Origin of the sequence: Streptomyces sp. NPDC085946 (genome assembly GCF_044540485.1) — a bacterium.
Taxonomy (GTDB): domain Bacteria; phylum Actinomycetota; class Actinomycetes; order Streptomycetales; family Streptomycetaceae; genus Streptomyces.
In genome coordinates this window covers 249050-304850 of the sequence record NZ_JBITSF010000009.1, presented here as the reverse complement: position 1 = coordinate 304850, position 55801 = coordinate 249050, and the positions used below count along the sequence as shown (strand labels likewise).

General features: G+C 72.2%; 51 protein-coding genes, 2 tRNA genes and 1 riboswitch (1 of these 54 only partly in view). Of the genes, 24 read left to right on the top strand and 29 right to left on the bottom strand.

What is annotated here, in order from left to right:
- A protein-coding gene (locus tag ACIF8T_RS20470; protein WP_400036930.1) for a family 2B encapsulin nanocompartment shell protein crosses the window boundary here: on the bottom strand, positions 1–1319 show its 5' portion. 88 nt of this gene lie to the left of the window's left edge; the window shows 1319 of its 1407 coding nt (coding positions 1–1319); its start codon is at positions 1317–1319; its stop codon lies off the left edge, out of view.
- A 289-nt stretch (positions 1320–1608) separates the two neighbouring features.
- Here ACIF8T_RS20470 and ACIF8T_RS20465 point away from each other — a divergent pair, with 289 nt between their 5' ends.
- Together ACIF8T_RS20465 and ACIF8T_RS20460 are read left to right on the top strand one after the other, a co-directional pair.
- Positions 1609–2199: an N-acetylmuramoyl-L-alanine amidase gene (locus ACIF8T_RS20465; RefSeq protein WP_400036928.1), complete on the top strand. Its 591-nt coding sequence runs from the start codon at positions 1609–1611 to the stop codon at positions 2197–2199.
- Between the two features lie 137 nt (positions 2200–2336).
- Positions 2337–3245 (top strand): 1-aminocyclopropane-1-carboxylate deaminase/D-cysteine desulfhydrase, encoded by a 909-nt coding sequence (locus tag ACIF8T_RS20460; protein WP_400036926.1) that lies wholly within the window; start codon positions 2337–2339, stop codon positions 3243–3245.
- A gap of 63 nt (positions 3246–3308) precedes the next feature.
- Here the strand turns inward: ACIF8T_RS20460 and ACIF8T_RS20455 are convergent, their stop codons facing one another.
- Entirely contained in the window at positions 3309–4907 is a 1599-nt protein-coding gene (locus ACIF8T_RS20455) for a Na+/H+ antiporter (RefSeq protein WP_400036924.1), read from the bottom strand.
- A gap of 63 nt (positions 4908–4970) precedes the next feature.
- Between ACIF8T_RS20455 and ACIF8T_RS20450 the strand changes: the two genes are divergently transcribed.
- From ACIF8T_RS20450 to ACIF8T_RS20440, 3 genes are all read left to right on the top strand, one after another.
- Positions 4971–5231 (top strand): UBP-type zinc finger domain-containing protein, encoded by a 261-nt coding sequence (locus ACIF8T_RS20450; RefSeq protein ID WP_400036922.1) that lies wholly within the window; start codon positions 4971–4973, stop codon positions 5229–5231.
- A gap of 258 nt (positions 5232–5489) precedes the next feature.
- On the top strand, positions 5490–5903 hold the full coding sequence (locus tag ACIF8T_RS20445) for an anti-sigma factor (protein ID WP_006136266.1): 414 nt from the start codon (positions 5490–5492) through the stop codon (positions 5901–5903).
- A 17-nt stretch (positions 5904–5920) separates the two neighbouring features.
- Entirely contained in the window at positions 5921–7096 is a 1176-nt protein-coding gene (locus ACIF8T_RS20440) for an RNA polymerase sigma factor SigF (RefSeq protein ID WP_400036920.1), read from the top strand.
- Positions 7097–7298: 202 nt separating this feature from the next.
- Here ACIF8T_RS20440 and ACIF8T_RS20435 read toward each other — a convergent pair whose 3' ends face one another.
- Entirely contained in the window at positions 7299–7739 is a 441-nt protein-coding gene (locus ACIF8T_RS20435; RefSeq protein ID WP_400036918.1) for a hypothetical protein, read from the bottom strand.
- A gap of 115 nt (positions 7740–7854) precedes the next feature.
- Between ACIF8T_RS20435 and ACIF8T_RS20430 the strand changes: the two genes are divergently transcribed.
- Together ACIF8T_RS20430 and ACIF8T_RS20425 are read left to right on the top strand one after the other, a co-directional pair.
- Complete coding sequence (locus tag ACIF8T_RS20430) at positions 7855–8823, top strand: diacylglycerol/lipid kinase family protein (RefSeq protein ID WP_400036916.1); 969 nt, start codon at positions 7855–7857, stop codon at positions 8821–8823.
- A gap of 320 nt (positions 8824–9143) precedes the next feature.
- Positions 9144–9401, top strand: a complete 258-nt coding sequence (locus ACIF8T_RS20425) for a WhiB family transcriptional regulator (RefSeq protein ID WP_003992873.1) — start codon at positions 9144–9146, stop codon at positions 9399–9401.
- 183 nt (positions 9402–9584) lie between these two features.
- Here ACIF8T_RS20425 and ACIF8T_RS20420 read toward each other — a convergent pair whose 3' ends face one another.
- Positions 9585–11051: a sensor histidine kinase gene (locus ACIF8T_RS20420; RefSeq protein WP_400036982.1), complete on the bottom strand. Its 1467-nt coding sequence runs from the start codon at positions 11049–11051 to the stop codon at positions 9585–9587.
- Between the two features lie 698 nt (positions 11052–11749).
- On the opposite strand from ACIF8T_RS20420, the gene nagB reads away from it, so the two are divergent.
- A complete protein-coding gene (gene nagB / locus ACIF8T_RS20415) occupies positions 11750–12535 on the top strand; it encodes a glucosamine-6-phosphate deaminase (RefSeq protein ID WP_400036914.1) in 786 nt (261 codons plus the stop codon).
- An 85-nt stretch (positions 12536–12620) separates the two neighbouring features.
- Here the strand turns inward: nagB and ACIF8T_RS20410 are convergent, their stop codons facing one another.
- From ACIF8T_RS20410 to ACIF8T_RS20395, 4 genes are all read right to left on the bottom strand, one after another.
- Positions 12621–14102 (bottom strand): glycoside hydrolase family 3 protein, encoded by a 1482-nt coding sequence (locus tag ACIF8T_RS20410; protein WP_400036912.1) that lies wholly within the window; start codon positions 14100–14102, stop codon positions 12621–12623.
- Positions 14103–14110: 8 nt separating this feature from the next.
- Positions 14111–14941, bottom strand: coding sequence for a carbohydrate ABC transporter permease (locus ACIF8T_RS20405; RefSeq protein WP_400036910.1), 831 nt, complete (start codon positions 14939–14941; stop codon positions 14111–14113).
- A complete protein-coding gene (locus ACIF8T_RS20400; RefSeq protein ID WP_400036908.1) occupies positions 14938–15927 on the bottom strand; it encodes a carbohydrate ABC transporter permease in 990 nt (329 codons plus the stop codon). The genes ACIF8T_RS20405 and ACIF8T_RS20400 overlap by 4 nt, the downstream gene beginning before the upstream one ends.
- Before the next feature lie 123 nt (positions 15928–16050).
- Positions 16051–17325, bottom strand: a complete 1275-nt coding sequence (locus ACIF8T_RS20395) for an extracellular solute-binding protein (protein ID WP_400036906.1) — start codon at positions 17323–17325, stop codon at positions 16051–16053.
- 399 nt (positions 17326–17724) lie between these two features.
- On the opposite strand from ACIF8T_RS20395, the gene ACIF8T_RS20390 reads away from it, so the two are divergent.
- The 5 genes from ACIF8T_RS20390 (at position 17725) to ACIF8T_RS20370 (ending at position 24550) form a co-directional block, all read left to right on the top strand.
- The gene (locus ACIF8T_RS20390; protein ID WP_400036904.1) at positions 17725–18489 is read left to right on the top strand and encodes a GntR family transcriptional regulator; all 765 of its coding nucleotides are present in this window, start codon (positions 17725–17727) and stop codon (positions 18487–18489) included.
- Positions 18490–18591: 102 nt separating this feature from the next.
- Complete coding sequence (locus ACIF8T_RS20385; protein ID WP_400036902.1) at positions 18592–18849, top strand: DUF3311 domain-containing protein; 258 nt, start codon at positions 18592–18594, stop codon at positions 18847–18849.
- Entirely contained in the window at positions 18846–20474 is a 1629-nt protein-coding gene (gene mctP / locus ACIF8T_RS20380) for a monocarboxylate uptake permease MctP (RefSeq protein ID WP_400036900.1), read from the top strand. The genes ACIF8T_RS20385 and mctP overlap by 4 nt, the downstream gene beginning before the upstream one ends.
- Positions 20475–20949: 475 nt before the next feature.
- A riboswitch (cobalamin riboswitch) is annotated at positions 20950–21028 on the top strand.
- A gap of 142 nt (positions 21029–21170) precedes the next feature.
- Complete coding sequence (locus tag ACIF8T_RS20375) at positions 21171–23537, top strand: ribonucleoside-diphosphate reductase subunit alpha (RefSeq protein ID WP_400036898.1); 2367 nt, start codon at positions 21171–21173, stop codon at positions 23535–23537.
- A complete protein-coding gene (locus tag ACIF8T_RS20370) occupies positions 23537–24550 on the top strand; it encodes a ribonucleotide-diphosphate reductase subunit beta (RefSeq protein ID WP_400036896.1) in 1014 nt (337 codons plus the stop codon). The genes ACIF8T_RS20375 and ACIF8T_RS20370 overlap by 1 nt, the downstream gene beginning before the upstream one ends.
- Here the strand turns inward: ACIF8T_RS20370 and ACIF8T_RS20365 are convergent.
- Entirely contained in the window at positions 24463–24702 is a 240-nt protein-coding gene (locus tag ACIF8T_RS20365; RefSeq protein WP_400036894.1) for a hypothetical protein, read from the bottom strand. The genes ACIF8T_RS20370 and ACIF8T_RS20365 overlap by 88 nt on opposite strands.
- Before the next feature lie 94 nt (positions 24703–24796).
- On the opposite strand from ACIF8T_RS20365, the gene ACIF8T_RS20360 reads away from it, so the two are divergent.
- On the top strand, positions 24797–25759 hold the full coding sequence (locus ACIF8T_RS20360; RefSeq protein WP_400036892.1) for a GlxA family transcriptional regulator: 963 nt from the start codon (positions 24797–24799) through the stop codon (positions 25757–25759).
- Positions 25760–25780: 21 nt separating this feature from the next.
- Here ACIF8T_RS20360 and ACIF8T_RS20355 read toward each other — a convergent pair whose 3' ends face one another.
- From ACIF8T_RS20355 to ACIF8T_RS20310, 10 genes are all read right to left on the bottom strand, one after another.
- On the bottom strand, positions 25781–27142 hold the full coding sequence (locus tag ACIF8T_RS20355; protein WP_400036890.1) for a cytochrome P450: 1362 nt from the start codon (positions 27140–27142) through the stop codon (positions 25781–25783).
- Positions 27139–28224: an epi-isozizaene synthase gene (gene cyc1 / locus ACIF8T_RS20350; protein ID WP_400036888.1), complete on the bottom strand. Its 1086-nt coding sequence runs from the start codon at positions 28222–28224 to the stop codon at positions 27139–27141. The genes ACIF8T_RS20355 and cyc1 overlap by 4 nt, the downstream gene beginning before the upstream one ends.
- 279 nt (positions 28225–28503) lie before the next feature.
- A complete protein-coding gene (def, locus tag ACIF8T_RS20345) occupies positions 28504–29154 on the bottom strand; it encodes a peptide deformylase (protein ID WP_400036886.1) in 651 nt (216 codons plus the stop codon).
- 127 nt (positions 29155–29281) lie between these two features.
- Positions 29282–30262, bottom strand: a complete 981-nt coding sequence (locus ACIF8T_RS20340; protein WP_400036884.1) for a tetratricopeptide repeat protein — start codon at positions 30260–30262, stop codon at positions 29282–29284.
- Positions 30263–30376: 114 nt separating this feature from the next.
- Positions 30377–31624: an HD-GYP domain-containing protein gene (locus ACIF8T_RS20335; protein WP_400036882.1), complete on the bottom strand. Its 1248-nt coding sequence runs from the start codon at positions 31622–31624 to the stop codon at positions 30377–30379.
- The gene (locus ACIF8T_RS20330; RefSeq protein WP_400036880.1) at positions 31621–32952 is read right to left on the bottom strand and encodes an HD-GYP domain-containing protein; all 1332 of its coding nucleotides are present in this window, start codon (positions 32950–32952) and stop codon (positions 31621–31623) included. Before ACIF8T_RS20330 ends, ACIF8T_RS20335 begins: the two co-directional genes overlap by 4 nt.
- A gap of 154 nt (positions 32953–33106) precedes the next feature.
- Positions 33107–33427: a mycothiol system anti-sigma-R factor gene (rsrA, locus tag ACIF8T_RS20325; RefSeq protein ID WP_400036878.1), complete on the bottom strand. Its 321-nt coding sequence runs from the start codon at positions 33425–33427 to the stop codon at positions 33107–33109.
- Positions 33424–34110, bottom strand: a complete 687-nt coding sequence (sigR, locus tag ACIF8T_RS20320) for an RNA polymerase sigma factor SigR (RefSeq protein ID WP_400036876.1) — start codon at positions 34108–34110, stop codon at positions 33424–33426. Before sigR ends, rsrA begins: the two co-directional genes overlap by 4 nt.
- Before the next feature lie 277 nt (positions 34111–34387).
- A complete protein-coding gene (locus tag ACIF8T_RS20315; RefSeq protein WP_400036874.1) occupies positions 34388–35044 on the bottom strand; it encodes an alpha/beta family hydrolase in 657 nt (218 codons plus the stop codon).
- A 1-nt stretch (position 35045) separates the two neighbouring features.
- Positions 35046–35861 (bottom strand): SOS response-associated peptidase, encoded by an 816-nt coding sequence (locus ACIF8T_RS20310; protein WP_400036872.1) that lies wholly within the window; start codon positions 35859–35861, stop codon positions 35046–35048.
- 102 nt (positions 35862–35963) lie between these two features.
- Here ACIF8T_RS20310 and ACIF8T_RS20305 point away from each other — a divergent pair, with 102 nt between their 5' ends.
- From ACIF8T_RS20305 to ACIF8T_RS20290, 4 genes are all read left to right on the top strand, one after another.
- Entirely contained in the window at positions 35964–36686 is a 723-nt protein-coding gene (locus ACIF8T_RS20305) for a M50 family metallopeptidase (RefSeq protein ID WP_400036870.1), read from the top strand.
- Positions 36687–36901: 215 nt separating this feature from the next.
- Entirely contained in the window at positions 36902–38218 is a 1317-nt protein-coding gene (gene aroA / locus ACIF8T_RS20300) for a 3-phosphoshikimate 1-carboxyvinyltransferase (RefSeq protein WP_400036868.1), read from the top strand.
- Positions 38219–38235: 17 nt separating this feature from the next.
- A complete protein-coding gene (gene rsgA / locus ACIF8T_RS20295) occupies positions 38236–39246 on the top strand; it encodes a ribosome small subunit-dependent GTPase A (RefSeq protein WP_400036866.1) in 1011 nt (336 codons plus the stop codon).
- A 134-nt stretch (positions 39247–39380) separates the two neighbouring features.
- Positions 39381–39704 (top strand): DMT family transporter, encoded by a 324-nt coding sequence (locus tag ACIF8T_RS20290; protein ID WP_400036864.1) that lies wholly within the window; start codon positions 39381–39383, stop codon positions 39702–39704.
- A 7-nt stretch (positions 39705–39711) separates the two neighbouring features.
- Here ACIF8T_RS20290 and ACIF8T_RS20285 read toward each other — a convergent pair whose 3' ends face one another.
- A complete protein-coding gene (locus ACIF8T_RS20285; protein WP_400036862.1) occupies positions 39712–40320 on the bottom strand; it encodes a TetR/AcrR family transcriptional regulator in 609 nt (202 codons plus the stop codon).
- A gap of 242 nt (positions 40321–40562) precedes the next feature.
- Between ACIF8T_RS20285 and hisN the strand changes: the two genes are divergently transcribed.
- Positions 40563–41363, top strand: coding sequence for a histidinol-phosphatase (gene hisN / locus ACIF8T_RS20280; RefSeq protein ID WP_400036860.1), 801 nt, complete (start codon positions 40563–40565; stop codon positions 41361–41363).
- Positions 41364–41473: 110 nt separating this feature from the next.
- On the top strand, positions 41474–41866 hold the full coding sequence (locus ACIF8T_RS20275; protein WP_400036980.1) for a cyclic nucleotide-binding/CBS domain-containing protein: 393 nt from the start codon (positions 41474–41476) through the stop codon (positions 41864–41866).
- Positions 41867–41936: 70 nt separating this feature from the next.
- On the opposite strand, the gene ACIF8T_RS20270 is transcribed toward ACIF8T_RS20275, so the two are convergent.
- A complete protein-coding gene (locus tag ACIF8T_RS20270; protein WP_400036858.1) occupies positions 41937–43388 on the bottom strand; it encodes a catalase in 1452 nt (483 codons plus the stop codon).
- Positions 43389–43533: 145 nt separating this feature from the next.
- Between ACIF8T_RS20270 and ACIF8T_RS20265 the strand changes: the two genes are divergently transcribed.
- Positions 43534–43950 (top strand): Fur family transcriptional regulator, encoded by a 417-nt coding sequence (locus tag ACIF8T_RS20265; RefSeq protein ID WP_400036856.1) that lies wholly within the window; start codon positions 43534–43536, stop codon positions 43948–43950.
- 175 nt (positions 43951–44125) lie between these two features.
- On the opposite strand, the gene ACIF8T_RS20260 is transcribed toward ACIF8T_RS20265, so the two are convergent.
- The 4 genes from ACIF8T_RS20260 to ACIF8T_RS20245 form a co-directional block, all read right to left on the bottom strand.
- A tRNA-Met gene (locus ACIF8T_RS20260) sits at positions 44126–44199 on the bottom strand.
- 77 nt (positions 44200–44276) lie between these two features.
- Positions 44277–46094 (bottom strand): tetratricopeptide repeat protein, encoded by a 1818-nt coding sequence (locus ACIF8T_RS20255; protein ID WP_400036854.1) that lies wholly within the window; start codon positions 46092–46094, stop codon positions 44277–44279.
- Positions 46095–46301: 207 nt separating this feature from the next.
- Positions 46302–46375: transfer RNA gene (locus tag ACIF8T_RS20250), tRNA-Met, on the bottom strand.
- 56 nt (positions 46376–46431) lie between these two features.
- Positions 46432–49353 carry a UPF0182 family protein gene (locus ACIF8T_RS20245; protein WP_400036978.1) on the bottom strand — a complete coding sequence of 974 codons (2922 nt, stop codon included), beginning with the start codon at positions 49351–49353 and terminating at the stop codon, positions 46432–46434.
- A 163-nt stretch (positions 49354–49516) separates the two neighbouring features.
- Between ACIF8T_RS20245 and ACIF8T_RS20240 the strand changes: the two genes are divergently transcribed.
- Positions 49517–50059 carry a PPA1309 family protein gene (locus ACIF8T_RS20240; RefSeq protein ID WP_400036852.1) on the top strand — a complete coding sequence of 181 codons (543 nt, stop codon included), beginning with the start codon at positions 49517–49519 and terminating at the stop codon, positions 50057–50059.
- 9 nt (positions 50060–50068) lie between these two features.
- On the opposite strand, the gene ACIF8T_RS20235 is transcribed toward ACIF8T_RS20240, so the two are convergent.
- The 4 genes from ACIF8T_RS20235 to ACIF8T_RS20220 all read right to left on the bottom strand — a co-directional run bounded on the left by ACIF8T_RS20235 (position 50069) and on the right by ACIF8T_RS20220 (position 53496).
- Positions 50069–51160, bottom strand: coding sequence for a PDZ domain-containing protein (locus ACIF8T_RS20235; protein WP_400036850.1), 1092 nt, complete (start codon positions 51158–51160; stop codon positions 50069–50071).
- A 101-nt stretch (positions 51161–51261) separates the two neighbouring features.
- Entirely contained in the window at positions 51262–51393 is a 132-nt protein-coding gene (locus ACIF8T_RS20230; RefSeq protein ID WP_400036988.1) for a hypothetical protein, read from the bottom strand.
- 382 nt (positions 51394–51775) lie between these two features.
- Positions 51776–52234: a molybdenum cofactor biosynthesis protein MoaE gene (locus tag ACIF8T_RS20225; RefSeq protein WP_400036848.1), complete on the bottom strand. Its 459-nt coding sequence runs from the start codon at positions 52232–52234 to the stop codon at positions 51776–51778.
- Positions 52235–52374: 140 nt separating this feature from the next.
- On the bottom strand, positions 52375–53496 hold the full coding sequence (locus ACIF8T_RS20220; protein WP_400036847.1) for an SDR family oxidoreductase: 1122 nt from the start codon (positions 53494–53496) through the stop codon (positions 52375–52377).
- A gap of 193 nt (positions 53497–53689) precedes the next feature.
- Between ACIF8T_RS20220 and ACIF8T_RS20215 the strand changes: the two genes are divergently transcribed.
- Both ACIF8T_RS20215 and ACIF8T_RS20210 read left to right on the top strand, forming a co-directional pair.
- Complete coding sequence (locus tag ACIF8T_RS20215) at positions 53690–55141, top strand: zinc-dependent metalloprotease (protein WP_400036845.1); 1452 nt, start codon at positions 53690–53692, stop codon at positions 55139–55141.
- Positions 55138–55665, top strand: coding sequence for an NUDIX hydrolase (locus tag ACIF8T_RS20210; RefSeq protein ID WP_400036843.1), 528 nt, complete (start codon positions 55138–55140; stop codon positions 55663–55665). Before ACIF8T_RS20215 ends, ACIF8T_RS20210 begins: the two co-directional genes overlap by 4 nt.
- The last annotated feature ends 136 nt before the right edge of the window (positions 55666–55801 follow it).

Below are 55801 nucleotides of genomic sequence, written 5' to 3'. Positions count from 1 at the left end.
TACTTGATGATGGCCTGTTCGTTGATGCCCATGAAGCGCACCGACAGGCTCGGCTCGATCTCGTCCGGGATTCCGGAGGCCCGCAGTCCGATGACGCCCTGGTCGGCCTCGCCGGTACGCATCGCGATGATCGAGGTGGTCCGGGCGTCGCTGACCGGGATCTTGTTGCACGGGAAGATCGGCACGCCGCGCCAGGTCGGGATGCGGTTGCCGCCCAGGTCGATGGTCTCCGGGACCAGTCCGCGCCTGTTGAGCTCGCGGCCGAACGCGGCGATCGCGCGCGGATGGGCGAGGAACAGCTTGGTGCCCCGGCGCCTGCTGAGCAGTTCGTCCATGTCGTCGGGGCTCGGCACGCCGTCGTGCGGCTGGATCCGCTGGTCGTACTCGCAGTTGTGCAGCAGGCCGAAGTCGCGGTTGTTGACGAGCTCGTGCTCCTGGCGCTCCTTCAGCGCCTCCACCGTCAGCCGGATCTGCTGCTCGGTCTGGTTCATGGGCTGGTTGTAGAGGTCGGCCACCCGCGTGTGGATGCGCAGCACGGTCTGGGCGACGCTCAGTTCGTACTCACGGGGCCGGGCCTCGTAGTCGACGAAGGTGTGCGGGATGTCCGGCTCGCCGCGGTGGCCGGAGGCGAGCTCGATCTCCTTCTCGCCGTACTTGTTGGTGGGCCGCTCGGGGAGCGCACGGCGCTCCTCGAGCTGCTCGCGCAGGGAGTCGGAGCGCTCCGCGACCTGTTCGACGTGCTCGCGGGAGAGGACCAGCACCGTGCAGGCGGTGAGCGCGCGGGCCGTGTACTCCCAGATGGCGTCCTCGGCGAGCAGGGCGCGGTCGCCGAAGTAGGCGCCGTCGGCGAGGACGCCGAGCGACTCGTCGTCGCCGTAGGGACCGCTGCCGATCTTCTCGACCCTGCCGTGCGCCAGCAGGTACACCTCGTCGTTCTGGCTGCCGAACGAGGCGATCAGCTCGCCCGGGGCGAACCAGCGCTGCTCGCAGCGCCGGGCGAGCTCCGAGAGCACCTCCTCGTCCTCGTAGGACCGCAGTGCCGGCAGCTCGCCCAGCTCGGCCGGGATGATCTCCACACGGTCGCCGGTCTTCACGAAGGTGATCCGGCCGTCGCCCACGGCGTACGTCAGCCGCCGGTTCACCCGGTACGCACCGCCCTGGATGTCCACCCAGGGGAGCATGCGCAGCAGCCAGCGCGAGCTGATCTCCTGCATCTGCGGTACGGACTTGGTCGTGGTGGCCAGGTTCCGCGCGGCCTCCGGACCGAGGCTCTGCTGCGGCCTGGTCTCCTCCGTGCGGACCTCTTCGCCTACCGACATAGAGAATTGCCCTCCCAGTCATGCCCCCGCGCCGTCCGCGTCGGGCATCGATGTACGTGCACCACCCTTCCTCACACAGCGTGCTCGTGCTATTACCCGAAAGAGCGGGAATGGATCTTCGACGGGCTGGGCACACACACGGCCCGCCCTTCGCCGTCGCACACGCGAAGTTGTCCGGATCGGATCGCACACGGCCCGAACGACTAGTTCCGGTCGCTGCGTTTCGGTACAAGCAGCGGTACGAGGCGGTTGCGCAAGGCGGCCGTCGCGCCGCGCGAAGGAGGCGGCCATGGCCTCACCCATGTCCGCGAACAGGTTTCTGCAAGCGCTGAGGGCCGAGGGTCTCACCGTCGCCGAGGTCGGTGACTGGCGCGATCACAACCGCAATCACAAGGGCCCGTGGGGCCCGGTGCACGGCGTGATGATCCACCACACCGTGACCAGCGGCAGCGCCCGGACCGTGGAGATCTGCCGCAACGGCTACACGGACCTGCCCGGGCCGCTGTGCCACGGGGTCATCACCAAGAACGGCACCGTCCACCTCGTCGGCTACGGCCGCGCCAACCACGCCGGGCTCGGCGACGACGAGGTGCTGCGCGCGGTGATCGCGGAGAAGGCGCTGCCGCCGGACAACGAGAAGAACACCGACGGCAACCGGCACTTCTACGGCTTCGAGTGCGAGAACCTGGGCGACGGCCGGGACCCCTGGCCCGCGGCCCAGCTGGAGGCGATCGAGAGAGCGGCGGCCGCGGTGTGCCGCCACCACGGCTGGACGGAGCGGTCGGTGATCGGCCACCTGGAGTGGCAGCCGGGGAAGGTGGACCCGCGCGGGTTCACGATGGCGGCGATGCGGGAGCGGATCCGCGCCCGGCTGAAGTGACCCGCCGGCCCTGAACCGGGCACCGGAGGCTTCCCCGGGGCCCACGCCGCCGGCGGGCCCGCCCGCACCGGCCACCCCGCCCGGGCGTCCCGCGCAGCGACGGGCGCGTCCGCCCCTCCCCAGGTGACAATGGCCGGGTGACCAGCCAAGACGCCCCCGGCCTCGCCGCGCTGCGGCCCCGGCTGCCCTCGCCGGTGCAGGAGGTCGCGGACGACCGGTTCGAGCGGCACGGCGTCCGGCTGCTGCTGAAGCGGGACGACCTGATCCACCCGGACCTGGTCGGCAACAAGTGGCGCAAACTGGCGCCGAACCTCGCGGCGGCGGCCGGGCGCCCGCTCGTCACCTTCGGCGGCGCGTACTCCAACCACCTGCGCGCCACGGCCGCCGCCGGCCGGCTCCTCGCCCTGCCGACGGTGGGCGTGGTGCGCGGCCAGGAGCTGGCCGACCGCCCCCTCAACCCCTCCCTGGCGCGGTGCGCGGCCGACGGCATGCGCCTGCACTTCGCCGACAGGGCGGCCTACCGCCGCAAGTCCGAGCCGGAGGCGCTCCGCGCGATCCTGCGCGCGGCCGGCGCCGAGGACGCGTACGTCGTCCCCGAGGGCGGCAGCAACCACCTCGCCGTGCGCGGCTGCCGGGCGCTCGGCGAGGAGCTGGCCGGGCGGGCCGACGTGGTCGCGGTCGCCTGCGGCACCGGGGGCACGCTCGCCGGCCTGGCCGAGGGGCTCGCCCCCGGGCAGCGGGCGCTGGGCGTCCCCGTCCTCAAGGGCGGCTTCCTGACCGCCGAGGTGCGCGCCCTCCAGGAGGGCGCGTTCGGCGGTCCGCGCGGCACCTGGTCGCTCGACGACCGCTTCCACTGCGGCGGCTACGCGCGCGTGCCCCCCGCGCTCGACGCGTTCGCCGCCGACTTCGAACAGCGGCACGGCCTGCCGGTCGAGCGCGTGTATGTCGCCAAGTTGCTCCGCGCCCTGGTCGTCCTCGCCGAGGAGGGCGCCTTCGCGCGGGGGACGGCGGTGGCGGCGGTCGTCACCGGCCGCCCCTTCGCGTGACGGGCGCCGCCGTGCGGCGCTGTCCCCTCCCCGGCACCGGCGCGTGACCGGTGCCGCGCCCCCTCACGTCGTCTCCCGGTACGCCGCCGCCTCCTCCAGGTCGAGCCGGCGCAGCAGGGTGCGCAGCATCTCGTCGTCGATGTACCGGCCGTCCCGGAGCTTGACGAAGACCGTGCGCTCCGCGCTGATCATCTCGCGCGCCAGGCGCCGGTAGGTGTCGTCGACGGTCTCGCCGGTGACCGGGTTGACCTGGCCGAGACGCTCCCAGACGGCGTTGCGGCGGCGTTCCAGGACGGTGCGCAGGCGCTCGGCGAGCGGGCCGGGCAGGGCGTTGCGCTCGTCGGAGAGGAGTTCCTCCAGGTGCTGTTCGGCGGCCCGGGACGCCTGCGCCTGGGCGTTGGCCTCCGCGAGGGTCTCGGCCTGCGTGTCGCGCTCGGGGAACTTCAGCAGGCGGATCAGCGGGGGCAGCGTCAGGCCCTGCACGACCAGGGTGCCGATGACCGTGGTGAAGGTCAGGAAGAGGATCAGGTTGCGCTGCGGAAACGGTTCGTCGCCGTCGTGCAGGGTGAGCGGGATCGAGAAGGCGATGGCCAGCGAGACCACGCCGCGCATGCCCGCCCAGCCGATGACGAAGGGCCCCTTCCAGGTCAGGTCCGCCTCCCGCGCCCGGATCCGGGCCGACAGCGCGCGCGGCAGGAAGGTCGCCGGGTACACCCACACGAAGCGGGCCGCGACGACCACCAGGAAGACGATCAGCGCGTACCGGACGGCGTCCGCGCCCTCGTACTCCCCGAGCCCCCGCACCACGACCGGCAGCTGCAGGCCGATCAGCGCGAACACGGACGACTCCAGGACGAAGGCCACCATCTTCCACACCGCCTCCTCCTGCAGGCGGGTGGCGAAGTCGACCTCCCACGCGCGGTGTCCCAGGTAGAGCGCGACGACCACGACGGCCAGGACGCCGGAGGCGTGCACCTGCTCGGCGGCGGCGTACGCGACGAACGGGATGAGCAGGGAGAGCGTGTTCTGCAGCAGCGCCTCCTTCAGGTGCGTGCGCAGCCAGTGCAGGGGCGCCATGAGCACCAGCCCGATCCCGACGCCGCCGATCGCCGCGATCAGGAACTCGGCCACTCCCCCGGCCCAGGTGGCGCCCTCGCCGACCGCGGCCGCCAGGGCCACCTTGAAGGCGGTGATGGCGGTGGCGTCGTTGAACAGGGACTCGCCCTGGAGGATGGTCGTGACCCGCGAGGGCAGCCCGACGCGGCGCGCCACCGCCGTCGCCGCGACCGCGTCCGGCGGCGCCACCACCGCGCCGAACACCAGGGCGGCGGCGAGCGGCAGGCCCGGCACCAGCAGGTGCAGCGCCCAGCCGACGGCGAAGGTCGCGAACAGCACGTACCCGACCGACAGCAGCGCGACCGGCCGCAGCTGGGCGCGCAGGTCGAGGTAGGAGCTGTCGGTGGCCGCCGTGTGCAGCAGCGGCGGCAGCAGGAGCGGCAGGACGATGTGGGGGTCGAGGGTGTAGTCGGGGACCCCGGGGACGTAGCTGACCACCAGGCCCGCGGCGACCAGCAGCAGCGGCGCCGGGACCGGGGTGCGCCGGCCGGCCGCGGCGATCACCGCACTGCCCGCCACCAGCAACAGCAGTGGCATCACGTCCATGGTCCTCGCCCGCCCTCATGTCTCCCGTACGGCTGTCCGCACGCGCGTCGTAATCTGGCAATCATGAAACAGTGCACGCACGCCGACGCGCTGCCGCACCCGGAACCCGAGCCGCTGAGCCCGAGCTGCCCGGAGTGCCTGCGGGACGGCACGGATCCGGTGCAGCTGAGACTGTGCCTCACCTGCGGTCACGTCGGTTGCTGCGACTCCTCGCCGGGGCGGCACGCGACCGGGCACCACAAGGAGTCCGGCCACCCGGTGATGCGGACCTTCGAGCCCGGCGAGGCATGGCGCTGGTGCTTCGTCGACCACGTCCTGGTGTAGGACGTGCGACCCTGGGACAGGACGGTTCGACCGTCTGACGTCTGGGTACGTCAACCCGGCGCCCGCTCTTCCCATTTGGGCCCGCAGACCCCTAGACACGGAGCGTGTCCACAGCTTTACTGTGAGTGACGGCAAGGGGTCGGGGTCCCGGGGACAGGAATGTCGAGAGCGCGGTAGCGTCACCGCTGAACCACGTATCGCGTTGACCCGGGGGGCGACCCCCGGCCCTGTAACGCTTGTACCACCATGGAGGTGAGGGTGTCCCAGATCGCAGGCGAGCCCGCGACCCAGGACTTCGTGGAAGTCCGGCTGCCGGCCGCGGGTGCCTACCTGTCGGTGCTGCGTACGGCCACGGCCGGTCTCGCGGCCCGTTTGGACTTCACCCTCGACGAGATCGAGGACCTGCGCATCGCCGTGGACGAAGCCTGCGCGATCCTGCTCCAGCAGGCCGTGCCGGGCTCCGTGCTCAGCTGCGTCTTCCGGCTCGTCGACGACTCGCTGGAGGTCACCGTCTCGGCGCCGACCACGGACGGCCACGCCCCCTCGCGGGACACCTTCGCCTGGACCGTGCTGTCCGCCCTCGCGGGCAAGGTCTCCTCCGCCGTGGACGAGGACAGAACCGTTTCGATCAGCCTCTACAAACAGCGCGGCGCGGGACCCGGGCCGGCGTGAGGAACGGGGACGGGCCGGTGCGGGACGAAGAGCGCGGCACACGGGAGCTGCCGGACGGGGGTCCCTCCCGCCCGGGCGGAGTCGAGAGCCTGGGACAGATCACGGGCACGGGCGGTCCGGACGGGCCCCGCCCCATGGCGGACGCCGTCGACGGCATCCCCGAGCAGGCCCGTCCGCACCCGGAGGACGACCCCGCGCAGACCCTCCCGGGCGGCGGGCGGCGCGGCCGGGCGGGCGCCGGGCGCGGCGCGCCGCCGGACGGGCGGACCGGGGTGTCCCCCGCCCCTTCCGCCGAGGGGGCCCCTCCCACCGCACGGTCGAGCCGGACGGAGGAGGCGAGGGTGCGGGGAAGGGTGACGGGCGGGACGATGAGCGAGCACGAGCGGGACTCCGACGACGAGGCACCGGCGGCGCGGCGCGCGCCGGGCACGCACGACCCGCAGGACCGCAGCGAGGCGCGCGCGATGTTCCTCAAGCTGCGCGAACTGCAGAACGGCAGCCCCGAGTACGCGGAACTGCGCAACCAGCTGGTCCGCATGCACCTGCCGCTCGTCGAGCACCTCGCGCGCCGCTTCCGCAACCGCGGCGAGCCGCTGGACGACCTCACCCAGGTCGCCACCATCGGGCTGATCAAGTCCGTCGACCGCTTCGACCCGGACCGCGGCGTGGAGTTCTCCACGTACGCGACCCCGACGGTCGTCGGCGAGATCAAGCGGCACTTCCGCGACAAGGGCTGGGCGGTGCGCGTCCCGCGCCGGCTCCAGGAGCTGCGCCTCTCCCTGACGACGGCCACCGCGGAGCTCTCGCAGCTGCACGGCCGCTCCCCGACGGTCCACGAGCTCGCCGAGAAGCTGGCGATCTCCGAGGAGGAGGTCCTGGAGGGCCTGGAGTCCGCCAACGCGTACTCCACGCTGTCCCTGGACGTCCCCGACACCGACGACGAGTCCCCGGCGGTCGCGGACACCCTCGGCGCCGAGGACGAGGCGCTGGAGGGCGTGGAGTACCGGGAGTCGCTCAAGCCGCTGCTGGAGGACCTCCCGCCGCGCGAGAAGCGGATCCTGCTGCTGCGGTTCTTCGGCAACATGACCCAGTCGCAGATCGCGCAGGAGGTCGGCATCTCCCAGATGCACGTCTCGCGGCTGCTGGCCCGCACCCTGGCCCAGCTGCGCGAGAAGCTCCTCGTGGAGGAGTGAGAGGTCTGGCAGGTCCTAGGGGCTGTCGTTCGGATCACGCCGCGGACGCGGGGCCCGGCACGCGCGTCCGCGGCGTTGTCGTCGGTTGCCGATGCTCCGCATCGCCGCCCTCCTCCGCCTTGCGGCCGCACGCACCGGGCCCCGCTCACCGGCGCTGACGACACACAGTCGATTCCCCGCGACCTGATCCGAACGACAGCCCCTAGTCCCGCGCGCCGCCCGGTCCCCGGATGCCGAGGGCCCGGGTGGTCTCCGGGTGGACGAGCAGGACGAGCGCGGTGACGGCCACGACGGCGAGCACGATCCCCACCGGGATCGCCACGCTGTCGGACCGCAGCAGGTTGTAGGCCACCGGCAGTGCCATGACCTGGGTGACGACGGCGGGGCCGCGGCTCCAGCTGCGGCGGGCGAGCAGCCCGCGCGCGGCGATCAGCGGCAGCAGCGCGAGCACCATCAGCGTGACGCCCCCGGTCACCGCCTGCTGCCGGTCGTCCGGCTCGCCCGTGAGGCCGAGGACGAGCATCCAGACCCCGCCGGCCACCAGTCCGACGCCCTCCAGGGCGGCCAGCGCGGCGGCGTACGTCACGCGGTGCGGGCGGGGGCCGGTGCTGTCCGGGGTGGTGGGGGTCTGCTCGCTGCTCACCCCTGCAGGGTAGCCCTCACCACGTGCGCCCCCGTGTCCAGGTTCACGCCGGAAGTCCGGGGCGATCCCCACCTCGCCCTGTGCCCGGTACCGGGCAGTAGGTACGCTGCAACCCATGCGTGCACTTCTCGTGGTCAATCCGGCGGCAACCACCACGAGTGCGCGCACGCGCGATGTGCTGATCCACGCGCTGGCCAGCGAGATGAAGCTGGAGGCGGTCACCACCGAGTACCGCGGCCACGCGCGCGACCTGGGCCGGCAGGCCGCGGAGAGCGACGACATCGACCTGGTGGTGGCCCTCGGCGGCGACGGCACGGTCAACGAGGTGGTCAACGGCCTGCTGCACGCCGGCCCCGACCCGGACGGCCTGCCCGGCCTCGCGGTGGTCCCCGGCGGCTCGACCAACGTCTTCGCCCGCGCCCTGGGCCTGCCCAACCAGCCGGTGGAGGCCACCGGCGCCCTGCTGGACGCCCTGCGCGAGGGCAGCGAGCGCACCGTCGGCCTGGGTCTCGCCTCGGGGACCCCGGGCACGGACGACGAGGCGGTGCCCGCCCGCTGGTTCACCTTCAACGCGGGCCTCGGCTTCGACGCCGGCGTGGTGGGCCGGGTGGAACAGCACCGCGAACGCGGCCGGAAGTCCACGCACGCCCTCTACGTCCGCCAGGTCGTGCGCCAGCTGATCGGCGAGCCGAACCGCCGGCACGGGACGATCACCCTGGAACGCGCGGGCGAGGACCCGGTCACGGATCTGGTCCTGTCCATAGTCTCGAACACCTCGCCGTGGACGTTTCTCGGCAATCGCCCGATCTACGCGTCACCTAAGGCCTCGTTCGATACCGGCCTCGATCTCTTCGGTCTGAGCCGCCTCTCCACGGCCGCGGTTGCCCGGTATGGCACCCAGTTGCTCACTTCGTCCCCCGAGCGCGGACCCTATGGCAAACACGCGGTCTCCCTGCACGACCAGACCCGTTTCACCTTGCATTCGAAGGCGCCGCTGCCCCTCCAGATGGACGGTGACCACCTCGGGCTGCGCACCAGCGTGACGTTCACAGGCGTACGCCGTGCACTGCGTGTGATTGTGTGAGCAGAAGGGGCTAAAGTCCTTTCACTCGAACGTTTAGGCCAGGATCCACCCCATGGAAGTACGGCTGTGACCTAGTCGACACCGAAGAATCAAAAAAAACTTTCCTGAAGGGGTTGTATCCGCCGCTGAGGTTTGCGAGTCTCTACGTGGCGATCGGGACGGCCCGCAACACCGGCCTCCACAGATCACCGGAACCCCTCTTCACACACAGGACCACGGTCGGGGAAGACCTGACGGTCGGCCCTTCACTTGTTGAGGGATTCGTGAAAGCGTTCACATTCACAAGCAATCTTCAGTAATACCAAGGAGAGGTAGCAGCCATGGACTGGCGTCACAACGCCGTTTGCCGCGAGGAAGACCCCGAGCTCTTCTTCCCCATCGGCAACACCGGTCCTGCGCTGCTGCAGATCGAGGAAGCCAAGGCCGTCTGCCGTCGCTGCCCGGTGATCGAGCAGTGTCTGCAGTGGGCGCTCGAGTCCGGTCAGGACTCCGGCGTCTGGGGTGGTCTCAGCGAGGACGAGCGCCGCGCCATGAAGCGTCGCGCCGCCCGCAACCGGGCCCGTCAGGCCTCCGCCTGACGCCCCACCCCTGCTGACAGCCTGAGCTTGGCGGCGCGTACAGCGCGTACGCATCTCCCGCCCCCGAGCCGCAGCGCGCAGTTCCCCCGATGCGCTTAGCAAACGAGCAGCAGCGAGCACTAGCCTCGGACCACACGGTCCGGGGCTTTTTGCTGTGCCCGGGACCCGCCGCCCGCGCGGGCGCTACTTCTGTGCCCGCACCGGGACGTCGAGGATCACCCGGGTCCCCCGCTCCGGGGCCGGCACCATGTCGAAGGTACCGCCCAACTCCCCCTCCACCAGGGTGCGTACGATCTGCAGCCCCAGGTTGCCGGCGGTCTGCGGGTCGAAGCCCTCGGGCAGGCCGACGCCGTCGTCCTGGACGGTGACCAGCAGGCGGGCCTCCTTGGTGGTCCCGCCGCGCACCGCCGAGACCTCGACCGTGCCGGTGTCGCCCTCGCGGAAGCCGTGCTCCAGGGCGTTCTGCAGGATCTCGGTCAGCACCATGGACAGCGGGGTGGCGACCTCGGCGTCGAGGATGCCGAAGCGACCGGTGCGCCGGCCGGTCACCTTGCCCGGCGAGATCTCGGCGACCATCGCCAGGACCCGGTCGGCGATCTCGTCGAACTCCACGCGCTCGTCCAGGTTCTGGGAGAGCGTCTCGTGCACGATCGCGATGGAGCCGACGCGCCGCACCGCCTCCTCCAGGGCCTCGCGGCCCCGGTCGGACTCGATGCGCCGGGCCTGGAGGCGCAGCAGCGCGGCCACCGTCTGGAGGTTGTTCTTGACGCGGTGGTGGATCTCCCGGATCGTCGCGTCCTTGGTGATCAACTCACGCTCGCGGCGGCGGAGTTCGGTGACGTCGCGGAGCAGCACCAGCGAACCGATGCGGGTGCCCTTGGGCTTGAGCGGGATGGCCCGGAACTGGATGACCCCGTCGTGGGCCTCGATCTCGAACTCGCGGGGCGCCCAGCCGCTGGCCACCTTGGCGAGCGCCTCGTCCACCGGCCCGCGGGACGGGGCGAGTTCGGCGGTGGTCTGCCCCAGGTGCTGGCCGACCAGGTCGGAGGCGAGGCCCATGCGGTGGTAGGCGGACAGCGCGTTCGGGGAGGCGTACTGGACGAGGCCGTCGGCGTCGAGGCGGATCAGCCCGTCGCCGACGCGCGGCGCCGCCTCCATGTCCTTCTGCTGGTTCGCGAACGGGAAGGCGCCGGCCGCGATCATCTGCGCGAGGTCGGAGGCGCTCTGCAGGTAGGTGAGCTCCAGGCGGCTCGGGGTGCGCACGGTGAGCAGGTTGGTGTTGCGGGCGATCACGCCGAGGACCCGTCCCTCGCGCCGCACGGGGATCGACTCGACGCGGACCGGGACCTCCTCGCGCCACTCCGGGTCGCCCTCGCGCACGATCCGGCCCTCGTCCAGGGCGGCGTCCAGCATGGGGCGGCGGCCGCGCGGGACGAGGTGGCCGACCATGTCGTCCTGGTACGAGGTGGGGCCGGTGTTGGGCCGCATCTGGGCGACCGAGACGTACCGGGTGCCGTCGCGGGTGGGGACCCACAGGACGAGGTCGGCGAAGGAGAGGTCGGAGAGCAGCTGCCACTCCGAGACCAGCAGGTGGAGCCACTCGAGGTCGGTGTCGTCGAGGGCGGTGTGCTGGCGTACGAGTTCGTTCATGGAGGGCACGTCAGCGAGCGTACCCGGGGGTCTGTGCGAGTCCGAAAAGCGCCGGGGCGGGGAGCGCGGTACGGTCCCCGGAAACACCCGCGGGCCGCGGCGCCTGGGAGGGACCCTCAACCCTCCCGGCACCGCAGCCCGGAGCATGTCCGGCCGGGGGGTGTGCGGTCCCGTCGGCCGAAGGGCGAGGAGCCGGGGCAGTCAGGGCAGAGAGCTCCGGTTCCTCGATCCGCCCTCCTGTGCGGGGAAGGCGGAAGACTGCGCGTGCGGCGCACGCCGTCCTCTCGTGCATTGTGGACTAGACCACTCAGGGTGTCCATGCGCGGGACGCCGTGCGTTGGTGCTGTGGAACGGTCGGTTCTCGGAATCGTTCGGACGTCCTGGTATCCACCACGCAGCCTAACCCGTGCGGGTTCACGTACGGGGCCGGATGGTCCTGGCATTTTCCCCGGACGCTTCCCGTTCCTCCCGGATCGCCCCGTCGTGCGCCGGTTGTGACACGCCCCGGAACACCGCCCCGGAACACCGCGCCGGTGCACCGCCGAGCGCGCCGGCGCGGGCCCGGCGGAGGGGGCCGGAACGCCCTCGCCCACCTGGGACGCGGGGCCCTCCTCTGTTAGATTGGATTGGTCTAAACCACATGGCCCTCCCGGGTCCCCGTCCCGGTTGAGTCCCCTCTCAGATCGGCAGGCCCCAGCGTGGAAGTTGTGATCGTTCCGGACGCCAAGGCGGGCGGCGAGCTCGTCGCCGAGGCCATGGCGCAGCTCCTGCGGCGCAAGCCCGACGCCCTGCTGGGCGTGGCCACCGGCTCGACGCCGCTGCCCGTGTACGAGGCGCTGGCGGCCCGGGTGCGGGCCGGCGCCGTGGACGCCTCGCGGGCGCGGATCGCCCAGCTCGACGAGTACGTCGGACTGCCCGCCGACCACCCCGAGTCGTACCGGTCCGTGCTCCGGCGCGAGGTGCTGGAGCCGCTGGGGATCGGCATGGACGCCTTCATGGGGCCCGACGGGACCGCCGAGGACGTCCCCGGCGCCTGCGAGGCCTACGACCGGGCGCTGGCCGAGGCGGGCGGGGTCGACCTCCAGCTCCTCGGGATCGGGACCGACGGGCACATCGGGTTCAACGAGCCGTGCTCCTCGCTCGCCTCGCGCACCCGGATCAAGACGCTGACCGAGCAGACCCGCGTCGACAACGCCCGGTTCTTCGACGGCGACATCGAGCAGGTGCCGCACCACGTCATCACCCAGGGCATCGGCACCATCCTGGAGGCCCGCCACCTGGTGCTGCTCGCGACCGGAGAGGGCAAGGCGGACGCGGTCGCGGCGACGGTGGAGGGACCGGTCGCCGCGGTGTGCCCGGCCTCCGCGCTCCAGCTGCACCCGCACGCCACCGTGGTCGTCGACGAGGCCGCCGCGTCCAAGCTGAAGCTCGCCGGCTACTTCCGGCACACCTACGCCAACAAGCCCGAGTGGCAGGGCATCTAGGCGGAGCCGCCCGTGCGGGAGACGCCGGTGCCGGGCACCTCGGGTGAGGTGCCCGGCACCGGCGTCTCCCGGACGGGTCCGGAGGTCATCCCCCCGTGATGACCTCCGCCGCCGCCCGGCCGCAGACGCGGGCCGCGCCGTGCGTGGCGATGTGCAGGGCACCGCGCGGCGGGGCCTGCGGGACGCCCATCTCGACCACGACGGTGTCGGGCCGGGCCGCCAGCAGGGCGTCGAGGGCGGCGCCCATCCAGGGGTGGCGGTGCTCGTCGCGGACGACGGCCACGATGCGGCGCGGGCCAGCCGCCGCGAGGGCCCCGGGTCCGGCGTCGGGTCCGGTGAAGCTGCCCGTCTCCGTGCCGGGGAGGCGGTGGAAGAGCTCCGCCGCCACGCCCCACGGCGTCTCGTCGCCCACGGCGATGTTCGCGACCGGGGTGAACGCGGCGACGTACGGCGGCTCGGTGAGCGGGGTGTAGCCGTCCGCGCTGGTCACCGTCAGGGCGCGCCGGGCGGCCCGGAGGCCGACCTCGGGGTCGGCGTCCGGCCGGGGCGCGGTCTGCGCGGCGGTCCACCGGGCCAGCTCGCGGACGCGGGCGGCGGCGTCGGCCAGGCGGTCCTCGGGCAGCTCTCCGGAGCGCACCGCCGCGACCAGGGCGTCGCGCAGCCGCCGTACGGTGTCGTCGTCGGCGAGGCCGCCGCCCACGCAGATGGCGTCGGCGCCGGCCGCGACGGCGAGGACGCTGCCGCGTTCGATGCCGTAGGTGCCCGCGATGGCCTGCATCTCCATGCCGTCGGTGACGATCAGGCCGTCGTAGCCGAGGTCGCCGCGCAGCAAGTCGGTCAGGATGCGGCGGGAGAGCGTGGCCGGGTGGTCGGGGTCGAGGGCCGGGACCAGGATGTGGGCGCTCATCACCGCGCGGGTGCCGGCGGCGACGGCGGCCCGGAAGGGGGCCAGTTCCCGCTCGGCCAGCACGGTGGCGTCCGCGTCGATGCGCGGCAGGGCGAGGTGGGAGTCGACGGCGGTGTCGCCGTGGCCGGGGAAGTGCTTGGTGCAGGCGGCCACGCCCGCGGCCTGGAGGCCGGTGACGTAGGCGGCGGTGTGCCGGGCGGCCAGCCGGGTGTCGGCGCCGAAGGAGCGCACGCCGATCACCGGGTTGGCGGGGTTGGAGTTGACGTCGGCGGAGGGCGCCCAGTTGAAGTTCACGCCGCAGGCGGCGAGGCGGCGCCCCAGCTCGAAGGCGACCGCGCGGGTGAGGTCGACGTCGTCGACCGCGCCCAGCGCGTGGTTGCCCGGGAAGGAGGAGCCGGTGCGCACCTCCAGGCGGGTGACGTCGCCGCCCTCCTCGTCGATGGCGACCAGGACGTCGTCCCGTTCGGCGCGCAGCTGCGCGGTGAGCGCGGCGAGCTGCTCCGGCGAGGCGATGTTGCGGCCGAACAGGCCGACGGAGGCGAGGCCCTCGCCGAGCCGGCGCAGCAGCCAGTCGGGGGCGGTGGTGCCGGTGAAGCCGGGCTGGAGGACCGTCAGCGCGTCGCGCGTGAGGGTGTCGGTGCCGCTGGCGAATGTCGTCATCGGGTGCGTTATCCCTTCACGGCGCCCGCGGTCAGGCCGCTGACGGCCTTGCGCTGCAGATAGACGAAGAGGACCAGGATCGGGACGGCGAACAGGGAGGACGCGGCCATCGTGGCACCCCAGTCGTTGCCGAAGACGGTCTGGAAGCTGGACAGCCACAGCGGCAGCGTCTGCGCGTCGGCCTGCTTGTTCAGCACCAGGACCAGCGGGAACTCGTTCCACGCCGTGATGAAGCCGAACAGCGAGGTGGACATCAGGCCCGGCGCGAGCAGCGGCAGGATCACCCGGCGGAACGCCTGGAGGCGGGTGCAGCCGTCCACCATCGCCGCCTCCTCCAGCTCCCTGGGCACGGTGGCGACGAAGCCGCGCAGCGTCAGGATGGTGAACGGCAGGATCATCATCATGTAGAAGAGCGTCAGCGGGACGAGGCTGTTCAGCATCGAGGCGTCCCGGACGATCATGTAGATCGCGATGACCATCACCTCCCAGGGCGCCATCTGGGCGAGCATGAAGCCGATGACGAAGCCGCGCCGCCCCTTGAACCGCATGCGGGCCAGGGCGAAGGCGCCGGCGAGGGCGACGACCAGCGAGAAGACGACCGCGAGGACCGTGACGATCAGCGAGTTGGAGACGAAGGTCCAGAAGTTGTCGACGCCGGTCGCGGTCCTGAAGTGCTCCAGGGTGACGTCGGTCGGGAACCAGACCGGGTCCTCCGCGATGATGTCGCCGGTCGGCTTGAACGCCGTGGCGAACATCCAGTAGACGGGGAAGACGAACCCGGCGAACAGGACGACGGCCGTGACGTTGGGCCACAGGCGGCCGAAGAGCGAGCGCTTCACAGCTCGTCCTCCTCTTGCTTGAGCACGATCCTGAGGTAGTAGGCGGTCAGGCCGAGCAGGATCAGGATGGTCAGGACGGCGATCGCCGCGCCCATGCCGTAGTGCTGGTTGCCGACGCCCTCGATGTAGGCGTAGACCGGCAGGATCTCGGTGAGCCGGTCGGGGCCGCCGCCGTTGATGACGTAGACCTGCACGAACGCCTTGAAGACCCAGATGATCTCCAGGAACGTCGTCGCGTAGAGGAAGGGCCGCAGGAACGGCATCGTGACGGTGGTGAAGCTCCGCCAGGCGTCGGCGCCGTCCAGGGCCGCGGCCTCGTACAGCTCGGCGGGGATGGTCGTGGTCGCCGCGTACAGGTTGATCGCGACGAACGGGATCGACATCCAGACGATCAGCACGGTGACGACGAAGAACGTCGACAGCTGGCTGCTGGTCCAGCTGTAGTCGGCCATGGAGTGCCAGCCGAGCTTGTCCAGGACCCAGTTGACCACGCCGAAGCGCTGGGCGAACAGCCACTGGTAGACGGTGGTGGCGGCGACCACCGGCATCGCCCAGGCCAGCACCAGGCCGACCATCAGGGTGAACCGCATCCGCTTGCCGAGGCGGGCGAGCAGCAGGCCGACCAGGGTGCCCAGCACCATGATCAGGGCGACGTTGACCGCCGTGAACAGGATCGAGCGGAGGGTGACCCGCCAGAAGTCCTCGCCGGTGAGGACCTCGGTGTAGTTGTCGACGCCGTTCCACTCGGTGACGTGCTGGATCAGCTGCGCCATGTTGAGGTTCTGGAAGGACAGCAGGAGGTCCTTCACCAGCGGCCAGCCGAGCAGCAGCACGGTGGCCGCGCAGGCCGGCAGCAGCAACAGATACGGCGCGAGCGCGCCGGCGCGCGACGCGGCTCGCGGGGTGGACCGGCCCGTTCCTCCGTCGTCCGCCCCCTTGCGGACGTCCGCCGGGCCGGAGGGCGGCCGTTCGGTCTGCACGGTCATGCTCGCGCTCTCTCTCCTCGACCTGCGTACGGTCGCCGGTGCGGGGCCGGGCGGGGCCCGCGGCGGACGCTCGCGGCGTCCGTCACGGGCCCGGCCGGGGGCCGCGCACCGGCTCCGGCGTCGTTACTGCTGCTGCGCCAGGCGCTTGTTGAACTCGTCCTCGACCTGCCGGGCGGCCTGGGCCGGGGACTTTCCGTTCAGGACGGCCGTCATGTACGTCTTGATCGGGTTGGGCGCGTTCTCGACCGCGGCCCACTCGGGGATCAGCGGCGTGGTGCCGCCGCCCGCGGCGGCCGGCGCCATGGCCTCGGCGGCGGCGTTGCCCTTGACGTTGGCCTGCAGCGACTCCTTGTTCGGGATGACGCCGTTGAGCTTGGCGAGCTGGCCCTCGTACTGGTCGGAGAGGGCGATCTTCAGGAACTCCTTGGCGAGGTCCTGCTTCTGGCTGCCCGCGGCGACGGCGAGGTTGGAGCCGCCGAGGAAGACGCCCTCGGGCTTGCCGGCCGTGGCACCGGGGATGGTGAAGTAGCCGATCTCCTTCTCGATCTCCGGGTTGGCCTTGATCGCGATGCCGGCCTCCCAGCCCATGCCGATGAAGGCGCCGGTCTTGCCCTTGCCGAAGACCTCGCCCTGCTGCGGGGTCGCCTCGTCCTTGTCCTTGGGGGCCTTGGAGAGGGCCTGGAACTTCTTGTAGGTCTCCATGGCGGCGGCGACCTTGGGGTCGTCGAGGTTGGAGACGTACTTGTCGCCGTCCTTCTTGACGAGCTCGCCGCCCTCGCCGACGACCAGGCCGACGAAGTGGTACCAGTTCTGGCCGGGCAGGTAGATCGGCTCGGCGTCGGTCTTCTCGCCGATCTGCTTCAGGTCGGCGTAGAACTCGTCGCGGGTCTTGGGGAGGTCCTTGATGCCGGCGTCGGCCCAGACCTTCTTGTTGTAGACGACGACGCGGTTGGCGAAGTACCAGGGGGCCGCGTACTGCTTGCCCTCGAAGACCGAGGAGTTGTTGAGGGACTCGGTCCACTCGCCGCCGATCTCGGCCTTCAGATCGGCGAGGTCGGCGAGGCCGCCGGTCTTGGCGTAGGCCGGGGTCTGGGTGTTGCCGATCTCGAAGACGTCCGGCGGGTTCTCCTCCGACAGGGCGGTGGTCAGCTTCTGCTGGATGCCGTTCCACTGCTGGATCTCGAACTTGACCTTGGCCTTGGTCTTCTTCTCGAAGGCCGCGGCGACGTCCTTCTGCCACTGGTCCGGGGAGGAGCCGTCCATCACCCACACCGTGAGGGTCTGGCCGGCGTAGCCGTCCGCCCCGGCCTTGCCCTCGCCGCCGTCGTCGCCCCCGCACGCCGCGACGGACAACATCATGCCCGCGACACCGATCGCGGATACCAGCTTGCGCTTCACGCCACCCTCCTCAGGGATGCCACAAACCCCCCTGCTCCCCGCGGTGTTCTGACGTACCGCCCATGGGGCCGGGACCTGGACCAATGGTGTAGACCAGTACCGGGAGCTTGGCCCAGACCATATGGCCTGTCAAGGGTCGGGAGTAGGCTCCTACCAGCCGTTATGGGACCTACATATGAAGGAACCTTTAAGTAAGAAACCCTCGAAAACAGCGGCTGTACGCCGTGTACTCGGGTAGACCACTTGGGCGGCATGGACTAGACCAAAAGAAGCGCCGACGGTATACAGAGGGGATCACGGAGCGTGCGGGGAACCGTCCCCGCCCGGGGCCGTGCCACGATGTGAGCCATGGCCGACGGACGTCGGCGGGGTCGGCATACGGAGCCGGGAAGGCGGAGCATGAGCACCGACGTCAGCAGTGCGGAGAACGAGAACGGGGCGACTGTCCGTACCGCACGCGTGCCCAAGTACTACCGCCTGAAGAAGCACCTGCTCGACATGACCGAGACGCAGGCGCCGGGCACCCCGGTCCCGCCCGAGCGGACGCTGGCCGCCGAGTTCGACACCTCCCGCACGACCGTGCGCCAGGCCCTGCAGGAACTGGTCGTCGAGGGCCGTCTGGAGCGCATCCAGGGCAAGGGCACCTTCGTCGCCAAGCCGAAGGTCTCCCAGGCCCTGCAACTCACCTCGTACACCGAGGACATGCGGGCCCAGGGCCTCGAACCCACCTCCCAGCTGCTGGACATCGGCTACATCACCGCCGACGACCGCCTCGCCCAGCTCCTCGACATCACGGCCGGCGGACGCGTGCTGCGCATCGAGCGGCTGCGCATGGCCAACGGCGAGCCGATGGCCATCGAGACGACCCACCTGAGCGCCAAGCGCTTCCCCGCCCTGCGCCGGTCCCTCGCCAAGTACACCTCCCTGTACACCGCCCTCGCCGAGGTGTACGACGTGCACCTGGCGGAGGCCGAGGAGACCATCGAGACGTCCCTGGCCACGCCGCGCGAGGCCGGGCTGCTCGGCACCGACGTGGGCCTGCCGATGCTGATGCTCTCCCGCCACTCGATCGACCGGGAGGGCAAGCCGGTGGAGTGGGTGCGCTCGGTGTACCGCGGGGACCGCTACAAGTTCGTGGCGCGGCTGAAGCGGCCCCAGGACTGACGCCCCGACCGGAATGCGGACGAGGGGTTCCGTATACGCCACACCCTGACCTAGATTTCCTGCGCATTGCACAGGTGTTCAGCGAGGGGACGGAGCCGCCTGATGTCGCAACCCCCGGAAGTCAGCAGAGGGCCGGTGGTGACGCCCGTGCGCGTCGTCATCGCCCTGTGCCTCGTAGCGCCGTTCGTGGCCATGTTGTGGGTCGGTTCCTACGCCAAGACCGACCCGGCCTTCATCGGCCTGCCGTTCTTCTACTGGTACCAGATGGCCTGGGTGCTGATCTCCACGGCGCTGACCGGCCTCGCCTACAAGCTGTGGCAGCGTGACCAGCGCGCCCGCAAGGGAGGTGCCGGCCGGTGAAGGACGGCGTGAACGGCGTCGCGCTCGCCGTCTTCATCTTCTTCTTCCTGCTCGTCACCGCCATGGGCTTCCTGGCCGCGCGCTGGCGCAAGGCCGAGAACGAGCACAGCCTCGACGAATGGGGCCTGGGCGGGCGGTCGTTCGGCACCTGGGTCACCTGGTTCCTGCTCGGCGGCGACCTGTACACGGCGTACACCTTCGTGGCCGTACCGGCGGCGATCTACGCCGCGGGCGCGGCCGGCTTCTTCGCGGTGCCGTACACGATCCTGGTGTACCCGCTCATCTTCACGTTCCTGCCGCGCCTGTGGTCGGTCTCGCACAAGCACGGCTACGTGACGACCTCGGACTTCGTGCGCGGCCGGTTCGGCTCCAAGGGGCTGTCGCTGGCGGTGGCGCTCACCGGCATCCTCGCGACGATGCCGTACATCGCCCTCCAGCTCGTCGGCATCCAGGCCGTGCTGGACGTGATGGGCGTCGGCGGCGGCGAGGACACCCACTGGTTCGTCAAGGACCTGCCGCTGCTGATCGCGTTCGGCGTGCTGGCGGCGTACACGTACTCGTCGGGGCTGCGGGCGCCCGCGCTGATCGCGTTCGTCAAGGACACCCTGATCTATCTCGTCATCGCGGTGGCGATCATCTACATCCCCATCAAGCTGGGCGGGTTCGACGAGATCTTCGCCAAGGCGGGCGACGCGTTCGCCGAGACGAACCCGGCGACGGGCGCGCCGCGCGGCGCGCTGGTGCCGGGCGAGGCGGGCCAGTGGACGTACGCCACGCTCGCGCTGGGCTCCGCGCTGGCCCTGTTCATGTACCCGCACTCGATCACGGCGACGCTGTCCTCGCGCAGCCGTGAGGTGATCCGCCGCAACACCACGATCCTGCCGCTGTACTCGCTGATGCTGGGCCTGCTGGCGCTGCTCGGCTTCATGGCGATCGCGGCCGGGGTGAAGGTGCAGAACGGGCAGCTGGCCATCCCGCAGCTGTTCGAGACGATGTTCCCGGACTGGTTCGCGGGCGTGGCCTTCGCCGCCATCGGCATCGGCGCGCTGGTCCCGGCGGCCATCATGTCGATCGCCGCCGCCAACCTCTTCACCCGCAACATCTACAAGGACTTCATCAAGCCCGACGCCACGCCCGCGCAGGAGACCAAGGTCTCCAAGCTGGTGTCGCTGCTGGTGAAGGTGGGCGCGCTGGCCTTCGTGCTGACGATGGACAAGACGGTCGCCATCAACTTCCAGCTGCTCGGCGGCATCTGGATCCTGCAGACCTTCCCGGCCCTGGTCGGCGGCCTGTTCACCCGCTGGTTCCACCGCTGGGCGCTGCTGGCGGGCTGGGCGGTCGGCATGGTCTACGGCACGGTCGCCGCGTACGGGGTGGCCTCGCCGACCCAGAAGCACTTCGGCGGCTCCTCCAAGGAGATCCCGGGCATCGGGGAGATCGGCTACATCGGCCTGACGGCCTTCGTGCTCAACGTCCTGGTGACGGTGGTCCTGACCTTCGTCCTGAAGGCGGTCAAGGCTCCCGAGGGCGTCGACGAGACCCGGCCGGAGGACTACACGGCCGACGCGGGCGACCCGGGCGTCCAGGTGGAGCTGCCGCCGGCCACGGCCGGAGCCGCCCACTAGGCAGCGCGCGTCACCGCCGCGGCCGCCCACCGGGCGGCGTGCGCCGACGGGCCGCCGGAGACGTCCGGCGGCCCGTCGGCGTATCCGGGCACATCCGCCCGCGGGGGCACCGCGGCCCGCCCGGCCGAACCGGGCGGGCGGGGCCGCCCGCGAGGCCCGCGGCCGGGGCGCCGGGGAGGCCCTCGTGCGCGCCCGCGCCGACCGCGCGCGGGCCGGCGCGGGGCTGCCGGCGGGCCGCCCCGCCGGCCCGGCGCTCCCCGCACGCCGCCCTCCGCGTCCCCGCACGCCGCCCCGCATCCGCGCGCGTCCGGGTCCCGTCCGCGCGCCCGGACGGGACCGGAACCCGGTCGCGCACCTCGGCGACCTCACCCCGCCCACCTGCCGACCGGCGCTCCGAGACCGGCGGCGACACAACATCTGGGGGTGTGATCGTCACCCGGCACAAGATGTATGCTCGTGCTCGCTGTCGCCGCAGGGGAATCCGGTGCGAATCCGGAACTGTCCCGCAACGGTGTACGGGCGTGCCCCGCGCACGCCCGTCCAGTCCGAGGACCTGCCGACGGTGCACCCGGCCGACCGGTCCGGGTGCCTGACGTCCGGGCCTCGTGGAATGGGCCGGCGGGCGCGGCGCCACGTGCGCTCGTGTGCTGCCCCTGCCCTCGGCGAGGCCCCGTGCCGAGCGAGGGAGAGCCCCACGTGACCATCGCGCCAGCCGATCCGGCCTCAGCCGCCCAGCCCCCGGAACACGACGGCCCCGGTGCCGCGCTGCTGCGCACCCTGACCGGGCTGACCGCCGACCTGCCCGACGCCGACCCGGGCCGGGTCGCCGCCGCCGCGCTGCGCGGCCGGTCCGCGCGGGCGGACGAGACGGAGCTGCGGGAGCTGGCGACGGAGGCGGCGGCCGGCCTGATCTCCGAGGACCCCGCCTACTCCACGCTGGCCGCCCGGCTGCTGACCCTCGCCATCCGCGCCGAGGCCGCCTCGCAGGGCGTGACGTCCTTCACCGAGTCCGTCGCGGCCGGGCACCGGGAGGGGCTGATCGCCGACCGGACCGCGGAGTTCGTGCGGGTGCACGCCGGGCGCCTGGACGCGCTGGTCGACCCCCGCGCCGACGACCGCTTCGGCTACTTCGGCCTGCGCACCCTGCACAGCCGCTACCTGCTCCGCCACCCGGTCACCCGCAAGGTCGTCGAGACGCCGCAGCACTTCCTGCTGCGCGTCGCCGCCGGGCTCGCCGAGGACGACACGGCGCGGTCCGCCGACGAGGTCGCCGAGCTGTACGGGCTCATGAGCCGCCTGGACTACCTGCCGTCCTCCCCCACCCTGTTCAACTCCGGCACCCGGCACCCCCAGATGTCGTCCTGCTACCTCCTGGACTCCCCCCGGGACGAGCTGGACTCCCTCTACGAGCGCTACCACCAGGTGGCGCGGCTGTCCAAGCACGCGGGCGGCATCGGGCTGTCGTACTCCCGGATCCGCTCCCGGGGGTCGCTCATCCGCGGCACCAACGGGCACTCCAACGGCATCGTGCCGTTCCTGAAGACGCTGGACGCCTCGGTCGCCGCCGTGAACCAGGGCGGGCGGCGCAAGGGCGCGGCCGCGGTGTACCTGGAGACCTGGCACTCCGACATCGAGGAGTTCCTGGAGCTGCGCGACAACACCGGCGAGGACGCCCGCCGCACGCACAACCTCAACCTCGCGCACTGGGTCCCGGACGAGTTCATGCGCCGGGTGAACGCCGACGCGCCGTGGTCGCTGTTCTCGCCGTCGGACGTGCCGGAACTGGTCGACCTGTGGGGCGAGGAGTTCGACGCCGCGTACCGGGCGGCCGAGGCCCGGGGCCTGGCGCGCCGGACGCTGCCCGCGCGCGAGCTGTACGGCCGCATGATGCGCACCCTCGCGCAGACCGGCAACGGCTGGATGACCTTCAAGGACGCCGCCAACCGCACCGCCAACCAGACCGCCGAGCCGGGCCACGTCATCCACTCCTCCAACCTCTGCACGGAGATCCTGGAGGTGACCGACGACGGGGAGACGGCGGTCTGCAACCTGGGGTCGGTCAACCTCGGCGCCTTCACCGACCCGGCGGCCGGCGCGATGGACTGGGAGCGGCTGGACGCGACGGTCCGCACGGCGGTGACCTTCCTCGACCGGGTCGTCGACATCAACTTCTACCCGACCGAGCAGGCGGCCCGCTCCAACGCCCGGTGGCGTCCGGTCGGCCTCGGCGTGATGGGCCTGCAGGACGTCTTCTTCCGGCTGCGCCTGCCCTTCGACTCCCCGGAGGCCCGGCAGCTCTCCACCCGGATCGCCGAACGGATCATGCTCGCCGCGTACGAGGCCTCCGCCGACCTCGCCGAGCGCAACGGTCCCGTGCCGGCCTGGGAGAAGACCCGCACCGCCCGGGGCGTCCTGCACCCCGACCACTACGACACCGAGCTCACCTGGCCGGAGCGCTGGACGGCCCTGCGCGAGCGGATCGCCGCGGTCGGCCTGCGCAACTCCCTGCTCCTCGCGATCGCCCCGACCGCCACCATCGCCTCCGTCGCGGGCGTGTACGAGTGCATCGAGCCGCAGGTGTCGAACCTGTTCAAGCGCGAGACGCTGTCCGGCGAGTTCCTCCAGGTCAACCCCTACCTGGTGCGGGACCTCAAGGAGCTCGGCGTGTGGGACGCCCGCACCCGGGAGGCGCTGCGCGACGCGAACGGCTCCGTGCAGGACCTCGACCGGATCCCCGAGGACGTCCGGCGGCTGTACCGCACGGCGTGGGAGATCCCGCAGCGCGGCCTGATCGACATGGCCGCCGCCCGCACCCCGTTCCTGGACCAGGCCCAGTCCCTGAACCTGTTCCTGGAGACGCCGACCATCGGCAAGCTCTCCTCGATGTACGCGTACGCCTGGAAGCGGGGCCTGAAGACCACGTACTACCTGCGTTCGCGCCCGGCGACCCGGATCGCCCGCGCCGCGCGGGCGCAGAGCACCGTCCCCGTCCCGCAGGCCGCCGCCGACGAGGCCGTCGCCTGCTCCCTTGAGAACCCCGAGTCCTGCGAGGCATGCCAGTGATGACCACCCGTCACCAGAACCTGCTCGACCCGGGCTTCGAGCTGACCCTGCGCCCGATGCGCTACCCGGACTTCTACGAGCGCTACCGGGACGCCATCAAGAACACCTGGACCGTGGAGGAGGTCGACCTCCACTCGGACGTCGCCGACCTCGCCAGGCTGTCCCCGGGCGAGCAGCACCTGATCGGCCGCCTGGTCGCGTTCTTCGCCACCGGCGACTCGATCGTGGCGAACAACCTCGTGCTGACCCTGTACAAGCACATCAACTCCCCCGAGGCCCGGCTCTACCTGAGCCGCCAGCTCTTCGAGGAGGCCGTCCACGTCCAGTTCTACCTGACCCTGCTGGACACCTACCTGCCCGATCCGGACGACCGGGCGGCGGCCTTCGCGGCCGTCGAGAACATCCCGTCCATCCGCGAGAAGGCCGAGTTCTGCTTCCGGTGGATGGACTCGGTGGAGAAGCTCGACCGGCTGGAGACGAAGGCCGACCGGCGCCGCTTCCTACTCAACCTGATCTGCTTCGCCGCGTGCATCGAGGGCCTGTTCTTCTACGGGGCCTTCGCGTACGTCTACTGGTTCCGCAGCCGGGGCCTGCTGCACGGCCTGGCCACCGGCACCAACTGGGTGTTCCGCGACGAGACGATGCACATGAGCTTCGCCTTCGACGTGGTCGACACCGTCCGCAAGGAGGAGCCGGACCTCTTCGACGACCGGCTCCGGGAGCAGGTCACCGACATGCTCCGGGAGGCCGTCGAGGCCGAGCTGCAGTTCGCGCGGGACCTGTGCGGCGAGGGCCTGCCGGGCATGAACACCGAGTCGATGCGGCAGTACCTGGAGTGCGTCGCCGACCAGCGCCTCACGCGGCTCGGCTTCGCCCCGGTGTACGGCTCGGAGAACCCCTTCTCCTTCATGGAGCTCCAGGGCGTTCAGGAACTGACCAACTTCTTCGAGCGGCGCCCGTCCGCGTACCAGGTGGCGGTGGAGGGCACCGTCGACCTGGACGAGGACTTCTGACGCCTGCCGTCGCGGGCCTCCTGGGCCTGCCTGATCTCGCGGTCGATGCGCCTCTCGCGCACGAGGCCGACCACCGAGGGCAGGACCAGGAGGACCAGCATCCCCAGCACGGTGACCATGGCCATGACCGCCTCCTTCTGCGTCGTTTCCATGGACACCACTGTCGCGCCGTTCACTCCTTACCGGCAGTGGCAGGACTGCCGTACACCCTCGAATTACTGCCATCCGTGCGGCACACTGGGCGGCATGCTGGAGAACGTGGCCGCCGTCCTGCTCGACGGTGTGAACCCCTTCGAACTGGGCGTGGTCTGCGAGGTGTTCGGCGTCGACCGCAGTGACGACGGCCTGCCCGTCTACGACTTCGCGGTCGCCTCCGCCGAGGGCCCGGCGCTGCGCAGCGACACCGGCTTCACCCTCCAGGTCGAGCACGGACTGGAGCGGCTGGCGGCGGCCGACCTGATCGCCGTGCCGGCCGGGCAGTGCTACGAGACCCGGGACTTCCCGCCGGAGCTCCTGGCCGCCCTGCGGAGCGCGGTCGACCGGGGCGCCCGGGTGCTCAGCGTCTGCTCCGGCGTCTTCGTGCTGGCCGCGGCCGGCCTGCTCGACGGCCGGCGCTGCGCCGTGCACTGGCGGCACGCGGACGCCCTGGCCCGGCAGTACCCGCACGTGGCGGTCGAACCGGACGTGCTGTACGTCGACGAGGGGCCGGTGATCACCTCGGCGGGCACGGCCGCCGGGATCGACGCCTGCCTGCACCTGGTCCGCAAGGAGCAGGGGCCGGAGGTCGCCAACCGGATCGCCCGGCGGATGGTGGTGCCGCCGCACCGCGACGGCGGCCAGGCCCAGTACATCGAGCGGCCGCTGCCGGTCTCCGACGGCGACACGATCGGCGAGGTGCTGACATGGATGGAGCGGCACCTCGACGAGGAGGTCACCGTCGAGCAGCTCGCCGCCCGCGCCCACATGTCCCCGCGCACCTTCGCCCGCCGCTTCCAGCAGGAGACCGGCACCACGCCCTACCGCTGGATCCTGCGCCAGCGCGTGCTGCTGGCCCAGCGCCTGCTGGAGGCGACGGACGAGACGGTCGACGCGGTCGCGGGCCGCACCGGCTTCGGCAACGCGGCCGCGCTGCGCCACCACTTCGTGCGGGCGCTGGGCACCACACCGCAGGCCTACCGGCGGACGTTCCGGGGCCCCGAGGCCGCCTGACCGCCCGCCGGACGCCTCACCTCACCGCGGCACCGGCGTGAGCAGCAGCCGGTTCGGACGCAGGGTGATGCCCACGCGGGTGGCCGGGTCGGAGCCGGGCACCTGCGCGAAGCGGTACTTGGTGGCCAGCGCCGCCGTGATCAGCGTGAGCTGCGCCATCGAGAAGTGGTCGCTCGGGCACTTGCGGTTCCCGACGCTGAACGGGCTCATGGCGTGCTTCGGCACCGCCTTGGCGCGCTCCGGGAGCCACCGGTCGGGGTCGAACTCCAGCGCGCGCTCGTACGACTTCGGGTCGCGCTGGATCCCGTACGGGCTGTAGATGATGTCCGCCCCGGCCGGAATGCGGTATCCGCCCAGTTCGGTGTCGGTCACCGCCCGGCGGGTCAGAATCCACACGGCGGGGCGCAGCCGCATGGCTTCGACGACCACATTGTTGGTGTGCGTGAGCTTGCGCACGTCCTCGAATGCCACGGGGCGCCCGCCGGTTACCGCGAGGACTTCGTCGCGCACCCGGTCCGCGTGTTCCGGATGTTCCGCGAGCACCCGCAGCAGCCACATGATCGTGGAGGCGACGGTTTCACTGCCGGGGGTGAGAATCGCGACGACCTGGTCGTGGATCTCCTGTTCCCCGATGGGGTCGCCATTCTCGTCCTTCGCCTCCAGCAATGCCGTCAGCAAATCGTCCGGCTTTTGACCAGATGCGCGGCGCTCGGCGACGATCTCGTCGACCAGGAGATGCAAATCGGCCAGCGCCCGGTTGAATTCCCGGTTGGCCGGCAGCGGCAGCCGGTAGAGCGGCCCGAGCGGGACGACCATCCGCCGGTACATACCGCGGAAGACGGTGGCGAGCGCGGTGCACAGCCGCTCCGCCCGCTCGTCCATGTAGTCGCCGCGCAACAGGCAGCGGGCCGCGATGCGCACCGCGACCCGGAACGACTCCGAGGTGCAGTCGATGGTCTGCCCGGGCTGCCAGCGCTCGGTCAGCGCGTGCGCCTCCTCCTCCATGATCGGCGCGTAGGCGGGGATGGCGGCCAGCCGGAAGGCGGGCTGGATGGTGCGCCGCTGGCGGCGGTGGAGCGGCCCGTTGGCGGTCGCGACCCCCTTCTTGCCGAGCAGGTCCTCCAGGGACTCCCACAGCGGCCCGGCGATGATGTAGTCGGGGCTGAGGGCCAGCGCGCCGGTGAGCTCCGGCGTGGTGGGCGCGTAGACGGTCTTGGGGCCCAGCTTCAGGCGGACCACGTCGCCGTGGTCGCGCAGCCGGGACATGAAGGCCAGGGGGTCGCGGGCCAGCTTCCAGCCGTGGCCGAGGAGCGGCACGGCGCCGCCCGCCAGCGGCGGCTCGCTCGTCCGGACGTCCGCGGGCCCGACTGACTCGACGGTCATTTCTCACCTGCCGCTTCGTTGGTGACGTACGGGGGTGTGGAGCGGTCGTCCCAGCTGTCGACCATGTACCGGCCGGACTCGTGGTGGAACCAGTAGACGGAGCTGAACCAGTTCCGCATATTTCCCACGCAGGCCCGCACGGCGCCGCTCAGTTCCTTTCCGCGGACCGTGCCGTCGGCGAGCTCGTCGGCGAACCGCAGGGCGTCCTTTTCGGCGTCCTGGAATTCCGTGACGCATTCCTCCACACGGCGCCGGACTTCCGCGATCGCCTCTTCCAGGGTCAGTCCCTCGTGGGTGATGAGACTGATGCCGAGATTGTGCACCTCGTCGCCCGCTATCTCCTTCGGGAGCGAGCAGAGGTCGTTGTACCAGGCGGCGAATTCCTGGCTCAGCAGCGCCGCCCGCCGGAACGCCGGGTCTTTCCGCACGGCGTCCGGGAGTTCGCAGCCCGCGCTCGGTTCGAGGAGGTCCGTCCAGATCCGGTGCGCGAAGGTGAGCCGGCGCAGTTCGAGGTACTCCTCGACGGTCGGGACGATGCCCTCGGTGCGGTTGCGGAACTCCCGGTCGTACGCCTCGATCACCGCGTGGAAGTGCCGGGCGAACCGGGCGTTCCACGTCCGCGGCAGGAACGAGTACAGCCGCAGCACGCTGTCCGCGAGCCCCGCGACCACCGGATCCTCGTGGTGCAGGTGGTCCTGCGGGGAGTCGAGGGCGGCGTGCAGCCGGTCCCGCAACCGCCCCCAGGCGGCCGGGCGGTGGTGGACGATGTCGCGGTCGTGCCGGTCGTCCCAGACGAAGAACCACGCGCTGTAGTCCGCGATCGCCTGGAGGACGTCGTCGGGGGCGCCTAGGTAGTACCCCGCCATGAGGTCCGTGTAGCACAGGCCGTCGGCATGTTCCTCCACCTTGTCGGCCGGCATGAGCCGCTTTTCGAGCAGCCACACACGGGTCTTCTCCTGAAGCCTCGGCCAATACGGGTGGAGGTGCCGGGGAAACGCCGCCTCGATCACCGGAAGGGAGAGCGACGGTGGAACCGCGATCGTGGTCGGTGTCGATGTGGTGCCGTGTGACAAGGCATGCACGAACAAACCCCTCTCAGCCGCCAGTCGGCGCTGCGCCCCTCCCGCTGTGCCGGGCGTGCGCCGTTGCGTAGCCCCGCTCATCCCATTCAGCACTACAACTGACCGGTATGGGAACGGATTTGCTTCATTCACCACCTCGGGGTGCCGGGAACGTCCGCTTGTGTGACTGGTTCCGGATCACCTGGGGCCGCCGGGGTTCGAACGTGTGACGGACGGACGAACGGCGCCCGGTCGGGAAGGGATTCCTGACCGGGCGCCGTTCGGACGGGGCGGTGGGTGTCAGTCGTTGGGGACCACGGGGTAGCGGGGCTCGTTCTCGGCCATCTGCCGCAGCGCGTCCTTGCGCTCCCGCTTGGAGAGGCGGTCGATGTACAGGTACCCGTACAGGTGGTCGGTCTCGTGCTGCAAACACCGTGCGAAGTAGCCGGTGCCGCGGACCTTGATCGGGTTGCCCTTCTCGTCCTGCCCGGTGACCTCGGCGTAGTCCGGCCGGGCGAGCGGCGCGTAGGCGGTGGGCACCGACAGGCAGCCCTCGTTGCTGTCGTCCAGCCGGCGGCGCTCGGCGGGCAGCTCGACGAGCTTGGGGTTGCAGACCACGCCGACGTGCCGGACGCCCTCGTCGTCGGGGCAGTCGTAGACGAAGACCTTCAGGTCGACGCCGATCTGGTTGGCGGCCAGGCCCACGCCCTCGGCGGTGCGCTGGCTGGCGAACATGTCGGCGACGAGCTGCTGGAACTCCTCGCCGAAGTCGGTGACGTCCTTGCACTCCCGGTGCAGCACCGGATTGCCGACCACCGTGATCGGCCGCGAGGTGCCCCGCTCCCGCCAGGCCGTCTCGCGCTCCTCGCAGTCCTCCGTGTCGATGACGTACCCCTCGTCGTCGACGGGGAGCACGCCCGCGTGCTGCTGATCGGTGTCCTGCTGAGCCATGACCGACGTATGCCTTCCTCGGATGAACGGGGGTGAAGTTGCTGATACAGAGTACGGCGACGGCGCCCCCTCGGGGCGCGGGGAACCGGACGGCCGGCCCCGGCGGCACCGCACCCGGCGACGGCCCCTAGCAGACCTCTTCGAGGTCCCGCCAGTCCCGCGAATCCGGGCTGTCGGCGACCCACCCGTCCAGCAGCCCCTGGACCAAGGAGGCCGGGGCGGCTATGCCGCACTCCCGCTCCGGCACCCACAGCTGCCCGTCGGTGCGGTGCCCCAGCGGCCCGGGATGCCCCGGCTCGCTGTGGTCGTGCGGGTCGAGGTGCTCCCCGTCGCCCTCGTCCGACGGCATCCGCGACTCCGAGCACATCCGGCACAGCAACCGCACCGACGACGACCAGTCCTCCGCGGCGAACCCGGCGTCCGCGGCGAGCTGCTCCAGCGCGTCCCGGTCGGTCTCGGTCGCGGCCTCCAGCAGCACCACCCAGGTCGGCACGGGCGAGGGCGCCCACAGCTCGATCTCGTCGAAGACGGGGTAGGTGTGCCCGGCGGCCGTGGTGCGCTCGCCGTGCGGGACGCCGTCGTGCAGGACGACCTCGCCCCAGCGCCGCCCGGAGGACGGCAGCGGGATCGACAGCACCTCGATGCGGGCCGGGTCGAGCCGCCGCCCCCACACCACCTCGGCCTCCCCCTCCGGGGACAGCCGGACGGCCGCGCTGCCGAGGTCCATGCCGGCCGGCTCGTCGGCCCCGGTCGCGCTGCCGGGCACCCGCAGCCCGTAGGCCTGCCAGGCGCGCCGGGCCAGCGGCCAGTCCTGCAGGGCGGTCGCGGCGATGCCGACGTTCCACCAGTCGGGGGCCCCGGTGTCCCGGTCGAGCAGGGCGACGGCCCGCAGGCCCGCGGCGCGCGCCTGCTCCCAGTCGTGCCGGAACTTGTGCAGCAGGGCCAGGTTGAACCAGGACTCCGACAGCCAGGGCTCCAGGTCGGCGGCCCGTGTGAGCAGTGCCCCCGCGTCCTCGTACCGCCCGTCGCCGATGAGCGTGAACGCGCGGTCGGTGGCCTGCCGCCAGGAGGCGGAGGGCCGGTGCCGTCCCTTGCCGAAGATCCTCACGATTCCCGCCTGCCAGTTCCGTACGGTGGGCTGGCCGTGTCTCCCTGCGCCCCCGGACACCCTCTCCTGCGCATCAAACCACGTACGGCCGGAGGGGCGCTCATTACCCATGGGTTACCCCACATGGGGCAGGGTCAGACACCCCCGCGCCAGCACCCGGGCCAGCGATTCGACCACCTCGGGCGCGTACCGGCCGCCGGTGGCCAGCCGCAGTTCCTCCAGTGCCTCCAAGGGCCCGCCGGGACCGCCTTCCCGGGCCTTCTCCTCGTATGCGTTCACCGCGCGCACGATCCGCGCGGCCAGCGGCTGCTCCCGGTAGGGGTCCGCCTGGCGCTCCACGACCGTCGCCACCCGCGGGTCCACCCCGGTCCGGCGGACGACGGCCCCGCCGAGCAGGGCGATCCGCCGCTGCTCCGCCTCGGGCAGGCCGGCGGTGGCGCCCGCGGGCACCGGGTCGACGAGGCTCAGCTGCCCGATGTCGTGCATGAGGGCGGCGTACTCCAGGACGGCCAGCGCGGGCTCGGTCATGCCGAGGTCCCGTCCGACGGCCTGGCTGAGCGCGGCGACGCGCCGGGCGTGCCCGCAGGGGGTGTACCCGGCGACCTCGGTGGCCCGCGCGAGGGAGGCGATGGTCTGCCGGTAGGTGGCGCGGACGGCGGCGTAGCGGCGGAAGGAGAGCTGGGCGAGGAGGAGGGGCACGGAGAAGACGGGCAGGGCCCACAGCCCGACGACGGCGACCGCGAGCGCCATCACCGCGCCGGTGGCGATGACGGCCGTCCCGATGCCGAGCACCGCCCGCAGTTCGTCGCGCAGCACCGGCCCGAACGGCCAGCCGGTGCGGGCGTGGGCCAGTGCGGCGGCGAGCACGGCGTCGCACAGCGCGGTCAGGGACAGCAGCGCGAGCAGCAGCAGCGCGTAGGCGGGGCCGATCCAGTCGTCGAACGTGCCCCGGTTGTACAGCGGCTGGAAGCACGCGGCGACGAACCCGACGGTGAGCACCCGGCGCGCCAGGTGGTCGAGGGTGGGCCCCTGCCCGCGCGCGAGGTGGGGCACGCTGCCGAGCAGCGAGGCGGCCAGCACCACCGTGACGACCTGGGCGGCGCCGTGCTGGGTGGGCTGCCCGCCGTCCTCCCCGAGCAGCGCGTACGACAGCGCCCCCGCGGCGCCGAGCGGCGCCGCCTCGCGGACCCCCGCCCCGTCGCGCCGGGTGCCCTCGCCGACGGCGACCAGCACGCCGAAGGCCAGCGCGACCGGCCGTTCCCGCAGCCCGCCCCACAGGGTCACGCCGAGGGACACGGCGGCGAGGAGGGCGGCCGAGGCGTGGACGAGCGCGAGGAGGGCGGGGGGCCGGGCCGGGCTCATCGGCGGGCTTCCGGCCGGCTGGGAAAGGGCGGCGCGGGCGGCGGGACGCCGGGGGTGCGGGCGTCGTCGGAGGTCACGGCGGGCCGCCAGCCGTACCGGCCGAGGGCCCGTACGAGCGCCGTGACCATCCGCGGGTCGAACTGCCGCCCGGCGCACTTCTGGAGTTCGGCGAGCGCGGCCGCGACGGGCCGGGCCCGCCGGTAGGAGCGCGTGGACGTCATCGCGTCGAAGGCGTCCGCGACCGCGACGACCCGCGCCGACTCGGGGATCTGGCCGCCCGCGAGGCCGTAGGGGTACCCGGTGCCGTCCAGCCGCTCGTGGTGGTGCAGCACCGCCGCCCGGGCCTCCCCGAGGAAGGAGATCCCCCGCACCATCTCGTGCCCGTACTCGGGGTGCAGTTCGATCACCCGCCGTTCGTCCGGGGTGAGCGGCCCGTCCTTGGTGAGGATCCGGGTGGGCACGCCCAGCTTCCCGACGTCGTGCAGGATCCCGGCGAACCGGATCACCTCGATCCGCTCGTCGTCCATGCCGAGCTCGCGCGCGATCATCATCGAGGCGTGCCCGACCCGCTCGCTGTGGCCGCGCGTGTACCCGTCCTTGATGTCGACGGCCTGCACCAGCGCCCGGATGGTCGCCTGGTGGGCGGCCCGCTCCCGGTGGTACTGCGCGAACGCCCACCACGACACGCACATCGGCAGCAGCACGAGCAGCGCGGCGACGGGCCCGTACGGGCTGCGCCACAGCACGGCGATCATCAGCCCGGCGAGCCCGTGCACGGCGACGGGGGCCAGCGAGCGCGGGAGCAGACCCCGCCAGGCCCGCCGCACCGGCACGCGCTCGGCCGTCGCGCGGATGCCGCCGTCCAGGAGCGCGAGCACCAGGCAGAACGCCAGCACCGCGACGGCGGCCGGCCCGAGCGCGTACGGCATGTCGCCGGCCCCGACCGCGCCGGGCCCGCCGAGCGCCCGGTGCACGCGGGCCGCGACCCAGACGCCGAGCACCAGCTGCGCGGCGCGCCAGACGCGGCGCAGCAGGAAGGGCCGCTGCTCGACGCGGGACAGCAGCGCGCCCGGCACCGCGACGAGGGCGGCGGCGGGCGCGGGCAGCAGGAAGGCCGCGGCGAGCAGCACCGGGTAGAAGGTGCCCGCCGGGTAGGAGATCCCGGCCAGGCGGGACCGGGCGAGCCGGTCGCAGCCGGCGTACACCGCGGCCAGCAGGGCGACCGCGCCCCAGCCGGTGCGGAGCTGCGGCAGCGGCAGCAGGCAGAGCAGGGCGGCGACCGCGACACCGGCGACGTACGTGCGGGCCCGTGCCGGTACCGCCTCCATCAGCCCTCCCCGAGCGTGTCCGCCAGGCGGAAATGCCTGTCAGCCCTGGGAGCCTAGGACGGTCGAGGGGGCCTTCGCGGGCCGATAACCCGCGGATTAGCACGTTCGGGTGACGCCACCCGGTCGGTGCCGGGTGGCGGCGCGACCGCCGCGGTCAGGACTCCTGCGGGGCGGCGGGGCTCGCGGGGGCGGTCGTGACGTCCTGGTCGGGCACGGTCTGGCCGGAGCGGATCAGCTCGATCCGCCCCATGACCTTGGACCGCAGGTCGCCCGGCACGTCGTCGTGGCCGCAGCACCGCTTGACCAGCTTCTTCACGGCCTGCTCCAGCCCGTACTTCTCCAGGCAGGGCGAGCATTCCTCGAAGTGGTGCTCGAACTTGGTGCACTCGGTATCCGGCATCTCACGGTCGAGGAACTCGTAGAGATGATCGAGGATCTCGCTGCAATCCGTCTCGTGCGGCTCACCGCAGCTCATGACCCCGAGCCTTTCGCTTCGTTCGACTCTCCGGCGCCGGCCGGGACCAGTCCGCGCTCGCGGGCGTAGTCCTCCAGCATGCCGCGCAGCTGACGGCGGCCCCGGTGCAGCCGGGACATCACCGTACCGATGGGTGTCCCCATGATGTCGGCGATCTCCTTGTAGGCAAAGCCCTCGACGTCCGCCAGGTAGACGGCGATGCGGAACTCCTCGGGGATCGCCTGGAGCGCTTCCTTCACGTCCGAGTCGGGCAGGTGGTCGAGCGCCTGCGACTCGGCGGAGCGCAGACCCGTCGACATGTGCGACTCGGCCCGGGCGAGCTGCCAGTCCTCGATCTCCTCGGCCGCGCTGCGCTGCGGTTCGCGCTGCTTCTTGCGGTACGAGTTGATGAACGTGTTCGTGAGGATCCGGTACAGCCACGCCTTGAGGTTGGTGCCCTCGCGGAACTGGTGGAAGGACGCGTACGCCTTGGCGTACGTCTCCTGCACCAGGTCCTCGGCGTCGGCCGGGTTGCGCGTCATGCGCAGCGCGGCCGAGTACATCTGGTCGAGGAACTCGAGCGCGTCCCGCTCGAAGCGCGCGCTGCGCTCGGCGGTCGTCTCGGCGCCCGTGCCGCCCTGGCCCTCGGGCTGCTCCGCCTGGCCGTTGTCGGTCCCTGCGTCGGTCCCAGTGACCGGACCCACCTCCTCCAGTGATGGCGCGGGACCGTAGCCGATCCCACTCGAATCGGAGGATAGACGACCTGCGGCCGGGGGCGCTCCCCGGTTCCGCCCGCCCGACGCCCCCGCGGGGACGGTCGTCGCCGCGTGCAGCACGGTCCAGTCGAGGCCGGAACGGCTGCTGCGGCTCGGGCAATAGGTCGAACCCATGCGGCGGACTTCCTCTCCTACGACGTCGGCGCTGGCCTCCAGCGCTTACGTCCGCCACAACAGCCGGTGGCGCCCCGGCATTCCCGGCGCCTCACCCGAGCCCCCCGGTCCACCGCACGACCGCGTCCGTGAGCACGGCGACGGCCTCGTCCTGCGTGAGCGCGGCGCGCCCGGGCACGGCGAAGCCGTGGTCGCCGTGGGGGACCTCGACCAGCTCGTGGGGTCCGTCGGGGAACTCCGCGGGCCGCCCGAACGGGTCGTTGCCGCCCTGCACGACGAGCGTGGGCACCCCGGCCCCGAGCAGCTCCGCGGCCCGCGACTTCTCCGGCTTGCCCGGCGGGTGCAGCGGGAAGCTCAGCGCGAGCACGGCGTGCGCGCCCAGCCCGGCGGCGGTGCGGCAGGCCACCCGGGCCCCGGCGCTGCGGCCGCCCGCGACCACCGGCAGGCCGGGCGCGCACACCGCGGGCCATACGCCCCGCCACCCCGCGTCCAGCGTCTTCGGCGCGGGGGCGAGCTTCTTCCCCGCCACCCGCCAGGGCTGTTCCACGAGGGCGACGGTCACCCCGTGGGCGGGCAGCGCGGCGGCCAGGGCCCGCAGGTCGCGGGCCTCGATGCCGCCGCCGGCGCCGTGGCCCAGCGCCAGGACGAGCCGCGGCTCCCGCGCCCGGTGCCAGGTCACGCGGGCGGTCCCCGCCTCCGTCTCGACGGTCTCGGTGTCGGCGCCGGTCACATCGGTCACGTCGGTCACGTCAGAAGAGTGTGCCCTCTTCGGGCGCGGCCAGCTCGTGGAGCAGCTCGGGCCCGTTGTTGCGCACGTTGCTCACGGCCGTGGAGACCGGGTAGGCGCGCATCAGGCCGGCGGGCGGCGGGGCGAGCAGCCCGCGCAGGTCGTCGGGGTCCGTGCGGGACGGGTCGAGCCAGGCGTCCCAGCGGTCGGGGGTGAGCATGAGCGGCATCCGGGGGTGGATGTCGGCCAGCGCGCGCGGCCCCTCCGCCGGGGCGACGGCCAGCGGCGACGTCTCCGCCTCGGTGGTGATCACCGAACAGGTCGCCCACCAGGCCTGCGGGTGGTCGTCGGGCAGGGTCCTGTCCCGCCAGAACTCGTAGATCCCGGCCATGGCGAACACCGACCCGTCGGCGGGCAGCACGAAGTACGGCTGCTTGCGCGGCCGCTTCTTCTTCCCCTCGACCTCCAGGTCCCGCTCCTGCTTGCCGGTGACCCACTCGTAGTAGCCGTCGGCGGGCAGGATGCAGCGGCGGGCGGCGAAGGCGCGGCGGTAGGACGGCTTCTCGTGGACGGTCTCCGCGCGCGCGTTGATCATCCGGGCGCCGCCCTCGGGGGTCTTCGACCAGGACGGGACCAGGCCCCACCTGAGCTTCCGCAGCTGGCGAACCGGGCGCGGGTCCCCGGCGTCCTTCAGGGGGCGGTCCAGGACGGCGTAGACCTCCTTGGTGGGCGCCACGTTGTAGTCGGGCTCCAGGGTCTCCTCCGGCTCCCACTTCTCGATCTCAAAGACTCCTGCGAGATCCTCTGGACCACGACTCGATGCATACCGTCCGCACATACGTGCCACACTGCCAGGCCCGCCGTCGCCCGGCCACCACTCCTCGGCCCACGGCGCTCCGCGCCGGCCGACCCGTCCGACCCTTGGGAGCCATCGCCGCACATGGACAGCACCGCATCCGCCTCCCTCGCCTCCCTCTGGGACGAGGTCTCCGGCACCCAGCCCGACCCCGACCTGTGGGTGGTGATCGCGACCCTGGTGGCCGCGCTCGCCGTGGTCGTCCCGCACGCCCTGTGGCGCCTGTCGCGCAACGCGATCACCATCGCCCACGAGGGCGGCCACGGCCTGGTCGCCCTGCTCACCGGCCGCACCCTGACCGGCATACGGCTGCACTCCGACACCAGCGGCCTGACGGTCAGCCGGGGCAAGCCCTACGGCCTGGGCATGATCCTCACCGCCGCCGCCGGCTACACCGCTCCCCCGCTGCTCGGCCTGGGCGGCGCGGCGCTGCTCGCCACCGGCCGCATCACGCTGCTGCTGTGGCTGGCGGCGTTCCTGCTGGTGGCGATGCTGGTGATGATCCGCAACGCGTACGGGGCGCTGACCGTGTTCCTCACCGGCGGCACGTTCGTGGCGGTGTCGTGGCTGGCCGGGCCGCAGGTGCAGGCCGCGTTCGCGTACGCGGTGGTGTGGTTCCTGCTGCTGGGGGGCGTGCGCCCGGCGTTCGAGCTCCAGGCCAAGCGGTCCCGGGGCGGGGCGGGCGACTCGGACGCGGACCAGCTGTCCCGGCTGACGCACGTCCCGGCGGGGATGTGGTTCTTCCTGTTCCACTCGGTGTCGCTGTGCTCGCTGGCCGGCGGCGGCAGGTGGCTGCTGGGGCTGTGACGGGCGGCGCCGGGGCGCGGGGCCGGGGCCTGCGCGCGGGGCGCCCGGTGGCGCGGCGGGCGCTCGCGCCGCGGGGCGCCCGGCGGTGGTGCGGGCGCCCCGCGCCCGAGGCGCTGCGCGGTGCCGGCCGGCGCCCGCGCCGCGGGCGCGACCAGCCCCGACGGCGCCGCACCCGGACCACGGCCTCCCCCCTCGCCTCCTTATAAAGTGGGGCCATGGCCTCGAACCCCGCACACACCGCCCTCTGGCCCGCCCCGCACGCGAGCGGAGCCGTCGACGCGACGGTCCACGTGCCCGGGTCCAAGTCGGTCACCAACCGCGCCCTCGTGCTGGCCGCCCTCGCCTCCGAGCCCGGCTGGCTGCGCCGCCCGCTGCGCTCGCGCGACACGCTGCTGATGGCCGGTGCGCTGCGGGCGATGGGCGTGGAGATCGAGGAGGGGGTCGGGCCGGACGGCACCGGGGAGGCCTGGCGCGTGCTGCCCACGGGCCTGCGCGGCCCGGCCACGGTCGACGTCGGCAACGCCGGCACGGTGATGCGCTTCCTGCCGCCGGTCGCCGCGCTCGCCGACGGCCCCGTCCGCTTCGACGGCGACCCCCGCTCCTACGAGCGCCCCCTGAACGGCGTCATCGACGCGCTGCGCCGGCTCGGCGCCCGGATCGACGACGACGGCCGCGGCGCGCTGCCCCTGACCGTGCACGGCGGCGGGGCCCTGGACGGCGGCCCCGTCTCGGTCGACGCGTCCTCGTCCTCCCAGTTCGTCAGCGCCCTGCTGCTGTCGGGTCCGCGGTTCAACCAGGGCGTGGAGGTCCGCCACACCGGCTCGGCGCTGCCGTCGATGCCGCACATCCGCATGACCGTGGACATGCTGCGCGCGGTCGGCGCCCAGGTGGACACCCCCGAGTCGGGCGGCGAGCCGAACGTCTGGCGGGTCACCCCGGGCGCCCTGCTCGGCCGGGACCTGACCGTCGAGCCGGACCTGTCCAACGCCCAGCCGTTCCTCGCGGCGGCCCTGGTGACCGGCGGCAGGGTCGTCGTCCCGGACTGGCCGGCCCGCACCACCCAGCCCGGTGACCGGCTGCGGGAGATCTTCACCGAGATGGGTGGTTCCTGCACCCTGACCGAGAGCGGTCTGGAGTTCACCGGCTCCGGCGCCGTCCACGGCATCGACGTGGACCTGAGCGAGGTCGGCGAGCTGACGCCGGGCATCGCGGCGGTGGCGGCGCTGGCCGACTCGCCGTCCACCCTGCGCGGCGTGGCCCACCTGCGCCTGCACGAGACGGACCGCCTGGCCGCGCTCACCAAGGAGATCAACGAGCTCGGCGGTGACGTCACCGAGACCGCCGACGGCCTGCACATCCGCCCGCGCCGCCTGCACGGCGGGATCTTCCACACCTACGAGGACCACCGCATGGCGACCGCCGGCGCGATCATCGGCCTGGCGGTCGAGGGCGTGCAGATCGAGAACGTGGCCACGACGGCGAAGACCCTGCCGGACTTCCCCGAACTGTGGACCGGGATGCTCGGGCAGTAGGGCGCGAGGACGACGACATGCGCCGCTACGGCAAGCACACCGACGAGGACGACATCCGCAGCCGTCCCGGCCGCCGGAACACCCGGCCGCGTACGAACATCCGGCCCAAGCACGAGGACGCGGCCGAGGGCATGGTCCTCACCGTCGACCGGGGCCGCCTGACCTGCCTCGTCGAGGACCGGGTCGTGATGGCGATGAAGGCCCGCGAGCTGGGCCGCAAGGCGGCGGTGGTCGGTGACCGGGTCGCGCTCGTCGGCGACCTGTCCGGCGCGAAGGACACCCTCGCGCGGATCGTCCGCATCGAGGAGCGCACGTCGGTGCTGCGCCGCACGGCGGACGACGACGACCCGTTCGAACGCGTCGTCGTCGCCAACGCCGACCAGCTGGCCGTCGTCACCGCCCTCGCCGACCCCGAGCCGCGCCCCCGCCTGATCGACCGCTGCCTGGTCGCCGCCTACGACGGCGGCCTGGACCCGCTGCTGGTGCTGACCAAGTCCGACCTCGCCCCGCCGGACAAGCTGCTGGAGCTGTACGGCGACCTGGACATCCCCTACGTCGTCACCAGCCGCGCGGAGCTGGAGAACGGCGACGCGGCGGACCGGGTGCGCGCGCACCTGGACGGCAGGATCACGGCGTTCGTCGGGCACTCGGGCGTCGGCAAGACGACCCTGGTCAACGCGCTGGTGCCGGAGGAGAGGCGGCGGACGACGGGCCACGTCAACGCGGTGACGGGGCGCGGCCGGCACACCACGACGTCGGCGCTGGCCCTGCCGCTGACGGACGTGGACGGCTGGGTCGTCGACACCCCGGGCGTGCGGTCGTTCGGCCTCGCCCACGTGGACCCGTCCCGGGTCATCCACGCCTTCCCCGACCTGGAGGAGGGCACGGCGGGCTGTCCGCGCGCGTGCAGCCACGACGAGCCGGACTGCGCGCTGGACGCGTGGGTGTCCGAGGGCCACGCGGACCCGGCACGGCTGTACTCGCTGCGCCGGCTGCTGGCCACGCGGGAGCGCACGGAGGGCGACTGACGCGGCGGTCCGTCGACCTTCACGTGGTTTGTCGGGCCGTGCGGACGGTAAGTGCATAAGCGCACCGAGCCGGAGCCGAGCACGAGCAGAGCCTGACGAAGCGGTCACAGTGCGGCACGACGGGAGGACGACACATGGCGTGGCTGCTGGTCATCGTGGCCGGGTTGCTCGAGACCGGCTTCGCCGTCTGCCTGAAGCTGTCGCACGGCTTCACCCGGCTGTGGCCCACGATCGCGTTCTGCGTCTTCGCCCTCGGCAGCTTCGGTCTGCTGACCCTGGCCCTGAAGAAGCTGGACGTGGGTCCCGCCTACGCGGTGTGGACGGGGATCGGTGCGGCGGGCACGGCGATCTACGGCATGGTCTTCCTCGGCGACCTGGTCTCCACCCTCAAGATCGTGTCGATCACGCTGGTGATCGTGGGGGTCATCGGGTTGCAGCTGTCCGGCTCGGCCCAGTGAGGTCGCGTCAGACGGGCCCGCGGTGCAGGGCGCCGCGCACCAGGTCGGCGACCCCGCCCTCGCCCGGCGGCGCGGACACGCAGGACAGGGCGAGGCGGACGGCCAGTTCGCAGGACCGGGCCAGGTCGGCGGTGTCCGACCGGGGCAGGCCCGGACCGGCCAGCGCCGCCACGGCCCGGTCGCGCACGAGCGCCACGAAGTCGCCCGGCGAGGGTGGCGGGCCGTCGGCGCGGCGCTGAGCCGGGACGGCGGAGGAGGACGGCGGGTCCGGCCGGGCCGGGGCGGGCAGCCGCTCGCTCCAGCAGCCGGTGAGCAGGGCCCGGACGAGGGCGTTGTCGCGGGCCGCCGCGGTCAGCCACTCGGCGGTCGCGGTCAGCCGCTCGCGGGCGTCGCCGTGCGCTGCCAGGGCGCGCTCGACACCGGCGAGGTACCCGTCCGCCTCCCTGCGCACCAGCGCCCGGGCGAGTCCGTCCTTGCTGCCGAACTCGTTGTACAGCGTCTGCCGGGACACCCCGGCCGCCGCGGCCACGTCCACCATGCGCACGGCCGACCACGGCCGGCGCGCCAGCGCCGTGTACGCGGCGTCCAGCAGGGATTCCCGCGCTGCAGGCATCATCGCCTCCCCTGGTCCCCTCGGGACGAGCGGCACTGCCGCCCAGGTTTGACGCGGCCGGAGGGGCTGTCAAGGGGTGCGGACGCGGGGCGGGCGGCGAGGGACACGGGCCGCTTCGCCGCCGGCGGGCGCCCGCCCGTCACGTCGGCCACCCCGGCACTCCCCTTCCCCCGCACTCCCCCGCACATCCCCTCGCCCCCGCCCCCCGTAGCCCCGCCCCGGGCGCGGAAGATACCGTTCGTCACATGCCCGACTACCTCGACGACCTGCGTCTCGCCCACGTTCTCGCGGACGCCGCCGACGCCGCGACGACGGACCGGTTCAAGGCCCTCGACCTCAAGGTCGAGACCAAACCGGACATGACGCCGGTGAGCGAAGCGGACCGGGCGGCGGAGGAGCTCATCCGCGGCCACCTCCAGCGCGCCCGCCCGAGGGACGCGATCCTCGGCGAGGAGTACGGCGTCGAGGGCACCGGCCCCCGCCGCTGGGTGATCGACCCGATCGACGGCACCAAGAACTACGTGCGGGGCGTGCCCGTGTGGGCCACCCTCATCGCGCTGATGGAGGCCGGCGAGGGCGGCTACGAGCCCGTCGTGGGCGTGGTCTCCGCCCCGGCCCTCGGCCGCCGCTGGTGGGCCGCGAAGGGCCACGGCGCCTACACCGGCCGCAGCCTCGCCAAGGCGTCCCCGCTGCGCGTCTCCCGCGTCTCGCGGCTCGCCGACGCCTCGTTCGCGTACTCCTCGCTCAGCGGCTGGGAGGAGCAGGGCCGGCTGAACGGCTTCCTGGACCTGACCCGCGCGGTGTGGCGCACGCGCGCGTACGGCGACTTCTGGCCGTACATGATGGTCGCCGAGGGTGCGGTCGACCTGTGCGCCGAACCGGAGCTGTCCCTGTGGGACATGGCCGCCAACGCGATCATCGTGACGGAGGCCGGCGGCACCTTCACCGGTCTGGACGGCCGCCCGGGCCCGCACGGCGGCAACGCGGCCGCGTCGAACGGCCTGCTCCACGACGAGTTGCTCGGGTACCTCAACGGACGTTACTGACCGCCCTCTTGTTGACCCTCCCTTTGCCTGCCACTCTGGGAGTCCCCGCTCTTGTGAACTTGTGAAAACATGAACGAACGGCGGGGACACTCCAGGAGGTGGCTCCCTTCATGCTGGTCCGCGACGCCATGAGCACCGTCGTCCTCACCATCGGCCCCACCCACACCCTCCGCCAGGCCGCCGCGCTGATGTCCGCCCGCAGAGTCGGCGCGGCCGTGGTGCACGACCCCGACGCCGGCGGCATCGGCATCCTCACCGAACGCGACATCCTCAACTCCGTCGGCCTCGGCCAGGACCCCGACGCCGAGCGCGCCCACGACCACACCACCACGGACGTGGTGTTCGCCGCCCCCGTCTGGACGCTGGACGAGGCGGCCCGCGCCATGACGCACGGCGGCTTCCGCCACCTCATCGTCCTGGACCGCGGCGAGCCCGCCGGCATCGTCTCGGTCCGCGACATCATCCGCTGCTGGGCCCCCGTGCGGCAGGAGGTGCCGGCCTAGGGACGCCGAACGGGCCGGGCTCCCGAGGGAACCCGGCCCGCCGCGTCGACAAGCGGTCCAGTGCTGGTGATCAGCCGCGCAGGGCCTGGACCGCGGCCTCCAGCCGCTTGCCGAAGTCCTCGTCCGCCTGACGGAAGTTGTTGATCGCGCGGTCGGCGATGTCCTGCCGCGAGACCTGCGAGATGGCGCCCGCCAGGTTGTTCACCAGGCGCTCCTTCTCGTCCTCCGTCATGAGCCGGTAGAGGTTGCCCGCCTGGACGAAGTCGTTGTCCTCGGCGTGCACGGGCGCCTCGTGGTTGCCCGTGCCGCCGGTGACCGGCACCGGCTGCCACAGCGGACGGTTCGTCTGGAACGGACCGCCGAAGCTGTTCGGCTCGTAGTTCTTCGCCGCGCCGTGGCGGCCGTCGTACAGGTAGCCGTCACGGGAGTTGGTGCGCGCCACGGTGGCGTGCGGACGGTTCACCGGCAGGTGGTCGGCGTTGATGCCGACGCGGTAGCGGTGGGCGTCGCCGTACGCGAAGAGGCGGCCCTGCAGCATCTTGTCCGGGGACGGGCCGATGCCGGGCACGAAGTGCGCCGGGGAGAAGATCGACTGCTCGACCTCGGCGAAGATGTTCTGCGGGTTGCGGTTGAGCTCCAGCTTGCCGATCTCGATGACCGGGTAGTCCGCGTGCGGCCACACCTTGGTCAGGTCGAACGGGTTGAAGCGGTAGGTCGCCGCCTCGGCCGCCGGCATGATCTGCACGCCCACGGTCCAGCTCGGGAACTCCCCGCGCTCGATCGCCTCGCGCAGGTCGCGCTGGTGGGAGTCGGGGTCCTTGCCCGCGAGGATGTCGGCCTCCTCGGCGGTGAGGTTCTTGATCCCCTGGTCGGTCTTGAAGTGGTACTTGACCCAGAAGACCTCGCCGGCCTCGTTGTTCCACTGGAAGGTGTGCGAGCCGAAGCCGTCCATGTGGCGGTACGAGGCGGGGATGCCGCGGTCGCCGAACAGCCAGGTCACCTGGTGCGTGGACTCGGGGGAAAGGCTCCAGAAGTCCCAGACGTTGTCCGCCTCCGTCGAGCCCGTGTAGGGGTCGCGCTTCTGGGTGTGGATGAAGTCCGGGAACTTGATGGCGTCCTTGATGAAGAACACCGGGGTGTTGTTGCCGACGAGGTCGTAGTTGCCCTCTTCGGTGTAGAACTTCACCGCGAAACCGCGCGGGTCACGGACCGCGTCCGCCGCGCCCAGGTTGCCCGCCACCGTCGAGAACCGCAGGAAGACCTCGGTCTCCTTGCCGACCTCGGAGAGGAATGCGGCCCTCGTGTACGGGGTCACGTCGGCGGTGACCGTGAAGGTGCCGTAGGCGCCCGCGCCGCGGGCGTGCACGACGCGCTCCGGGATGCGCTCACGGTTGAAGTGGGCCAGCTTCTCCAGAAGGAGCTGGTCCTGGACGAGCACCGGGCCGCCGACCCCCGCGGTCTCGCTGTTCTGATTGTCGGCTACCGGAGCACCGGCCTCCGTGGTGAGCGCCTCCTGCGTCACGTGCGCCTCCTGCGTCACTTTTATTCAATCCTGTTACTTGGCCAAAGCCGAGTTCGATCCTACAATGGACATTGTCTAAGTCAAGTGAAGCTCCAAAGTCACACCGATTCGGGACCTGGTTCCCTCTGCTGTTAGGCTGGTCTCCATGAGCGACCTACTGGAACGGCTGCGCGGACGCGGATGGCGGATGACCGCGCAGCGACGCGTGGTGGCCGAGGTCCTCGACGGCGAGCACGTCCATCTGACGGCCGACGAGGTCCACGCCCGGGCCGTCGCCAAGCTGCCGGAGATCTCCCGTGCGACCGTCTACAACACCCTCGGCGAGCTGGTCACGCTCGGCGAGGTGATCGAGGTCTCGACGGACAAGCGCGCCAAGCGGTACGACCCGAACGCGCACCGGCCGCACCACCACCTGGTCTGCGCCCAGTGCGGCGCGATCCGCGACGTGCACCCGCAGGGCAACCCGCTGGCCGACCTTCCCGACTCGGAGCGCTTCGGCTTCACGGTGTCGGACGTCGAGGTGACGTACCGCGGCCTGTGCCCGAACTGCATGACGGCGTAGCCTCCCGGCTTCCCTCCGCCTCCGAAAGCCCCGGCCCCGATGGGCGCCGGGGCTTTCGCCGTCACCGGACCCCCGCGCGCACGGCCGAACAGCACGACGGCCGAACAGCACGACGGCCGGACGGCACAACGACCGAGGGCCGGAGCCCTTTCGGATTCCGGCCCTCGGCCTTCAGTAGCGGGGACAGGATTTGAACCTGCGACCTCTGGGTTATGAGCCCAGCGAGCTACCGAGCTGCTCCACCCCGCGTCGATGAATGCAACGTTACGTCAAGGACGCGCACAGAAGCAAATCGCTTCCCCACGGAGCTCCCGGACGTCCGGGCATCACGCCGACAGCTCCTGCCGCAGCGCGTCCCGCAGCCGCGCCGCGCGCTCGGTGACGGCCTCCGGCCCGAGCTCCACCGCCCGGTCGGCCCACTGCTGCCCCTCCGCGAGTTCCCCCCGACGCGCGTAGACGAGGGCCAGCCGCAGCGCCGCCCGACCGTGGCCCGCGTGGGCCGCCCGCGTCCACCACACCACCGCTTCCGGCTCGCTGCCCTCCCGCGCCAGCAGCAAGCCCAGGTTGAACGCGCCGTTGCGGGAGCCGGCCTCGGCCGCCTCCCGGTACCACCGCGCCGCCTCGACCACGTCGCCCCGCGCCGCGGCGAGCATCCCGACCCGCACCTGCGCCCGCCGGTGCCCCTGGGAGGCCGCCCGCTCGTACCACTCCTCGCACTCGCTGCGCTGGTGGACGGGCTCGCCCAGTTCGTGCGCGGGCTCCGGGGGGCGCCGCGCGTCGAGCACGGTCGCCAGCCGGTACGCGGCCTCGGCGCTGCCGCCGCCCGCGGCGCAGCGCAGGTGCCGCTCCGCCTCCTGCTCGTCGCCGTCCCGCAGCCGGGCGATGCCGACCTGCAGCGCCGCCTCGGTGTGCCCGGCCGCGGCGGCACGCTCGTACCAGCGCAGCGCGGCGGCGTCCTCGCCCCGCCCGGCGTACAGGATGCCGAGGTTGAAGGCGGCGTCCACGCTGCCGGCCTCGGCCGCCTTGGAGAACCACGGCTCCGCGCCCGTCTCGTCCCCGCCCTGCAGCAGCAGGATCGCCAGCGCGTTCGCCGCCTCCCGGTGCCCGGCGTACGCGGCGCGCCGGTACCACTGCTCGGCCTGCGCGGTGCGGCCCTGCTCGGCGCAGAGCAGCCCGAGGTTGTACGCGCCGTTGACGTCGCCGGCGTCCATCGCCGCCCGGTACCAGCGCTCCGCGGTCTGCGTCTCGCCGCGCTCGGCGTGCAGCGCGCCCAGCGCGTTGGCCGCGTTGCCGTCGCCGTCCTGGGCGGCCCGCAGCCACCACACGGCGGCGTTCTCGTTGTCGCCCGCGTCCCGCAGCAGGAAGCCGAGCGCGCAGGCGGCCCGGGCCTCCCCGTCCTTGGCGGACGTCAGGTACCAGCGCCCGGCCTCCTTGAGGTCGCCGCGCTTCTCCAGGATCGCCCCGAGGTGCAGCGCGGCGCGCCGGTGCCCGCGCGCGGCGGCCTGCCGGTACCACTGCTCGGCCTCCTCCAGCAGCGCGACACCGTCGCCCCCCTCGGCCTCCCGCGCGGTCCGCCGGTCCAGTGCCCGCGCCAGGCGGTACGCCGCCTCCCGGTGCCCGCGCTCGGCCGCGGCCCGCATCCACCGCTCGGCCCCGGCGTCGCCGCGGTGTTCCAGCAGGTCGGCGAGCGCGTAGGCGCCCAGGACGTGGCCCTGCTCGGCGGCCTGGCGCAGCCAGTACTCGGCGGCGGGTTCGTCGCCGCGCTCCCGGTGGTGCCGGCCGAGCGCGTGCGCGGCCGCGGCGGACCCGGCGACGGCGGCGATCCGCCACCATCCGGCGGCCTCGTCGGCATACCCGCGCTGGTGCAGCAGGACGCCCAGGTTGTTGGCGGCGGCGCGGTCGCCCGCGGCGGTGGCGGCCCGCAGATGGGGTTCGGCTCCGTCGAGATCGCCGCGGCGCAGCAGCATGGCGCCGAGGACGCTCATCGCCTCGACGTCACCGGTCTCGGCGGCGAGCCGCCGGCGCAGCTCCTCGGCCGCCTCGTCCGCGATCTCCCCGGCCTCGTCCGGGGTGGCCTCCCGATCGGAAGGCTGCACAAAACGCCCTGTCTCGAACAGAGTTGCCTTGTCCCCCATAACGTCCATCGTCGCACCACCTGCAACCTGGGTACACCTGGTATACCGCAGCCAGTGAGGTCACTTCAGCGTTTTGTCGACATGCCCACAGAGAGACAAGTCAAACACAGATCGGTCCAACTCCCCCCGGTGGCACGGCCGCAGACCCCGCCAGCACATGCGTTCACACATCACGAAGGCCCGGATTCCTTGTGGAATCCGGGCCTTCGCCTTCAGTAGCGGGGACAGGATTTGAACCTGCGACCTCTGGGTTATGAGCCCAGCGAGCTACCGAGCTGCTCCACCCCGCGTCGTTGTGTCACCACCGTATCACGACGCGGGGGGGGCAGATGATCAGCCCAGGGGGTCAGCCGCTCGGACTGGGGTCGGGACTCGGGCTCCCGCCCTCCGTCCCCCCGGTCCGGCCGGCCTCGCTCTGCGCCTCCTCGGCCCGCCGCAGCGCCTCCTCCAGGTCCTCCTGCGCCCGGCCGTAGGCCTCCCAGTCGTTGTCCTTCAGGGCTTCCTGGCCGGCGTCGAAGGCCTTCTGCGCGTCCTGCAGCGCCTCCTCGACCGTCGGATTGTCGGACGTGGGCGGCGGCGGGGTGTCCTCGCCCTCGTCCGGCGGCTCGGGCGTCGGGGTCGCACCCTCCGCTCCGAAGACCTTGTTGAGGGCCTCCTCCAGTGTGTTCTCGAAGGCGGTCTCGCCTCCGTAGGTCACCAGCACCTTGCGCAGCAGCGGGTACTTGAGTCCGCCGCCGCGGACGTAGACCGGCTCCACGTACAGCAGTCCGCCGTCGAGGGGCACCGTCAGCAGGTTGCCGTACTCGACCTCCGAGTCGCCGCCGCGCAGCAGCCTGATCGACTCGGCGATGTCCTCTTGGGAGTTGAACTGGCTCTGGACCTGCTTGGGTCCGTTGACCGTGGTGTTCGTCGGCAACTTCAGGATTCTGATCGTGCCGTAGCCGGGCGTGCCCGCCTCCGCGTCGACGGCCATGAACGCGCTGAGGTTGTCCCGGCCGTTGGGCGTGAAGGTCGTCGTCAGCGAGAACGCCTGCTCCTTCTGGTCCGGCATCCGCATGCTCAGGTAGTACGGCGGCACCGCGTTGCCCGCCCGGTTGGTCGGGTCGTCCGGCACCTGCCACACCTCGCTGCCGCTGAGGAACGTCGTGGCGTCCTTCACGTGGTAGCGGGTGAGCAGCTCGCGCTGGACCTTGAACAGGTCCTGCGGGTAGCGCAGATGGTCCATCAGCGAGCCGGAGATCTCGCTCCTGGGCTCCACCGTGCCCGGGAAGGCCTTCATCCAGGTCTTCAGGACGGGGTCCTCGGTGTCCCACTGGAAGAGCTTGACCTCGCCGGTGTACGCGTCGACGGTCGCCTTCACCGAGTTGCGGATGTAGTTGACCTGGTTCTGCTGGGCCACCACCGCGCGGTTGGTGTTGTTGGCGGTCAGCGAGTCGGCCGTCGTGTCGCCGAGGGTGGTCCGCGACGAGTACGGGTAGCCGTTGGTCGTCGTGTACGCGTCGACGATCCACTGGATCCGGCCGTCCACGACCGCCGGGTAGGCGTCGCCGTCGATGGTCAGCCACGGGGCGACCGCCTCGACGCGCTCCTTGGGCGTGCGGTTGTACAGGATCCGCGAGCCGTCGCCGATCGCGCCGGAGTACAGGATCTGTGGCTCGCCGAACGCCACCGCGTACGCGGCCCGGTTGACCGAGTTGGAGAGGTTGACCCCGCTGTCGCCCTGGTAGCTGGTGGTCTTCTCGCCGTTGTCGTCGGAGTAGTCGATCTCCTTCTGGGGACCGCCGACGATCGAGTACGTGGTGGTCTTCTCGCCGTAGTAGATCCGCTGCTCGTACCGCGGCAGGTCGCCCTCGGAGGGCAGGTCGGACTCGGTGAAGACCGGGCGGCCCTGCGAGTCGGCGCTGGTCCCCTCGGCGGCGACGACGCCGTAGCCGTGGGTGTAACGGAAGTGGTTGTTGATCCAGTTCTTCTTCGGGATGCCCGCGAGGTTCAGCTCGCGCAGGCCGATGACGGTGTCCTGCTCCTTGCCGTCCTTGGTGTAGCGGTCGACATCCAGGTTGGTCGGGAACGCGTAGTAGTTCCTGATCTGCTGGAGCTGCTGGAACGTCGGCGAGACGATGTTCGGGTCCATGATCCGGATGCTCGCCGTGGCGTCGGCCTCGTCCCGCAGGGTCGCCTTGTCCTCGGTCTTGCTCGTGCCCGAGTAGTCGGTGACCTTGGTGCCGTCGATGCCGTAGGCCTCACGCGTCGCCTTGAGGTTCTTCTCGACGTACGGCGCTTCCTTGGCCTGCTCGTTCGGCTGGACCTGGAACTTCTGCACGATCGCCGGGTACAGGCCGCCGATGAGGATCGCGGAGAGGACCATCAGGCCGAAGCCGATCACCGGCAGCTGCCAGGTGCGCCGCCACAGGGTGGCGAAGAACAGCAGCGCGCAGATGACGGCGATGCAGAACAGGATGGTCTTGGCCGGCAGGTAGGCGTTGGCGTCGACGTAGCGCAGGCCCGTCCAGTTGTCCGTGGCCTTGAAGTCGCTGGACTTGACCGCCAGTCCGTACCGGTCGAGCCAGTACGCGACCGCCTTGAGGGCGACGAAGATCCCCAGGAGCACCGACAGGTGCCCGGTGGCCGCGGCCGTGGCGCGCGCGCCCGGGCTGGTGACGCGCAGCCCGCCGTACAGGTAGTGGGTGAGCGCGGCGGCGATCACGGAGAGGATCGTGGCGGCGAAGCCGAAGCCGAGCAGGAACCGGTACCAGGGCAGGTCGAAGGCGAAGAAGGAGACGTCCAGCTTGAACTGGGGGTCCTTCTCCCCGAAGGAGACGCCGTTGACCCACATCAGCCAGGTCCGCCACTGGCTGGAGGCGGAGGCGCCGGCGATCAGGCCGACCAGGGCGGTGATCCCGAGCAGCAGCCACTTCTTGTAGGGCGCGATGCCCATCCGGTACCGGTCGAGGTTCTGCTGCTCCATCGACATGGCACTCAGCGGCGGCCGCAGCCGGTGGGCCAGCCAGATGTTGAAGCCGACGGCGAGCGCCATCAGCAGGCCGAAGACGAAGAAGAGTCCGATCTTCGTCCACAGGGTGGTGGTGAACACGGACGAGTAGTTCACCGAGCGGTACCAGAGCCAGTCCGTCCAGAAGCCCGCGAACATGGTGAACGCCATGCCGAGGACGGCCAGGACGCCCAGCGTCAGGAGCAGGGTCCGGACACGCCGGGACGGGCGGCCCACTCTCATCCGTGGCCCCGTCGGGCCTCCGCCGCGGTCCGGCATCTGGAAAGCCAAGGTGCGCACCTCGAAGTCGCTGTCGATTCGTCAGACCCGCGTGTTCGCGGCCCCTCCGTGGTCCCCCGTGATCGCGGGCCCACACCTATGCAACTTACTCACCGTTTACTCGGTTCCCGATTCCGGCCGGGAACGAGGCAGGATTGTGACCATGTCCAACACTCCCATGGCGGCGAGCCCGCTCACCCGGGCCGTGCTCGAGATCGACGAGTACGTCTCCGGCCTCGGCTGGGACCAGCCCGCCCGCCTCTTCGCCCTCGTCGACACCGCACGGCTGCGGGCCGAACAGCCCTCGCTCGCGGCCCGGCTCGGTCTGGGCGACGAACCGGAGACCACCGGTCTCACCCCGATCGAGCAGGACGAAGTGGAAACGGGCAAGCCGCTCGACGAGTTCCTGGCCACCATCGCCTGGCCCGGGACGGTGGCCGGCTGCGCCCTCTCGGTGGAGCGCCTGATGCTGCCGCCGTCCGCGGAGGCTCAGGTTCCGCAGCATCTGGACGAGGCGGCGCTGGCGAAGTGGGTGGCCGGTCACCCCGAGCGCCAGGAGGTGCGCATGACGGTGGCGGTGCTGCGCGACGGCGCCCGCGAGTCGGCCCTGCGCCTGCGCGCGAAGGACTCCCCCACCGAGGTCCTCACCGGCTCCGACCTGGTGCCCGGCCTCGCGGAGGCGCTGGCGGCGACGTTCGAGGAGTAGCCCGCCCGGCTATCCGGTGCACTTCGGCAGGTCGGCGGTGTCGCCGCTGCGCAGGTCCGCCAGGGCACCGAGGGCGTCGTCGATGGTCTTCACCTTGACGAGGGTGAGGCCCTCGGGGGTGTCCTTGGCGGCGGCCGCGCAGTTGTCGGCGGGCGTCAGGAAGTACTCGGCGCCCTTGTCGCGGGCACCGACGGTCTTCATCTCGATGCCGCCGATCGGACCGACCCTGCCCTCGTCGTCGATCGTGCCGGTGCCGGCGACGAACTTCCCGCCGGTCAGGCTGCCCGGCGTGAGCTTGTCGTAGATGCCGAGCGCGAACATCAGGCCGGCGCTCGGCCCGCCGACGTCGGCGAGCTTGATGTCGATGGTGAACGGGAAGGTGTGGTCGGTCCCGGCCGAGATGCCGACCACGGCCCGCTTCTCGCCGCCGTCGTCGGACGTCTTCGTCGTGATGGTCACGTCCTGCGTCCTGGTCGCCGTCCGCTTGGCCTTCTCGGCGGCGGCCTGCTCCTTGGCGGGCACGATCGTGAAGACCACGTCCTGGCCGGGCTCGTGCTTCGTGACCAGCTCGGCGACGTCGGCGGGCTCCTTCACCGCCGTGCCGTCGACGGCCTTGATCACGTCGCCCGCGTGCAGCCGCCCCTCGGCCGGGGAGCCCTTGACCACGGTCGAGACGATGACCCACGACGTCACCGGGATGTCCAGTTCCTTCAGCGCCGCGACCTTGGCGCTCTCCTGGGACTGGCTGAACTCCTCGGCGTTCTCCTGGGTCGACTCCTCCTCGGTCTTGCCGTCCGGGTAGAGCGTGTCGTGCGGCACCACCTTGTTGTCGTGCGCGAGCCACCCGTAGACGGCCTCGACGAGGTTCATCCGGTAGTCGGCGCTGGTGACGCGGACGGTGGTCATGTTGAGGTGGCCGGACGTCCCGTAGGTCCTGCGTCCGGAGATCTGCAGCACCGGCTCACCGTCGTGCTCGCCCAGCGTGTTCACCGTCGGCCCCGGGGACATCTCCGCGTACGGCACGGGGATGAACACTCCCGCGCACAGGAGCGCGATCAGCATCAGGGTGGAGGCGAGCATCGTCGCGGTGCGGCGTGGCATGTCTCGACAGTACGGGACGCCTCTGTCAGCGCACCGTCAGGGCCGCCCGTCCGGGGCGGCCCTGACCTGTTCTACGCCTGTGACCTGCGCTTCCGTGGCCGTCAGCCGCCCGGCTGGGACCTCTCCATGGCCTCCCGGAAGCGGGCGTATCCGATGAGCTCGGGGCCGTCGCCCCGGGCCCTGCGGGTCCGGTTGGCCCAACTGCCCCACAGACCGGCGCCGATCGCAGCCACCAGCGGAATCAGCAACCAGGCGAGCGCCGCCATGCCGACCTCCCAACCCCATGAGCGTCCGCAACTGACTGATCAGCAGATTAACCATCCGCCGTGACAACGCTCACGCCAGGGGTGCGGTTACGCAACCGGAAGGGTGTGCGGCACGAAGCCGCGAGGGGCAGGTGGGACGGGCGGGGTTCCGCCGGACGGGCCCTAGGGGCTGTCGTTCGGATCAGGTCGCGGGGAATCGACTGTGTGTCGTCGGCGCCGGTGAGCGGGGCCCGGTGCGTGCGTCCGCAAGGCGGAGGAGGGCGGCGATGCGGAGCATCGGCAACCGACGACAACGCCGCGGACGCGCGTGCCGGGCCCCGCGTCCGCGGCGTGATCCGAACGACAGCCCCTAGCAGGCGCCGACCCACTCCTCGGTGCCGTCGGAGAACTTCTGGTGCTTCCAGATCGGCACCTCGTGCTTGAGGTCGTCGATCAGCTTCCGGCAGGCCTCGAAGGCCTCTCCCCGGTGCGGGCACGACACGCCGACGACGACGGCGAGGTCCCCGACCCGGAGGTCCCCCACCCGGTGGACGGCGGCGAGCGCCCGCACCGGGTACTCGGCGACGACCTTCTCGGCGATCCGGCGCATCTCGGCCTCGGCGCTGGGGTGGCAGGAGTACCCCAGCTCGTCGACGCCGGCGCCCCCGTCGTGATTGCGCACGGTCCCGACGAAGAGCGCGGTCCCTCCGGCGGCGTCGTCCCCCACGGCCCGGAACACCTCGTCCACGGACAGGGGGGTCTCCCTGATGCCGATCAGCTTGATGGGGTCCTGCGCGGCCTGCTCGCCCGGGTGATCGTTGGGTGCCATGCCCCCATCGTGCCCCACCGCGCGGAGAACGCGGAACAGCGTTATCGCCCGGCACGCGCGCGTGCCCGCTTGGAGTCTCCTACAGGAGGCCCCCGGCAGGCCGTCACCCGTTCGGCCGCACCGCCCGCGCCTTCCTCCGCTCAGACCCGCCGCCGGGCCTTGCGGGCCCGCCGCACGACCGCCGCGGCGCCCAGCAGCGCCACGGTCGCGCCCGCGGCTCCCGCGGCCGTCGCGTCCTTGCGCCCGAGCCGCCGGCCGGCCACCGTGTGCCGCCCGGAGACCTCGCCGAGCAGCTCCTCCAGCACCTCCTCGTTGGTGTACTTCGGGCGCCACCCGGCGTCGTGCAGCCGGCTCCCGCTCACCACCCAGGGGTACATCGTGTAGGCCAGGTCCCCGGCGGGGGACGGCGTCAGCCCGATGCGGTGCAGCCGCGCCGCCGCGCCCAGCGCGACCGCCGACGGCAGCTCCATGCGCCGGATCCCGCTGAGCTCCTCGACCTCCTCCTGCTCCAGCCACCCGTCGCACCCGACGGCCAGCTCCCCGTCGACCTTCTCCAGCACGGCGTACTCCAGCGCGCTGCACAGGTCCTCGACGTGGCAGAACTGCCACGCCGGCCGCGACCCGGCGACAACCAGCAGCCGCGGCGACTCGAAGTACCTGGTCAGAGCCGTGTCCGTACCGCCGACGAGCACGGCGGGGCGGACGACGGTGACGTTGAGCCCGGGGTGCGCGCGCGGCGCCCGGCGCGCGAGCCGCTCGATCTCCAGCAGGTCGCCGACCCCGGTCGCCTCCGCCGTGGCCCGCAGCTCGGCGTCCTCGGACAGCGGCAGCTCGTTGTCCGGCAGCGCGCCGTAGACCATCGCCGAGGTGCACAGCACGACCCGGTGCACGCCGGCCGCGGCGGCCGCCGTCAGCACGGTCTGCGTCCCCCGGACGTTGTAGGCCGTCCGGGCGGCGGCGTCCGTCTCCAGGTCGAGGTCCAGCGCCAGGTGGACCACCACGTCGGCCCCGCGCAGCTTGTCGGCGATCGCCGGGTCCCGGACGTCCAGGATGTGCCACTGCGCCGCCGCGCACTCGCCGCGCCGCTCGTCGATGGCGACGACCTGCTTGATCTCCTCGGAGGCGGCGAGCCGCTCGGTTAGCAGCGCGCCGACCCCGGACGCGGCGCCGGTGACCGCGACGACGGGTCCGCGCGCGGCGGGACTCGCGGGACTGGTTGTCTGGTTTCGCGCTGCGCGAACCTGCGGATCTGGGGAACTCACCGGGCGTCTCCAGCGGTTGTCTTTAGTACACACGCGGGTGACGCGTGCGTACCAGGTGGCATCCATCCTGCCGCAGGCCTTCGGTCGGCGAAGCACCGAGGCCCGATCCGTCCCAGGTGTCTACGCTGGGTGGTGTTGTCGGGCAGCCGTGCCGCCGGATCAGAACCGGCGGCCCTACCAGCCGAGGAATCCCGTGAGTGACACCCCATTCGGATTCGGCCTTCCGCCGGAGGAGCCGGACGACGGCGACGAGGGCAAGAAGAAGGACCAGCAGGGCGGTGGTGGTCAGGGACCGGCCAATCCGTTCGGTTTCGGCGGACTGCCCGGAGCCGGGGGCTTTGGCGGCGGCCCCGGAGGCCCCGGTGCGGACAATCCGTTCGCCGCCATGTTCGGTTCCCTGAACCCCACCGACCTGGGCGCCGCGTTCCAGCAGCTGGGCCAGATGCTCTCCTACGAGGGCGGCCCGGTGAACTGGGACATGGCCAAGCAGATCGCCCGCCAGACGGTCGCCCAGGGCACCCCGGACGGCTCGAAGGACGCCAGCGTCGGCCCCGCCGAGCGCAAGTCCGTCGAGGACGCCGTCCGCCTGGCCGACCTGTGGCTCGACGACGCCACGTCGCTGCCGTCCGGCGCCGCCTCCGCGGTGGCCTGGAGCCGCGCGGAGTGGGTCGAGGCGACCCTGCCCGCGTGGCGGGAGCTCGTCGACCCGGTCGCCGAGCGCGTCGGCACCGCCATGGGCGACGTCCTGCCGGAGGAGATGCAGGCCATGGCCGGCCCGCTGATCGGCATGATGCGCTCGATGGGCGGCGCCATGTTCGGCACGCAGATCGGGCAGGCCGTCGGCGTGCTCGCCGGCGAGGTCGTCGGCTCGTCGGACATCGGGCTGCCGCTCGGTCCGGCCGGCAAGGCCGCGCTGCTGCCGGTGAACATCGAGACCTTCGGCAAGGACCTGGGCGTGCCCAAGGAGGAGGTGCGGCTGTACCTCGCCCTGCGCGAGGCCGCCCACCAGCGCCTCTTCGCGCACGTGCCGTGGCTGCGCTCGCACCTGTTCGGCGCGGTCGACGGCTACGCGCGCGGGATCAAGGTCGACACGGCGAAGCTGGAGGACGTGGTCGGCCAGTTCGACCCGCAGAATCCCGAGCAGCTGCAGGAGGCGCTCCAGCAGGGCATGTTCCAGCCGGAGGACACCCCGGAGCAGAAGGCCGCCCTGGCCCGTCTGGAGACGGCTCTGGCGCTCGTCGAGGGCTGGGTGGACGCGGTGGTGCACGCCGCTGCCAAGCCCCGTCTGTCGTCCGCCGACGCGCTGCGCGAGACGCTGCGCCGCCGGCGTGCCTCGGGGGGTCCGGCCGAGCAGACCTTCGCCACCCTGATCGGCCTGGAGCTGCGCCCGCGCCGGCTGCGGGACGCCTCCCGGCTGTGGGCCTCGCTGACGGACGCGCGCGGTGTGGACGGCCGGGACGGCCTGTGGGCCCATCCGGACATGCTGCCGACGGCCACCGACCTGGACGACCCGGACGGCTTCGTGCACCGCGAGCAGATCGACTTCTCCGAGTGGGACAAGATGCTCGGCGAGGCGGCGGACAAGCCCGACCTCGGCAAGAAGAAGAAGGACGAGGGCGACACCCAGGGCGACGGCACCGAGTGAGCCTGTACGACGACGCGGTCCTCGTCCTGAAGGGGTACGAGGACCAGGCGGAGCTGCGCCAGGCCTACCTGGACCACCTGGCGGAGCACCCGGACGGCATGTGGAAGTCGTGCCACGCGGGCCACGTCACCGCGAGCGCGCTGGTCGTCGACCCCGGCGGCGGCCGGGTGCTGCTCACCCTCCACCGGAAGCTGCGCATGTGGCTGCAGATGGGCGGCCACTGCGAGCCGGGCGACGCCTCCCTGGCCGCCGCGGCCCTGCGGGAGGCCGCGGAGGAGTCGGGCGTCGGCGGGCTGTCGCTGCTGCCGGGCGGCCCGGTGCGGCTGGACCGGCACCCGATCCCTCCGCCGTGCCACTGCCACTTCGACGTCCAGTACGCGGTCCTGGCGCCCCCGGACGCCGTGCACGCGGTCAGCGAGGAGTCCCTCGACGTGCGCTGGTTCGCGTACGACGAGGTGGCGGGTGTCGCGGACGCGTCGGTCGTGCGGCTGGTGGAGGCGACGCGCGCGAGGCTCGGGGTCTGAGACGGGGACGGGCGAGGGGGGGCCCCCCCCGGGGGGGCCCCCCCCCCCCGGGCGGGGGGCGGGGGGGGCCCGGCGGTGCCCAGGGTCGGGGTGCGGCCCCCCCGCGGTCCCAAGCCCGACTGGGCGGCGGGGGCCC

Excerpts from the sequence above, each read along its gene's own strand:
- ACIF8T_RS20465 (WP_400036928.1), top strand. The coding sequence starts at position 1,609 with ATGGCCTCACCCATGTCCGCGAACAGGTTTCTGCAAGCGCTGAGGGCC.
- ACIF8T_RS20455 (WP_400036924.1), bottom strand. The coding sequence starts at position 4,907 with ATGGACGTGATGCCACTGCTGTTGCTGGTGGCGGGCAGTGCGGTGATC.
- ACIF8T_RS20450 (WP_400036922.1), top strand. The coding sequence starts at position 4,971 with ATGAAACAGTGCACGCACGCCGACGCGCTGCCGCACCCGGAACCCGAG.
- ACIF8T_RS20430 (WP_400036916.1), top strand. The coding sequence starts at position 7,855 with ATGCGTGCACTTCTCGTGGTCAATCCGGCGGCAACCACCACGAGTGCG.
- ACIF8T_RS20425 (WP_003992873.1), top strand. The coding sequence starts at position 9,144 with ATGGACTGGCGTCACAACGCCGTTTGCCGCGAGGAAGACCCCGAGCTC.
- ACIF8T_RS20420 (WP_400036982.1), bottom strand. The coding sequence starts at position 11,051 with ATGAACGAACTCGTACGCCAGCACACCGCCCTCGACGACACCGACCTC.
- ACIF8T_RS20410 (WP_400036912.1), bottom strand. The coding sequence starts at position 14,102 with ATGACGACATTCGCCAGCGGCACCGACACCCTCACGCGCGACGCGCTG.
- ACIF8T_RS20400 (WP_400036908.1), bottom strand. The coding sequence starts at position 15,927 with ATGACCGTGCAGACCGAACGGCCGCCCTCCGGCCCGGCGGACGTCCGC.
- ACIF8T_RS20390 (WP_400036904.1), top strand. The coding sequence starts at position 17,725 with ATGAGCACCGACGTCAGCAGTGCGGAGAACGAGAACGGGGCGACTGTC.
- ACIF8T_RS20385 (WP_400036902.1), top strand. The coding sequence starts at position 18,592 with ATGTCGCAACCCCCGGAAGTCAGCAGAGGGCCGGTGGTGACGCCCGTG.
- ACIF8T_RS20370 (WP_400036896.1), top strand. The coding sequence starts at position 23,537 with ATGACCACCCGTCACCAGAACCTGCTCGACCCGGGCTTCGAGCTGACC.
- ACIF8T_RS20365 (WP_400036894.1), bottom strand. The coding sequence starts at position 24,702 with ATGGAAACGACGCAGAAGGAGGCGGTCATGGCCATGGTCACCGTGCTG.
- ACIF8T_RS20360 (WP_400036892.1), top strand. The coding sequence starts at position 24,797 with ATGCTGGAGAACGTGGCCGCCGTCCTGCTCGACGGTGTGAACCCCTTC.
- ACIF8T_RS20355 (WP_400036890.1), bottom strand. The coding sequence starts at position 27,142 with ATGACCGTCGAGTCAGTCGGGCCCGCGGACGTCCGGACGAGCGAGCCG.
- def (WP_400036886.1), bottom strand. The coding sequence starts at position 29,154 with ATGGCTCAGCAGGACACCGATCAGCAGCACGCGGGCGTGCTCCCCGTC.
- ACIF8T_RS20335 (WP_400036882.1), bottom strand. The coding sequence starts at position 31,624 with ATGAGCCCGGCCCGGCCCCCCGCCCTCCTCGCGCTCGTCCACGCCTCG.
- ACIF8T_RS20330 (WP_400036880.1), bottom strand. The coding sequence starts at position 32,952 with ATGGAGGCGGTACCGGCACGGGCCCGCACGTACGTCGCCGGTGTCGCG.
- rsrA (WP_400036878.1), bottom strand. The coding sequence starts at position 33,427 with ATGAGCTGCGGTGAGCCGCACGAGACGGATTGCAGCGAGATCCTCGAT.
- ACIF8T_RS20310 (WP_400036872.1), bottom strand. The coding sequence starts at position 35,861 with ATGTGCGGACGGTATGCATCGAGTCGTGGTCCAGAGGATCTCGCAGGA.
- ACIF8T_RS20305 (WP_400036870.1), top strand. The coding sequence starts at position 35,964 with ATGGACAGCACCGCATCCGCCTCCCTCGCCTCCCTCTGGGACGAGGTC.
- aroA (WP_400036868.1), top strand. The coding sequence starts at position 36,902 with ATGGCCTCGAACCCCGCACACACCGCCCTCTGGCCCGCCCCGCACGCG.
- rsgA (WP_400036866.1), top strand. The coding sequence starts at position 38,236 with ATGCGCCGCTACGGCAAGCACACCGACGAGGACGACATCCGCAGCCGT.
- ACIF8T_RS20290 (WP_400036864.1), top strand. The coding sequence starts at position 39,381 with ATGGCGTGGCTGCTGGTCATCGTGGCCGGGTTGCTCGAGACCGGCTTC.
- ACIF8T_RS20285 (WP_400036862.1), bottom strand. The coding sequence starts at position 40,320 with ATGATGCCTGCAGCGCGGGAATCCCTGCTGGACGCCGCGTACACGGCG.
- hisN (WP_400036860.1), top strand. The coding sequence starts at position 40,563 with ATGCCCGACTACCTCGACGACCTGCGTCTCGCCCACGTTCTCGCGGAC.
- ACIF8T_RS20275 (WP_400036980.1), top strand. The coding sequence starts at position 41,474 with ATGCTGGTCCGCGACGCCATGAGCACCGTCGTCCTCACCATCGGCCCC.
- ACIF8T_RS20265 (WP_400036856.1), top strand. The coding sequence starts at position 43,534 with ATGAGCGACCTACTGGAACGGCTGCGCGGACGCGGATGGCGGATGACC.
- ACIF8T_RS20255 (WP_400036854.1), bottom strand. The coding sequence starts at position 46,094 with ATGGACGTTATGGGGGACAAGGCAACTCTGTTCGAGACAGGGCGTTTT.
- ACIF8T_RS20245 (WP_400036978.1), bottom strand. The coding sequence starts at position 49,353 with ATGCCGGACCGCGGCGGAGGCCCGACGGGGCCACGGATGAGAGTGGGC.
- ACIF8T_RS20240 (WP_400036852.1), top strand. The coding sequence starts at position 49,517 with ATGTCCAACACTCCCATGGCGGCGAGCCCGCTCACCCGGGCCGTGCTC.
- ACIF8T_RS20235 (WP_400036850.1), bottom strand. The coding sequence starts at position 51,160 with ATGCCACGCCGCACCGCGACGATGCTCGCCTCCACCCTGATGCTGATC.
- ACIF8T_RS20225 (WP_400036848.1), bottom strand. The coding sequence starts at position 52,234 with ATGGCACCCAACGATCACCCGGGCGAGCAGGCCGCGCAGGACCCCATC.